This window comes from Endozoicomonas sp. ISHI1, assembly GCF_024606225.1.
Classification (GTDB): Bacteria; Pseudomonadota; Gammaproteobacteria; order Pseudomonadales; family Endozoicomonadaceae; genus Endozoicomonas_A.
Genome location: NZ_JAGRPU010000001.1, coordinates 288357 through 346027 on the forward strand (window position 1 = coordinate 288357; position 57671 = coordinate 346027).

The 57671-nt window shown below is 43.6% G+C and carries 41 protein-coding genes and 2 pseudogenes (2 of these 43 cut by a window edge); 22 read left to right on the top strand and 21 right to left on the bottom strand.

Features of this window, described 5'->3' with window-relative positions; genetic code table 11:
• The 9 genes and pseudogenes from KBW69_RS00955 to KBW69_RS00995 form a co-directional block, all read left to right on the top strand.
• Window positions 1–564 carry the 3' end of a hypothetical protein gene (locus tag KBW69_RS00955; protein WP_257279581.1) on the top strand. 594 nt of this gene lie to the left of the window's left edge, so the window shows 564 of its 1158 coding nt (coding positions 595–1158); the start codon falls outside the window, past its left edge; the stop codon is at window positions 562–564.
• A gap of 66 nt (window positions 565–630) precedes the next feature.
• Complete coding sequence (locus KBW69_RS00960) at window positions 631–1776, top strand: hypothetical protein (RefSeq protein WP_257279582.1); 1146 nt, start codon at window positions 631–633, stop codon at window positions 1774–1776.
• Window positions 1777–1989: 213 nt separating this feature from the next.
• Entirely contained in the window at window positions 1990–3321 is a 1332-nt protein-coding gene (locus KBW69_RS00965) for a hypothetical protein (protein ID WP_257279583.1), read from the top strand.
• Between the two features lie 308 nt (window positions 3322–3629).
• Window positions 3630–4634: a hypothetical protein gene (locus KBW69_RS00970; protein ID WP_257279584.1), complete on the top strand. Its 1005-nt coding sequence runs from the start codon at window positions 3630–3632 to the stop codon at window positions 4632–4634.
• Between the two features lie 299 nt (window positions 4635–4933).
• Window positions 4934–6097 (top strand): hypothetical protein, encoded by a 1164-nt coding sequence (locus KBW69_RS00975; RefSeq protein WP_257253743.1) that lies wholly within the window; start codon window positions 4934–4936, stop codon window positions 6095–6097.
• A gap of 609 nt (window positions 6098–6706) precedes the next feature.
• Window positions 6707–7162 (top strand): annotated as a pseudogene (locus KBW69_RS00980) (DUF4277 domain-containing protein); the annotation flags it as partial.
• A complete protein-coding gene (gene dinD / locus KBW69_RS00985) occupies window positions 7057–7698 on the top strand; it encodes a DNA damage-inducible protein D (RefSeq protein WP_257279585.1) in 642 nt (213 codons plus the stop codon). The pseudogene KBW69_RS00980 and the gene dinD, both read left to right, overlap by 106 nt.
• Before the next feature lie 187 nt (window positions 7699–7885).
• Entirely contained in the window at window positions 7886–8260 is a 375-nt protein-coding gene (locus KBW69_RS00990) for a hypothetical protein (RefSeq protein ID WP_257279586.1), read from the top strand.
• Window positions 8208–8705: a DUF29 domain-containing protein gene (locus KBW69_RS00995; RefSeq protein ID WP_257279587.1), complete on the top strand. Its 498-nt coding sequence runs from the start codon at window positions 8208–8210 to the stop codon at window positions 8703–8705. Before KBW69_RS00990 ends, KBW69_RS00995 begins: the two co-directional genes overlap by 53 nt.
• Window positions 8706–9044: 339 nt before the next feature.
• Here KBW69_RS00995 and KBW69_RS01000 read toward each other — a convergent pair whose 3' ends face one another.
• From KBW69_RS01000 to KBW69_RS01035, 9 genes are all read right to left on the bottom strand, one after another.
• On the bottom strand, window positions 9045–9251 hold the full coding sequence (locus KBW69_RS01000; RefSeq protein ID WP_257279588.1) for a hypothetical protein: 207 nt from the start codon (window positions 9249–9251) through the stop codon (window positions 9045–9047).
• A 246-nt stretch (window positions 9252–9497) separates the two neighbouring features.
• The gene (locus KBW69_RS01005; protein ID WP_257279589.1) at window positions 9498–10694 is read right to left on the bottom strand and encodes a 3'-5' exonuclease; all 1197 of its coding nucleotides are present in this window, start codon (window positions 10692–10694) and stop codon (window positions 9498–9500) included.
• A 12-nt stretch (window positions 10695–10706) separates the two neighbouring features.
• Complete coding sequence (locus KBW69_RS01010) at window positions 10707–13067, bottom strand: Hsp70 family protein (protein WP_257279590.1); 2361 nt, start codon at window positions 13065–13067, stop codon at window positions 10707–10709.
• 296 nt (window positions 13068–13363) lie between these two features.
• The gene (locus tag KBW69_RS23575) at window positions 13364–13723 is read right to left on the bottom strand and encodes a group II intron maturase-specific domain-containing protein (RefSeq protein ID WP_373690662.1); all 360 of its coding nucleotides are present in this window, start codon (window positions 13721–13723) and stop codon (window positions 13364–13366) included.
• A gap of 196 nt (window positions 13724–13919) precedes the next feature.
• Window positions 13920–15671: a hypothetical protein gene (locus KBW69_RS01015; protein WP_257279591.1), complete on the bottom strand. Its 1752-nt coding sequence runs from the start codon at window positions 15669–15671 to the stop codon at window positions 13920–13922.
• 94 nt (window positions 15672–15765) lie between these two features.
• Window positions 15766–16743 (bottom strand): DUF3150 domain-containing protein, encoded by a 978-nt coding sequence (locus tag KBW69_RS01020; RefSeq protein ID WP_257279592.1) that lies wholly within the window; start codon window positions 16741–16743, stop codon window positions 15766–15768.
• Complete coding sequence (locus tag KBW69_RS01025; protein WP_257279593.1) at window positions 16740–17744, bottom strand: CbbQ/NirQ/NorQ/GpvN family protein; 1005 nt, start codon at window positions 17742–17744, stop codon at window positions 16740–16742. The genes KBW69_RS01020 and KBW69_RS01025 overlap by 4 nt, the downstream gene beginning before the upstream one ends.
• 96 nt (window positions 17745–17840) lie before the next feature.
• Window positions 17841–18890 carry a lambda-exonuclease family protein gene (locus KBW69_RS01030; RefSeq protein WP_257279594.1) on the bottom strand — a complete coding sequence of 350 codons (1050 nt, stop codon included), beginning with the start codon at window positions 18888–18890 and terminating at the stop codon, window positions 17841–17843.
• A gap of 11 nt (window positions 18891–18901) precedes the next feature.
• Complete coding sequence (locus tag KBW69_RS01035) at window positions 18902–19882, bottom strand: recombinase RecT (RefSeq protein WP_257279595.1); 981 nt, start codon at window positions 19880–19882, stop codon at window positions 18902–18904.
• Between the two features lie 796 nt (window positions 19883–20678).
• Here KBW69_RS01035 and KBW69_RS01040 point away from each other — a divergent pair.
• Complete coding sequence (locus tag KBW69_RS01040) at window positions 20679–20957, top strand: type II toxin-antitoxin system RelE/ParE family toxin (protein WP_257253225.1); 279 nt, start codon at window positions 20679–20681, stop codon at window positions 20955–20957.
• Entirely contained in the window at window positions 20957–21262 is a 306-nt protein-coding gene (locus KBW69_RS01045; RefSeq protein WP_257253227.1) for a HigA family addiction module antitoxin, read from the top strand. Before KBW69_RS01040 ends, KBW69_RS01045 begins: the two co-directional genes overlap by 1 nt.
• A 42-nt stretch (window positions 21263–21304) precedes the next feature.
• Here KBW69_RS01045 and KBW69_RS01050 read toward each other — a convergent pair whose 3' ends face one another.
• The gene (locus KBW69_RS01050) at window positions 21305–22324 is read right to left on the bottom strand and encodes an integrase domain-containing protein (protein ID WP_257279596.1); all 1020 of its coding nucleotides are present in this window, start codon (window positions 22322–22324) and stop codon (window positions 21305–21307) included.
• Window positions 22325–22978: 654 nt separating this feature from the next.
• Complete coding sequence (locus KBW69_RS01055) at window positions 22979–23332, bottom strand: hypothetical protein (RefSeq protein ID WP_257279597.1); 354 nt, start codon at window positions 23330–23332, stop codon at window positions 22979–22981.
• A gap of 585 nt (window positions 23333–23917) precedes the next feature.
• Between KBW69_RS01055 and KBW69_RS01060 the strand changes: the two genes are divergently transcribed.
• The 6 genes from KBW69_RS01060 to KBW69_RS01085 all read left to right on the top strand — a co-directional run bounded on the left by KBW69_RS01060 (window position 23918) and on the right by KBW69_RS01085 (window position 39348).
• Entirely contained in the window at window positions 23918–25672 is a 1755-nt protein-coding gene (locus tag KBW69_RS01060; RefSeq protein ID WP_257279598.1) for a hypothetical protein, read from the top strand.
• On the top strand, window positions 25669–27279 hold the full coding sequence (locus KBW69_RS01065) for a hypothetical protein (RefSeq protein WP_257279599.1): 1611 nt from the start codon (window positions 25669–25671) through the stop codon (window positions 27277–27279). Before KBW69_RS01060 ends, KBW69_RS01065 begins: the two co-directional genes overlap by 4 nt.
• Window positions 27279–32693, top strand: a complete 5415-nt coding sequence (locus tag KBW69_RS01070) for a type IV secretion system DNA-binding domain-containing protein (RefSeq protein WP_257279600.1) — start codon at window positions 27279–27281, stop codon at window positions 32691–32693. The genes KBW69_RS01065 and KBW69_RS01070 overlap by 1 nt, the downstream gene beginning before the upstream one ends.
• A gap of 1 nt (window position 32694) precedes the next feature.
• Complete coding sequence (locus tag KBW69_RS01075) at window positions 32695–33558, top strand: DUF4007 family protein (RefSeq protein ID WP_257279601.1); 864 nt, start codon at window positions 32695–32697, stop codon at window positions 33556–33558.
• A gap of 107 nt (window positions 33559–33665) precedes the next feature.
• Window positions 33666–38150 carry a hypothetical protein gene (locus KBW69_RS01080; protein WP_257279602.1) on the top strand — a complete coding sequence of 1495 codons (4485 nt, stop codon included), beginning with the start codon at window positions 33666–33668 and terminating at the stop codon, window positions 38148–38150.
• Between the two features lie 82 nt (window positions 38151–38232).
• Window positions 38233–39348, top strand: coding sequence for a cysteine desulfurase family protein (locus KBW69_RS01085; protein ID WP_257279603.1), 1116 nt, complete (start codon window positions 38233–38235; stop codon window positions 39346–39348).
• An 81-nt stretch (window positions 39349–39429) separates the two neighbouring features.
• Here KBW69_RS01085 and KBW69_RS01090 read toward each other — a convergent pair whose 3' ends face one another.
• The 8 genes from KBW69_RS01090 to KBW69_RS01120 form a co-directional block, all read right to left on the bottom strand.
• On the bottom strand, window positions 39430–40683 hold the full coding sequence (locus KBW69_RS01090) for a DNA sulfur modification protein DndB (RefSeq protein WP_257279604.1): 1254 nt from the start codon (window positions 40681–40683) through the stop codon (window positions 39430–39432).
• A gap of 19 nt (window positions 40684–40702) precedes the next feature.
• A complete protein-coding gene (locus tag KBW69_RS23580) occupies window positions 40703–41005 on the bottom strand; it encodes a GIY-YIG nuclease family protein (protein WP_373690656.1) in 303 nt (100 codons plus the stop codon).
• Window positions 41006–41656: 651 nt separating this feature from the next.
• Window positions 41657–42523, bottom strand: coding sequence for a phosphoadenosine phosphosulfate reductase family protein (locus KBW69_RS01095; protein ID WP_257279605.1), 867 nt, complete (start codon window positions 42521–42523; stop codon window positions 41657–41659).
• Window positions 42523–45900, bottom strand: a complete 3378-nt coding sequence (locus KBW69_RS01100) for a hypothetical protein (protein ID WP_257279606.1) — start codon at window positions 45898–45900, stop codon at window positions 42523–42525. The genes KBW69_RS01095 and KBW69_RS01100 overlap by 1 nt, the downstream gene beginning before the upstream one ends.
• The gene (locus KBW69_RS01105) at window positions 45900–46880 is read right to left on the bottom strand and encodes a DUF4007 family protein (RefSeq protein WP_257279607.1); all 981 of its coding nucleotides are present in this window, start codon (window positions 46878–46880) and stop codon (window positions 45900–45902) included. Before KBW69_RS01105 ends, KBW69_RS01100 begins: the two co-directional genes overlap by 1 nt.
• 145 nt (window positions 46881–47025) lie before the next feature.
• A complete protein-coding gene (locus tag KBW69_RS01110; protein ID WP_257279608.1) occupies window positions 47026–49062 on the bottom strand; it encodes a DNA phosphorothioation-associated putative methyltransferase in 2037 nt (678 codons plus the stop codon).
• Window positions 49063–49105: 43 nt separating this feature from the next.
• Window positions 49106–49357 (bottom strand): hypothetical protein, encoded by a 252-nt coding sequence (locus tag KBW69_RS01115; RefSeq protein ID WP_257279609.1) that lies wholly within the window; start codon window positions 49355–49357, stop codon window positions 49106–49108.
• Window positions 49358–49392: 35 nt separating this feature from the next.
• Window positions 49393–49962: a hypothetical protein gene (locus KBW69_RS01120; protein ID WP_257279610.1), complete on the bottom strand. Its 570-nt coding sequence runs from the start codon at window positions 49960–49962 to the stop codon at window positions 49393–49395.
• Between the two features lie 61 nt (window positions 49963–50023).
• On the opposite strand from KBW69_RS01120, the pseudogene KBW69_RS23585 reads away from it, so the two are divergent.
• A pseudogene (locus KBW69_RS23585) lies at window positions 50024–50559 on the top strand (Mut7-C RNAse domain-containing protein).
• 86 nt (window positions 50560–50645) lie between these two features.
• Here KBW69_RS23585 and KBW69_RS01125 read toward each other — a convergent pair.
• On the bottom strand, window positions 50646–51314 hold the full coding sequence (locus KBW69_RS01125) for a hypothetical protein (RefSeq protein ID WP_257279611.1): 669 nt from the start codon (window positions 51312–51314) through the stop codon (window positions 50646–50648).
• A 17-nt stretch (window positions 51315–51331) separates the two neighbouring features.
• A complete protein-coding gene (locus tag KBW69_RS01130) occupies window positions 51332–53731 on the bottom strand; it encodes a plasmid replication protein, CyRepA1 family (protein ID WP_257279612.1) in 2400 nt (799 codons plus the stop codon).
• An 843-nt stretch (window positions 53732–54574) separates the two neighbouring features.
• On the opposite strand from KBW69_RS01130, the gene KBW69_RS01135 reads away from it, so the two are divergent.
• The 4 genes from KBW69_RS01135 to KBW69_RS01150 form a co-directional block, all read left to right on the top strand.
• Window positions 54575–54970 carry a cupin domain-containing protein gene (locus KBW69_RS01135; RefSeq protein ID WP_257279613.1) on the top strand — a complete coding sequence of 132 codons (396 nt, stop codon included), beginning with the start codon at window positions 54575–54577 and terminating at the stop codon, window positions 54968–54970.
• A gap of 80 nt (window positions 54971–55050) precedes the next feature.
• Window positions 55051–55800 (top strand): LuxR C-terminal-related transcriptional regulator, encoded by a 750-nt coding sequence (locus KBW69_RS01140; protein ID WP_257279614.1) that lies wholly within the window; start codon window positions 55051–55053, stop codon window positions 55798–55800.
• A 563-nt stretch (window positions 55801–56363) separates the two neighbouring features.
• Window positions 56364–56927 (top strand): TIGR03761 family integrating conjugative element protein, encoded by a 564-nt coding sequence (locus tag KBW69_RS01145; protein WP_257279615.1) that lies wholly within the window; start codon window positions 56364–56366, stop codon window positions 56925–56927.
• Window positions 56896–57671: the 5' portion of a conjugal transfer protein TraH gene (locus KBW69_RS01150; RefSeq protein WP_257279616.1), read on the top strand. The gene runs 658 nt beyond the window's last position; the window shows 776 of its 1434 coding nt (coding positions 1–776); its start codon is at window positions 56896–56898; the stop codon falls past the right edge of the window. The genes KBW69_RS01145 and KBW69_RS01150 overlap by 32 nt, the downstream gene beginning before the upstream one ends.

Consider the following 57671-nt stretch of genomic DNA (forward strand, 5'->3'; position numbering starts at 1 on the left):
CCTGTAATGGATAAAAAAACCTTAAGCAGAATAAAGGTAGATTGTCGTTCTTTACTGCCTGATTTCTATTTTTATTCCGGGTGTGTTAACAGAACGATCACTCATTGCAGTTACGATCTGGGAAGTGTTGACGGAAAAGGAACCTGCATAAACTCACAGTCACAGGAAAACTGCCAATTCACCACGAGTGAAAGCTATTCAACCGAATCAATAGCGTTTACTGACAGTATTACCTGCCCTTCATGCAGTGCAGACTTTTTTGGTGATACCGAAGAACCCTATCCCTCAGACATCTGTAAGCCTTCCATGTGCATAAAAGGTTGTATCTCACAAAGCCGTTCGAACAATAATACAGAAAAGACGAATGCGCTGCGATTGCAAAATAACACCATGAGCTTCAAAGTCATGGAAAGTTGCAGCCAATGCCTGTCAGAGGAACAGCAGATGTTTAACAGCTGTTCTCAAATTTGCCAGAGTGGTATGTCTTATCCAGCCTGCAAAGCTTGTTTTCGAGCTGTACAAGAGAAAGAAAAAGAGTGTCAGCAAATTTGCAGTGGTAATTAAAACAGCCACCTGACAGTGAAGCGTACTTGAGAGAGTGCGCTTTTGTCGGGGCAGGAGTGTATTTTGATGAAAACGAAACAATGCCTGTTAAAAGAACAAATAGGTAACGTTATTTTTTTCTTTCTATTCATTATTAGTTTTTCCAAACAATCTGTTTATGCGGAGGAAGATACTGAAGGCAACGCTTTCGCTAATCTTGTTTACTTCCAACCCCGGATTTATATTGCTGAAAAGGCTCAACCTTGTATTGGGGTGCGAGTTTCAAAAAAGCAAATTCTTACATCGCCATCCTGTGCTAAGGAAATACTCGCGCTATTCAAGCAAGCGGTTGAGATAAATGTACTGAGTCCCGCTGGCGTGAAGCTTGGCCATGTTCAAACTTCACATAATCGGTCGGCTAAAGCAGGTCTGCTGTCTATAGATCTTTATGCTGATAACCTACCCTATCAACCGTCTGTAATGAGTACCGTTAATGCTACAAATGGAATTGAGTTATCGGCTTATTACATGCGTGATAGCGATGAAGAGATGAATGTTACTTTTAGCTTTGATAGCCAGCAAAATTCCCGAGTGCAAACAATGATCAAGCTGCCATCGGATATCAGTATCCCTGATGGGGCTCCGGTTAAACTAAGAAACAAGCTGTTCTGTGTAGTGGTAGGCGATACTTGCATCAGGTCATCCTACTTATTAAATGCCTTTGCAAAAGACAATGACCCCAGATGTCCAAAGGCTAACGCTACTTACTATTTTAATTGCGGAAAAAGGGCAATAGACAATTGTCATCAAGATATATCACCAGAAGAGGGTATAGATATTCATGCAAGTGGGGCATGCGTTAACCCTGAGTCAAAAGAGCATTGTACATTCAACTCTCAGTTAACTTTTGTTCCTGGTGCCGGGAGTTTGGGTTATATGGGAGCGTATGATCAGATTAAATGCAAATCTTGTTCAGCCCAGTATTCGTGGACTAATTCGCCGCCGTTGCCCGCCCGAAAATTTGTGATTTGCACACCTAAAGGCTGTATGCCTGATTGTAAAGATAAACCTGATCCAAAGCCTGATCCAAAGCATTCTGGCAAAAAACCTGTTAACTCCATCGTAGAATGGACAGTTGGAGGAGTTGCAACGCTTGCTTTGGTTGGTACAGTTGCTACAGTGGGCTACCTGATGTACAAACGCCGCCACAGGGCAAATTATCAGGGTTTGTAGTTCATGTCCTCTGACAGAGAGTATTACAAATGTTTAATCCAACTCTGCCGCTCTGATATAACTGAATGGCTGTAACAGGATTAAATGAATATTAAAGTGAGTCTTCTGAAGGTAGCGGCCTTTAAGGTGGTCGGTGTTTTTTTGCAGACTCGTTATGTGGCTATACTCCGTCTGGAACTTTGTTTGGAGTTAGAATCAGGTTGAGGTAACGCTATGAAGCTTGTTCATGCTTTATTTCTTATGTTTCCGTATTGGGGTTTTGGTGATTCAGAAGTAGCTGTTTTTGTTCCTAATCAAAAGTGTTCATGTTATCCAGCTGGCTTCCCTGGACTGAATGTAGATATAAATTTTGAATCTGCCATTCAAAAAAATATTCTAGAGTGGTATAACTGTTCTTATAACTATGAAACCGAAGCATCAAATTGTTCTGGAATGATAGCCAATGACTCGTCCTGTTATGTGTCATATTCTGGTAAAATATCATATTCTGGTAAAAATAGTGAGACTGAGGATCATTTCCTTTCTATCAATTGCAATGATAATTCATGTGTAACAAGTATTACCTCTCATGGGTGGAGTCCATATGTGTGCCAAACTCCTAAAGGTTGCTTTTCACTAGTAAATGATGGTACATGTGTTTTACCGAAAACGTTTAAGAATGAGAATGATATAAAACTTTATTATGATTTTCACGATTGGGAAATAGACTGGCTTTACTGTAGTTCTGGCCAAGGCGAGGCATTTTTATACAATTCGAAAAAAAATGTAACAGCTACAATCTACGATGATAGCTGTGGTACCCCCTACTATGGATGCCCTTTCGGCTGTTCTTCTGATCAAATAAAGAATTGTCAACCTTTTGATTTTATTCGCGACGGAAGTTGTGATGTGAAATATTTTGTCTGTGATAATATCAACTTTCTGGCTTGTAAAAATGGTGAAGCTATCGGTAATTGCACAAATCCAAGATCGAATGAAATATGCCGAATTTCAAATCAAGATAATAGCAATGGTAATTTAAACTGCCCAAGCTGTGGAGTTGGGTGGAGTTTAAGTTCAATAGGTTATCCTGTACGCGACAATATTTTTAGGCAATTTTATGTTGAATCTTGCATTGAGCCCGTAAAAGATGGAAGCTGTCACCTTCCTGATTCGTTTAAATGCAAAGGTGTTTTATGGGATGTTTGTGTAAATGGGATTGGTCAGGGCAAATGCACCAATGATATGGAGAGTTGTGATATTATCATGTCGTCTGATTGCCCAGTCACAAAATCCAAGACTTGCGGGGCAATTAAATGTGATGGTTGTGAAGCAGGCTGGAATCTACCAGATCAACCGGCTCTTTATGATTTCCCACTAGGTTGTATGAATAAACCTTCTCCTTTTTCTCCTGGCAATGAAAAACTTATTATTCCTTTATCTGTGGCTGGAGGTGTTGTATTTGTTGGAATAGTCGCTGCCATTGTCGGGGTATCAGTTTACTTTTGTAAGTATCGTTATAGGCGACAAGGGTATCAGCACATTGATGGGCTGGTAACAAACTGAGACAGGCTGTATAGCTCGGATAGCAGGTGGTGTCTAAGCTCCAGCCCCCACACTAGACCGTCATGCGGGTCTGCAGCGTGCGGTTCAAAGAGGCTGGTGAAACCTGATCAATAAGTCTTTCAGATAAACAAGCCCAAGGCTTGTATGACAAGTGTCGTTTAGAGCCTATTACACTGAAAAAGTTTTGCTCTACCAGTAAAACTACTGGAAAAGAATTGGAAGAGACTGTTTTTCGGCCCTATACTCACGCCTTCAACACGCATCACGCCCATCACACCTTTCACACCCATCATCTAGTCAAGGTTTTAATGATGATCATCGATCCACACAAAATAATTGGCTTCAGTCTTCTATTTACGTCGCTTTCATGGGGTGCGGCTGTAAATACTAACTCCCTTCCTGTTGCGGAAGCACTTGTAGAATTTTTTCCTGAAACAGATTCTCCCCCTTGTCGTGGGGTGCTGGTTTCGAAAGATTTAATGGCTACTTCGCCAATATGCGTCCAAAAAGCAAGGGAACACTCAAATGATGGATTGATTGAAACTTTAACATTATCAGGTGAGTCTGTAGGATACATCGCTGAACACTCTGATAAGCCCCTTGAAAGCAATATGCTACTGAATATCAGCCTTGATAGTGAGACCTTCAGGCCGGGGAGTTATCCTGTCTTTAATGATGATTTATTACTTCCAGAGCAAGCATTTACGTACAATGTTAATGAAAAACAGCAGCTGGTTCAGCAGCCAGTCACTCTTGCTCTTGATGAAACTCGAAGTAAGTCGACATTTATTATTTCCTCAGAGTTCTCAATACCACAGGGTTCACCAGTCTTCGACCTCAAAAACCAGCTGGTTGGCCTGAGAGGTACGGGCAACCAATGCTTCTTTGTCAGCGAACTGCCAATTGCAAGATTCAGAAGAGATCTAAAAGATGACCCGTATGATCCATATGATGATTCAGATGACGAATTTGATCCACAAATAATATATATTGCTTTAGGAATCGCTGCTGCTGTTGGTGCAGTAGCCACAGCAATATTTTATCTTTCTACCTACCATAAAGCCCGTGCCGTAGGTATGCCTGCCGAGGTTTACTGGGCTGGTATTCTGAGCCAGAAACACTGTGGTTACTGCAGCTTCGATTCTGCATGTTATGGAGTTATTGGGATTTGCTGCTGCCCGTTCATCTTTTGGCCTCTATCTGCTTATCGTGCAGCGACAAACTGGATAGAAGATTATGGTGGCTTACGCGCAGATCAGGCCCCTATTATTCATCAGCCTCAACAATCAGCACCACCGCTCTATTCTCAGTAGTATTAATCGGCATTCCCTCATCCAGGGAAAGAGGTTTGCTCATTGTATACGACAAATATCAGGAGTAAGTCAGCGAGATCCACTATCTTGAAGTTTTTAAACTCAAAATACCTCAAGATGATGGAACCCGCTGATCTACTCATTAAGCAATTTAGAACCTGTCTGGAATAAGACGAGTGTCGACTGAATGTTCTTGCTTATCTTCTGCATAAACCCAGAGCAACCTTTATTCGAGGTAAACTTTCCGCTCCCCGGCAGGATGAAATTGTGAATACAGTGAAAGGGCTGGGGCTTGTGTTATGAGCAACATTCAATTTCTGGAAGTTTTATCTATGCGAAATTTTAATGTTCTACTTGGCGCATTGCTGCAAATCCATACTTGGGTATTACTATTACTACTGCCCCTGGCTTCAGAAGCTACGGCAAACAATAACAAATATAAAGTATTTAAAACGCCAGCTGATTCTTCTGTCAGCTTTCAGATAGTTCAGGATAACGCCACTCATGTTATTTGCCTGGGAGCCCGTACCTCTCATGTTGAGCTATTTACCAGTATTAGCTGTCTGAAAAGGCTGAAAATTCATGAAGATTCAGGTGATGAAATTCATGTACTGTCAAACAGAGGTGAGGATTATGGAGGCATACGATTTGTCTCTGAAGAAGTAATAACAGGTTCAGAGGCTGGAAAGTTAACGACAGTTCTCTTGAGTTCTGCCGGTAGGCCAAACAATCGTTGGCCAAGAATTGACAAAGAAGATTATGTTTCAGATATACCAATATCGGTACAAAGTTATTCTCCATATACAGGTAATGATGAACGCAAACAGCATAGGGCAAATGACTGGCTGCTTAGTGGATGCCAGAATGAGCAATGCGCTTTACAAAACGATGACAACCTAAACTTGAGTGACGGTGAAGCTATTTTTCGGAACGAGAAATTGTTGTGTGTGAATGCGTCAGGGCACTGCAACATGGCAAGATCAGTAAAGAGAATTAACGATGGTTCATGCAAGTTGAAATGCTTCCAGTGTTTGGTCACTGATTCGGATGTTTGTATTGAAGGTTCTGGTAGTGGAACCTGTATCAACCAAAAAACACAGCAGATATGTGATTATGGTGCTTTTCGTAGAAAAAAAGGTGATATTGATTGCCCATGGGGTTACTGCTCAGTTATTAGTTGTCCGGCAGGTTATAATCCACCTGATTCTCCGGATACCTGCGAGTGTAAGGCTTTCTTTGGTTTTCGGGATCATTCGCTCCACCAAAAAAACTGCACCTCTTTGCACCCGGACAACTGTATTGATACCACTGGTAATTGTCCACAATGTCACGACGAAGATGATAACGATCACTTGATGGGTATACTTGTCGGTAGCTTGGCTGTTCTCTGTGTAGTGATTCCAACTACTTATTGTTTGTATAAAAATCGCCACCATTTCGGATATAAAAAATTAGGCAATTGAGGTTATTATGGTTTGCAATAGGTTTTCTCAGTTAATGTAACGCTGATACATAGACCTGTGACAGCAGTAACATTTTCCTGAATAAAAAAGCACGATTAATAAAGCGCGCTTTTATCAAAACAGAGAGCATTAGCATGATGAAAGCTAAGTCAAGTCACCAAAAAGACAGAATAAAAAATATCACTTTTTATTCTGTCTTGATTTGCAGTTGTATCAATCACTCAGCTTTTGCAGAAACTGATACTGAAGATGGAGTTTTATCCAATCTTGTGTACTTCCAGCCCCAAATTTACATTCCGGAGAAAGCTCAGCCTTGCCAAAGCATTCGTGTTTCAGATGACCCTATATTAACCTCGACAGCGTGTTACAAGAAAATATTTCATATGACGAGACAGGCACTACAGCGAAAGATATCTGCAACCTGCAAGGACGTGAAGAGCTGCTTTCAGAAATCAACTTACGTATTTGGGGCAAGGAACCTAACCCAGAGTAGCCCAACCAGATCCCCAGAAGCTTCCAAAAAATCTCAAGATGAGTAACCGCTTTTCACCACCCCGGTTGATATTTACCTAAAACCTGCCGTCAAAGAAATGGTGACTTGGGCTTAAGGAAGAGACACTGTACATGTACCCTGAGTTTTTTGATGATAAGCCGATTGACCGCCTTATCAGCGAAGTTATACAAGCCGAACACATGAACGATAAGGTACTTGGTCAGACTCTCGATAGTCTGCACGACGCTGGTGTTAACGACTTGTATCGCAATCTGGCCGTCAAGGTCGTCAATTATCCGAAACTTCCTTACAAGGCATTAAATCTGGACGGCACGAGCTTTCATGTGGGTGAAGTCTATAACAATCATGACAATAGACGACTTGAACTGTATTCATATCGGGTTGTTTTATTAGCTGCACTAACAGCGATCAGGCTATTTCAGACCATTTCGTGGAGGTCCACGAAATGGTCCCGATCGGCTCCGGCGCCAAACGCAAACTGCCCGACGTGCGCCTGTCCCGCTACGCCTGTTATCTGGTGGTTCAGAACGGTGACCCGACCAAGCCAGTGATCGCCAATGGTCAGACCTACTTTGCCCTGCAAACCCGCCGTCAGGAGCTGGCCGATGATCAGGCTTTCAAGCAGCTAAAGGAAGATGAAAAACGTCTGCTGCTACGGGAAGAGATGAAAGAGCATAATAAACAGTTGGTGGACGCTGCCGCCGATGCGGGAGTCACCAGCAATATGGATTTTGCCATTTTCCAGAACCACGGTTACCGGGGTCTTTATGGCGGGCTGGATGCCAAAGATATCCACCAGCGCAAAGGGCTGAAAAAAAGCCACAAAATTCTCGATTTTATGGGTTCGACCGAACTGGCCGCCAACCTGTTCCGGGCTACCCAGACCGAAGAAAAGTTGCGCCGTGATCAGGTGCAGGGCAAAACCCAGGCCAACCAGACCCATCATCAGGTCGGCGCCAAAGTACGCCAAACCATTGATGAGCTGGGTGGCACCATGCCTGAAAACCTGCCCACACCGGAAACCAGCGTTAAACAACTGGAAAAGCAAAAAAATAAAATCAGCAAAGCGGTGGATGATCAGGAATGAAAGACTACCCTGTTTCTGCCCTGTTGAAACTCCTCAGCCATGGATAATGCCGTTTTGCCCCCCCGGTTCGACACATTACTGACCGGGCTGCCCTACCCTGCACCTGAGTCAAAGCTCTGGAGCAACCTTTCCAAAAACTCCCGATAACCATGCGCTTAATATCCTGTTATCCCCCATGATTCAGAAAATGCTGGAACAGAAACTGTGGCGGTTTAATGTTGGGCTGCCGGGGGAACAGGGTTATTACACCATCGACCCTGCCTTTGCCGACAAATGTTACGAGATAGAAGGCAGCCGTCTTTTTGGGCGACTGGGTCACCCTGTCTGGGAAGCCTTTAGAAAACAGGCTGAACAGTGGCGGAAAGAAAAGCATTCGGGGAAAAAACCCGACAACAAATTACACAAGGTTCAGGCAAGTCAGTTAAGGGGCGATGAACCCATGCAAGTGGTAATTGATTTTGTTTCCATTCTGTTATCTGCCTACAGTGGAAGGGCAATGGAGGTATTTTATGGAAAACCTATACAAAACCGATTACACCCAATGGCTGAGCCAACAGCGTGAACTGCTGACCCAGCGACAATTTCACAAACTCGACATCGAAAATTTGTTGGAGGCGATGGGGCTACGCATGGGCGATATGGCTAATGAATTAGGCTCTCATTTGAAAATATTGCTCATACATCTACTCAATTACGATTACCAGAAACGGATTTTAAAAGATCCATGGGTGGAAGACAAAGTCATTCATATATGGCTGTCCAGCATTAACAGAGTAGAAATTGAACACCATATAGATAAAAACCCGAGCCTGATCCCAAGAACAGAAGAAGTATTGGCCGAGGTTTACCCAAAGGCTAAAAAAGAAGCCATTAAAGAATTAAACGGTTACATAAAAATAGAAAGCAAACGGCTGAACAAGAAAAGCTTTCCGGACGAGTGTCCATGGACTTACGATCAGGTCACAGATAGGGACTGGCTGCCCGGAGATAGAGTGATGGAAGAGTGATAATTTTTGCTCGGCAGGCAGGTTCGCATTGGCTAACACTTTAAAACAGGCATAAAAAAAGGCCATTGAATAAACAATGACCTTTATGATTGGTGGCCGGAGCCGGAGTTGGGATGGCTTTTGTTCTGGGCTTGGGTTCGATTAATGCCAATCACTGTGCCATATATCGAAAACTTCTACGGGTTTGACTACTGAAATTGAATACCCACATTTATAGTTCTTTTGTTCGGAGCCAAACCGGTACGCTTCTCCACGCTAAGTGCTCATATTCTCCTACCTTGAGTCTGCTTGTTCAACAATATAGCTACGGGACAAAAAGCAAATGGAAAAAAACGCTCTTCATACTGCCAGCTTTTCAAGATCCTCAGAAACCAACTCCAGAACTTGGTTATACTCGCCCATTTTCTGCTCGCTGTCCTGAAGATCCTGACTCAGCTGCTCGACCTGAGCGTTCAGATTCTGGGTTAATTCCGGAATAAATTGATCTTTCTCGGCAGAAAAACGGCCCAGGATTTCAGTCACACTGCCATCTACTTCCGCAGCCATCTCACTGACCAGCACACCAACAATACGCCCTTGCACCTGTCGGAGTCGGGCGATATCATTATTTTCAACTTCAGTTGAAGTAAACTGCCGGGTAACCGCTCATTTGAGAACATCTTCATAAATCACAACCTGACTGCCAGTCATTCTCCTGCAAACAACACAGGAGATAAGAAGCATGAATCAACCGACAAAACCCTTTACTCCCCCAGCCCTGAAAGACACAGGGGGCTTCAAATCAATAAATAATTAAATTAGATCATCAAGACCAACATGCCCACTATTCTCTGTTTCATCAGGAGCGCCAATTTGAACAGTTAAACCATTCTCAGGCATAAACATTAATGGTTCAATCTCTGTAAGTATTTGCCCATCTACTGTGCTCATAAAAACCCACTGAGTTGCTCTCGTAATACCTACGAAGATCAATCGCTTTCTCTCCTCTTCAGACTCATGTTTAAAAACAGAATTCACCAACCTAGGAAGAATGACGCAATCAAAAGTAAGACCTTTAGCGCTATGGTATGTAAGTAGTTTAGGATTATCAGTGGTAAAGTCTAAATCTGGCCCCAGTTTCGTTTGAGTTTCTGCTTCGATTCCTGCCGCAGTCAAAGAATTATACATCGAGCTAATCTGCGCTCGTTTTGGCAAAAGAATTGCAACACTTTCATTTTTCCTCAAACGTGTTCTTACAACGTCTGCAACATCTTTTTTCTCATTATCAACATTATCATGAATGCGAAGAACAGGCGTCTCTCTAGTTTGAGATTTGGCTCTAGTTTGTTCATAAAACAAACTTCTTTCTTTTTCATCAATTATAAAAGAGCTAGCAAGAGGTACTAAATAAGGTGAGCAGCGCAATGCATCTAGCAAATTAATTTTTGCTGTATCAAGGCCGAGGTAACATGCTATCTCCCCTTCAACAGCTCCATATGGATATATCTGCTGACGATAATCTGCACATACAGTAATATGTTCGCTAATTAATAGAAGTATTTTATATGCAGTCTCGTCCAAGTCCTGCCCTTCATCAACCATGACAAAATCAAAAACCGGCGCATCCTTATTCTGATTTAGATAATCTAGTACTCCTTTCCGAATCCCGTCATAATCTGTTTTTTTATTTTTTCTTGGAACCGTTGAACTAACACTTTTCTTATAAAAATGATATACCCAACTATCAAAAGTTGTAATGGAATCTAACGGTATACCTAGGATCGAAGCGGCCGATCTTATATATTTTGACAATACCTTTGTGAATATAAAAATACAAAACTTTTCTTTTGAAACATTGTTTATATGAGCAAGATCGTTTGCTCTGTGCAAAAGTATTTGGGTTTTACCTGAACCCGGTGGACCAATAAAAAGCAAATGACAATCGCAACTTGCATCAACCGCATTCATTTGATTCTCAGTTAGTTCTTGGCGAGGTACTAGCCAATCCATATGTAGTTCTCCTTATTTCCTGGCGATAGGACGCTGAGCGTCATCACTCGCGTGCTCATTATTATCTTTTTTCAGATTAGGCTGTATTTTTTTCAGTTCTTTGTGCAAAGTCTCATCGTTGAGTTCTTTAGCGGCCAACTTCATCCAATAAAGTGTCCACTTATCATCAACCAATTCCATTAACCAAGACTCTTTGGCTTCACTTAGGCAAGATTGCGCTTTAGCTTTTTCTCCTAACCCTCTGAATATCATGCCCTTGAGCACCATAAAAGGTGGCTCTGGGTCATACTCTGTTGCTTCATTCAATATAGATATTGCTTCTTTATATCGTTTATGGCGCCGATAAAATAAAGCCATATTAAATTTTCCTGCATCTTCAAAATCAGGACTATTTATAGCTGCAATGTAGTGCTGTTCTGCTTTTTGAATAGCATGAACTTCATCATAAAGACTGGCCAATGCATTATGCCATTTACCTGTTTTGTAACTATCCGCTTTCCTAATCAGAATGGAATATTGATCTATAGCTTTTTCTATTTGTCCAATTTTAATCAATTTTTTAGCAAGATTTTCACGAGCTTCTTGTTCATGTATCCCAGAAAACTGCTTAGATGATATTTCCTGCTCGAGTTGTTCAGCCTGTTCCAAATCGACATTAGGATTCTCTACATGAGACCATGGACTCTCAGGAATTAGTTCTATAACACCACCACTTTCTTCCCTTACAATCTGCATGTGCAGCAAATGATTGGAATCCATATAATACTCTAGTTTCAAATATTCACCTTTCATGACTGGTGGTGGAATTTCACCAACTTGCCGACATAATACTTCCGAGAATTCATCAAGTAGTTCCACACTTACTCGAGCTTTTTCAACTTTTTCTGTCTTTGGTGCAGATATGTTAACACTACTCCACTGTTTCGTTGGAAGATTAGCCCCTGTTTGAATTAGTTGAAGAGGCTCCGTAGTTGTTGCAAGATAAATATTTCTATAGCAAGCATTTGTAACTAGACCACAACCATTCACATTCTGAGATAAAGATTGCAAGGCAGCGCCACGAGAAATAGCGAGCTTACTTTCATCTGCATTTTGATAACAAATTAAATCTGCATTCCTAAAGAATGATTTATATTTATCATTTAACCCAGGCAAAACTGATGAGCCACCAACACTCAAAACAAAATCAATTTCCTCTTGATTGAGATAAGCTTGTTCAAGAGCACTTCGAATAGGAGAGAAAATCGATTGAGTATGATAATACTCATTATTTGTTGTTATCAAGGCACTTGTATCTAAAAAGTCAAAAAGCACTTTTTTCAGGTCTCCATAGCTTAGCGTTGGTTTAAAGAAAGACAATTCTTTTGTCTTTAAATTATTTAAAGGGCCAAGCCGTAGCTTAATAGTTCCTGGTTCTGACTTAAAAATATCATTATCCGAGGCGTCATTTAGCTTATCAAATTTCTCTAACCGTTCAACTTCTCTAACTACTCCCTTCTTTAATTTCTCTGCAATACTAAGCAATACTGGCTCTAGCATCTTCTTTTTATCTAAATAACCAATACTCTGCTCTGACATGTTATTTTGCTTAAGTAATTGAGGAATGAGAATTTTATACACAATTGCTCTATCTATATCCCCACCACCTAATCTGTGATAACGGCTAACAGATAATGGAGCAACTTCTAGTTTTGAGACAGATTTTAAAAGCACTCTGAATAAAGCAACATCACATGTGCCTCCTCCAAAATCTATCACCATTAAATTTTGTGGAGTATCGTTTATCAGTTTTATTTGATGAGAATGAAGATAGTCAATAAATGCAGCTATTGGTTCGTCCAATAGCTGTTCATCACTTACTTCGATGCCTGCTATTTGTGCAGCTGCCTTGGTTGCTCGACGCTGAGACTCTCCAAAAGATGCCGGCACGGTAATTACCGTATGCCCATTAATTGATGTTTTGGAGATAAGGTACTGTAGAATATGACTGGCAATATCCGTCGGAGATTGGAATCCTTCTTTGGCGGATGGGTACAATTGGCTGGTGCCAATTTCATTTTTTGTTTCTAGGAAAAAATCTCTGTTTTTGAGTTTCCCTTTTCCAGGGCCAAAGGCTGCATAGCGCTTAGCACCTTCACCAATCATTATTTGACCATTATCAGTCACTGCAACAGCTGATGGCACCAAAGTTGATGTATGTATGCCTTGTTCTGTTTCCTGTGCTATATCCGCCTGTGTGACTTTAATATTTTCATTTTCAGGGGAATATTCAGCAGTAGCAATACAACTATTCGTAGTCCCAAGATCTATACCAATTGATCGAACCTTCCCCTTCACATGACCAAGCCCTTTAATCCATTGATAAATAGACATTTTTCGTTCCGATTATTAAAAATTAAAATACTAGTTTGAAAAGCAACATCATTCTCAGAAAACATCACCACAAGAGTTCCTTTCCCATAGGAAATTTAAGTAATCGAATACAGTAAAAGTCACTCTGAACTTCTGAGCATTCCCAAAACTCCCTTAATGTTTTTTGGTTAATGAATCTATGACAACCATTAAATTAAAAAGTTCATTCTGAAAAGTTCTCATTTATCTAGAAGCCGCCTAAATCCGTTATCAGTAGGTCACAAGCCCTTGTAGCGTTGGGGTTCGCACTATGCGAGTCACCGAGGTTCTTGAAACCTGATCCATAAGTCTTTCAGAGAAACAAGCCCAAGGTTTGCGAGAAAAGTGTCATTCAATGCCTGTTGCACCGCAAAAGTTTTGCTCAACCGGTAATACCCTTTGCTAGTGGCTTCGATCAAAGCAACTTTGATATAAACAAAGCCTAGCTTGATCAGATTTCTACAACGGGTTTTCGGTTTAGACCACTGCTCGATAGAACAGCAACGGATGCTCCGACGTATCCACTGATCCAGTTGCGGTAAAAGGCGATAGTATTCGTTTATTCTGAAATAACCTATGCAGCCCTGAGTATATTCAGCAAGCTTTTTCGCAGGCGGTAGGCCATTGAGACTCCCCAGCTGCGGTCAGTGAGCTTAAGGATTTTCTGCCTAAAAGCAATGCCAGCTCTTCTGTGAATGGCGGATTCTTTTTCCTATGAAAGCAAAACTCAGCCAATCGACTTCACTAGCTTTAACCTTACTGGCAAGCAGGAAAACATTTTCAAAGGGCACTCCCTGCCCGGTTTTATCAATCTCCATCAGCCCGATCCACAACCTATCGAACCAACCAGTCCCTGGCCGATGCGAAGAGAGAGGATTTTAGCTGCCCCAACTGTTCAATCATCAGATTTCTTGGAAACAGCTCCTCCGACAACTGAATACTGATCCCCAGCCCCAAAATATCTATCCCCGAGTACCCACAGCGTTTCACCAAATCAACCACAGCATCATAGTGATCAATATCCGGTGCTCCATCGGTAATCATCAGAATCAAGCGCCTTTCGGCATTTGACTGACAAATCTGATGCACTGCATACCACAACCCTGTGGCCATGGGGGTTGAGTCATGGCTGTCCAGAACAGAGAGTGTTCCTGCAATTCGTAGATCGGACTCCTTGCCTGAAACTATTGGGTATACCCGGTCAGACAGAGTGCCAGGATAGGCAGAAGCGGTCACAGTGACTCCTTTAATCGGCTTTAATGCCATTATCAGAGCCAGAACCGCTTCTCTTGCCAGTTCCATCCGTGGGCCCATGGACGCTGAGATATCGAGAGAAATATGAACAGTCGCATTGGTTTCTATGGATTCTGAACGTCGTTTGAAAAGACGACCATCGTCCAAAGCTATCCTGTGCAGCCGTTTACCATTGATTCTCATACCTCGCTTGCCAATGCGATCTCTGGTTAAGGTTTGCGCCTGAACCAGTCCGGCTAGCTGTGCAGCTAGACGAGCGGATTCTGACTTTACCTTCCAGAGCAAATCCTTTGCGGCCTCTCTGTTTTGATCATTTATGAACACTTCATCAATTCCAGGTGTCGTAGTTATTGCTGACAATCTGGGTGATTGCTTATAACTCCAGCATTCAAGCTGTCCTGCCACGGATTCGTAGAGGTCTTCAGGCCAGTCAACATCGGACGACTCCAGGATTTGTTTCAGAAACGGGTCTTCAGCCTTGTCTGAAGCTTCTCCGTTTGCTGAAACAGATTGATCATCGTTTCCTGACAAATTCTCAGTTTTTATTTCTTTTCCTTCCTCAGAATCGGATTCCAGATCATCATCTGACACAGAATCTGATTTATCCTCCTGATCCTGTGTATCAGAATGCTGAGAATAGGTTTCCTGATCTACTGACGAATTTTCTGTTTTTTCCGCACTTGCCTCACCTGAATCTTCGCTTTCAGAATTTTCATGGCTGAGATTCTGAAATAACGCGATGATCTGGTCAGCCAGACTCAAAGCTTCCTTCGTGCTTTTCAGGTCAGGCACCTTAGCCAAATACTCATCAAGCAAATCCAGTAACTGTCTGGAAAAACAGTCTCTCATCACTTCACGGGCTTTCGCTGCTTCCTGCTCCAAAGCCATCTGTCCCAGCACCTCGTAGCGCAGAATCGACAATAAAGAGTCGTTTAATACCTTCACAGGCGGATCACTCTTTATTGGCGCACCTACACGACCTTCAGCCACTAACTGCCGGATGACTTCTGCGAGCGAAAAGCCAGCGCCGGGGTATTCCTGACTGATTGCTTTTTCGATCCGAATGTCCTCAAGCAGGTTAGTCAGCCTGTGCCGAAGAGCAGAGCCTTCATAGTCCAGATCAAAATCCGTGTAACGCACATGGGCGGCCTCATGACTCAAGAATCCCCAACAAAGGGTTTCCTGTTCACGCTGATGCGGGTCAAAGGCTGGAATCCAGATGCAGTCGCCATCGGTACACGCTTTACGACCAGAGACTTCAACCCGAACACCCATTTTTCTGCCCAATGCACTGCCAACAATTGGGAGTGCTTTTTGTAAAACAGGAGCCATATCCAAATACCTCGTATACATAAAAAAAAGGACATAGCTCCTGCCCAGGCGGGCACTATGTCCCGCTTGGGATGGCTGGCTTACGCCAGCCGGTTCAAAAGTAGAAAGTGGCTGTAGGCACCGTTTCCTCCGATATCACAACCCGTTGCTCTTTGAGAGGTTCTTCCTGAATCTCTATCTCATTTGATGTCGGCGACTGGGCTTGAGGCATTTCCTGTTCCTGCACCTTCACAGGTTCAAGAGCCGTCAACCCTTCCGCACAGCGCTCCATTTGCTGCACAGAACACAGCAGTAAAACCCGCTCCATCAGCTGAGTCAGCACCTCACCCTCCAATGCTCCGTTGTTAGGCAATTGCGATAACCCGGCATCCAGCCGTTGCACTATGGGCGAAATTCCGGGATCAACAAACGACAGACCGTGCAGTTTATCTCTGAGCCGAAGAATCGGATTCAGAGCTTTACGGGTGACTTTGTTTTTCCCTTTGAAGGTCTGCTCAAACAGAGCCTGAGCATCCCGGCTGATTTCTTCTCGCAGTGTGCCACCCAACTGGTTTACCTGTTGATTCAGGTTCTCCGGCTGGGGCGATGCCACTACTTTGTAGGTCGTGTAACCAAAATGAAAACGTTGACCTACATGCTGAGCATCCGGCACGGCACTTCTTATGGCTTCGGCAAAATCAGGATGGGCACTCACCCATTCCTGAATATGCTGGTCATAGCCCGTCAGAAATACCTGCTTTTCCTGGTTAAAGTCCTGCTGAACCTGATCCAGTTTCAGGCTTAAACCTGAAACATAATGATCGGGCACGGCATAACCACCCAGAAACCGCACACCTTCTCTGCCACAGAGTCGACAGGCCTGATCTCTCAGACGATGAAATGGCTTGAGCACTTCCCGTTTACACAGTTTTTTGCTTCCCAGCGATACCACTTCATCAGACGGCAACTGACCACCTTTTCCCAGCACCAAATCCTCTGGTTTCAGACGACGGGCACCCGACCAGATGGAGCAGTCCAAGGCAATCACAGACATTTGATCCAGAACTTTGTCTACAACAGCGTGATCTGTCATGAGTCCACTCCTGAAGACCATAAGTCTCCGAATACATCATGCCCAATCCGATGAATCGCCTGTCGCTCCGCAGGTTCCACTCTGGCAGTCAGGGCTTGTTCCAGCGCATACTCAAATACTCTGGGTGCACCCTGAAACCGGAGTGATAATCTTGCCCAGCGCACCAGTCCACGAGTGGACAAAGTGACACTGAGTTGCGATTCGCCTTCTCCAGCCCTTCCATCAGAGTCACCCGTGAACAGACGACGCACCTCGTTAGCGAGTTTCACCATCTTTTCTCTGACGACAACGGGCAGCTCGGGCACCACCTGGTTAAGAATCATCAGCTCTGTGAATTCGTCAGGAGAATCCACCGAAATCACACGAAACCGATCCAACCAGGCTAATGATTGTCTTAATATGCCCTGATACAGACCACTGCCATCCCCTGCTCCAGCACTGTTACCGGTGGCAACAAACCGGAATCGTGGATGCACCGGAATAATTTCTCCGCCGTTTTGCGCCAATACAAGAGGCGCACCATCCAGCAGATCATACAAACCAGCGAGTTCTGCCGGGTCGGCAACATCCATCTCATCCAGGATCAGAATATGACCGTCTTTTACCGCAATGCTGAGAGCGCCATATTGGAAGGGAGTTGATCCCTTATCCAACACTTTCTGCCCCAGCAAATCATCCAGCTCTAACCTTCCATGAACAGGCACCATCTGCACTGGCCAGTGCAACCTTGCAGCAGCCTGGGAAACCAGACTGGTTTTCCCACACCCTGTCGGACCGCACAAATACAAGCCATCACCCTCCGGATTATCCAGAAACGCCAGCAGCTTCCGCAGCCGGTCTCTGTCAAATACATAAGGCTGAACGGCCGGTACTGCCGGATGCCCGCATTCCTTATAACCTTCGAGCAGGATCAGTTGATTGGAATCCAGATCGAAGGTTTCATTCAGCTCATAAAATGCCGGTTGCAAGCCCACTGGCTCAGACTGAGCATCATTTTCCATTGTTAATATCCTGCACTCTCATAAAACAAAAAAAGGGCAGAAATCTCCCCCGGATGGGGAAAACAACTGCCCCAACCGGGTTAATGAAAATTGGATTCAGAAATAGAAGTTCTGGTGACTGACGGTCGGGCTTAAGATCAACCGATCATTCTCAGACACTTCAATTTCTGACTCTCTGTCGTCCACTCTCTTTTCCAACAAGGTTACCCTTACCTGTTCTCTCGCCTTGCGGCGAAAAGCATCAAGATCGGGCAACGCCAGCTGGTGTTGTTTGCACAATGCTTCCAGCGCTTTCTGATAATCTATGGAACCACTGCATTCACTGCAGCAGATACGTAAACCATCAGACTCAGCTACCCGGAATGCTCCCATCAACTTTTGCAACTCCTGTTGCAGCCGCTTCTGTTGAGACTTCCCGGTTTCCAGCATCCCTTTCAACTCATCGAGACGATACTGACGACGGCGATAGACCATTGCCAGCTTGAGCCAATGCGCATGCTCCGTCGGACCTTCTGGCACATAAACATCCAGATTCGGATCTTTCTCCGGCTCATCACCATCTTCCACAAGTTGCCAGAAAGCTTCTGCCTCCGTCCGCAACTGCTGAATCAGGTGATCGTCCCTGCTGATACAGGCTGGAAGAATCGGCCTACCCTTTCGATAAAAACAGAGCCAGGCGCGATTAGAGTCTGCAACCAACATCTGAAACTGCACTTGTGCAAATGCACGTCGATAGCCTTCCGACTGCCCCTTCAAAGTCTTCACATCCTGATAGACTTTTTCACTTGGCGCTTTCAGTTCTACCGGAATACCGTCCCTGGTCATACCATCAAAACTGGCACGCAGCCTTGGGTTCTGTTCCCACTCCCCACAAACGGGCAAGAGAGGCGCATCGCCCAACGCTTCTTCCATCCGAATCCTTGCGTCGTCTTCATCCTCAATACCGCGTTGAACATGAGGGTTTGCAGATAAATCCGATTCCTTCAGAATCCCTGATTTCTCTGCCCCTTTCTTTTCACACCAAAGCTGCCAACGAGATTTATAAGGCGATTGCCCGAGAATCACAGCAGCATCACTGGCTGTGATACCGCAGCTTCTCCAGTCGAACCATTCCTTTGATCGTTGCTCAAGATTGACCTGCTTCATCACAAATCACCTTAAACAGCTTGTTTTGCTGATTCTGCCTGCGCCACATCCAGCCGGAACAGGCAGTAATTCAGAGCATTACCATCTTCCTTAAACCGCTCCTGGGCAAAACCCTGAGCGGCGGTAAAGGCTCCTGTTCCCCTGGCTCGTTCCACAATCTGCTCAATAAACGACACAACCTGTGGTTCAAGACCATTGGGCTCAGGCACTTCATCACCAGTAATAGCTTTCGCCGGTAATAATTCCCCTGCTATCTCAGCCAGAGTATCATCCAGAACATCCGGTTCTGACGACACAAGCCCAGTTTTTTCCTTCACTTTCTTGCCCGCTGTTTCTGCCAGCTTTGACTCAGGCTCTCGCAGATCAGGCACTGCTTCACCCATCTGGGTTTCCAGCAACCGTTCTGCTTCATCCGGTTCAAATAATCCGCTGAGACCATAGGAAATCCGAATGGCCTGAATCTGAGACTTATGGCGAAGCATTCGCTTAGGACAAGTCTGCCAGGGGCCAGGAAATTTCTTGCCATTCTTTATCACCGCAGGCCGGTACAGCTCATCAAGATACTCACGTACCCGAATCGCATGTTCCCGATCTTTACGGTGAACCGTGCACTCAATCCAGGGATGACAGGGCTTCATATCCTCATCGAACTGGATAAGTTCATCGGGATAACCGAATTCAATCCCATCACTTTCTGGATACGAGTTCATGATGCAAACCCAACCATCGACGGATATCACAGGCAATACTCCGCCTTTTCTGTCGGATAAAGCCCACACCTGCCGTATAAATGGGTTCAAGCCATAGCTGTCTGCCACTGCCAGCAAAGACAACATTTGCTCCCGAGTGGGAACGCTGCCGTTCTTCTGCCGAAACGCAGTTTGCGCCAAGGTATTCAGCAACTCATCTTCACGGAAGCCATAGCGTTCCGCAAAACGAGCCACCAGATCGTTGGCACTGCCACTATCATTAACGACACAAGAATGATTCATAAGAAGCTCTCTCTCACTTTCCTGAAAACAAGATGCAAGACAGAACTTCCCCGCATGACAGAGAAATTCCGCCATGCACGACGGCACGGATGCCGGAGCCAGGGCAACGCAGGAGTAGTTGCCGTGAGGGACGCACGAGACTCTGGCGAAGCCAGAAGCTCATACGACATAGGTGGATCACCGAAGTGATCAATGGACACGAAAACAGACTTTCTCTGCTAACGTCATTTGAAAATTGATGCTCTGAATGCCTGATCGCAAAGCTGACAGGCTGATTCCGGAATGTCATTTCCCTGTGACAACCACCTCACCGCTGCGCGTGTTTTATCTGCCGGATCTGCAAAACACACTGACCTGTGAGATCGTATTCTGATCATTACCGTTGTAGCGGTCTCATCAAGGATGAGGTCACTACGCCATAGATCATATTCCAAAGAGGAGTGGTAACTATAGGACACATGATCGCTAATTCAATTTTTTCGAGTCGCTTCACAACTTGCTCAGGGGTCCAGTCATCGCCGATTCTATCTTCTATTTCAGAGATTCAGCACAGACTGTGTGCGGAATTGCGCTGATCTCATATCAAGCTGCTGATGCGAGTTATGAATCTACCAAGGCAACGGTCTATGCAGCTTGCAACCTGCATGACCTGATTCTATCTACAATCATTATCAAATATTGGCAGAAACGAACGAACTAGTGGTTGCAGATCTAACTAACCTGGAATCTGCGGCATTTAACCATAATAAAATGATTACTAATTGCGCAACAGGGAATTTATAGCTACGTTACAATAATGATCAAAAGCTTTAAACACAAAGGGCTTGAGAAGTTCTACACCAAAGGTTCCAAATCAGGTATAAGACCTTCCCATGCCACCCGAATCAGTGATCGTCTGGCTTTTTTGAATGCAGCAAAAACCATTGATGACATGGATAAACCGGGCTACCGCCTCCATCCGTTGAAGGGCGACCGTGAAGGCCTTTGGGCCGTTAACGTATCAGGTAACTGGCGCATTGTGTTTGAATTTAAAGACGGAGATGCCTACATCGTGAACTACGAGGATTACCACTGATGGCTACACAACAATTTGACCCACCTCACCCAGGAGCATTGATCTACCGCACCTACATTGAGCCATTCACCTCAATGACCGCTAACAGAATTGCCGACCAACTGGGCGTGGCCAGAAGTACTTTCAATCGTTTGCTGAATGAAAAAGCAGGTGTTTCACCGGAAATGGCCATTCGACTGTCCGAAGTACTGGGTGGTTCTGCTGAAAGCTGGATGACACTTCAGGAAAGCTTTGACTTGTGGAAAGCCAGGCAAGTGGTCGATACAGCAAACCTGGAACGTATTGATTTTAGTCAGGTTGCGTAGTGACCGATTCTTCGTGTTGCCCAGTTATTTCAGATCGCTAATTCAACGTCTTTTTTTCGGCAGTTGCCCTTTGCTTCTATCTCGCTGATTACTGCCAATGTAGGCTGAAACCACACTACTTCTGTGATGGCCTAGCAGATCAGCGATGGCCTTCCGGGCTTGAAGATCGCCGTGTTTATCAATGTTGATACCACTTGATAAAACAGGTGCAGAACAACCTGTAATTTGTTGATATTGTTCACAAGCGTAGGCCGCCCGGAGATCATGCCGGTTATTCAGCCCATACTTTTTGAGAACAGGACCACTGTGCATACGCACCAGAGCCAGAAAATCTTCAAGCTTTTTACCGATAGGTATCAGGCAATCGTTGTCGCCCTGCATCCTTACCGCTTGAGACAAAGCCATACGTGCATAGCCGGATACTGGAACCCACCGTTCAACTCGTGAAGGACTGGTAGACGTCGATTTGCCACGTCCGCCTTTTGTACCCCGCTCAATATCGATTTTTCCGCAGGCTTTGTCTTGCTCAAGAGCCCTGCGGCAATCAAGCAATACAGCCTCTCGGGAACGCAGCCCAAGCTCTCGACACAGACCTAAAACGGCTGCTATTCGCTCCTGACCTTTCAAAATTAACTCGGCTTGTGCCTGTGCCAACTTATCCCTGCTTAACTCCGGTGGTTCAGTGCGAATTTTCTCCCGGTTCACCTGTAGAGCCTCAGAAGGTTTAATCCTTATATCTTCATTGCCTCGCAGCGCCTTCAAAACCACATTGCAGGTAGACAGCAGATTCTGTGCTGTGGCAACAGATAATGGTCTGCCCTGCCCTTCCAGCCTTGCCCGTAGATAAACGGCATAGTGCTTCAATGTCTGGTTATTCACCTGATGGGCTTCACAAATATTTCGGGCCTGACTCCAGGCACAAAACTGTTTCCATCGCTCAGAGTGGGTGGCCACCGTACAAAATTGACCCGGCATCATTGCCCTGAGTGCATTACGCCCAGCATAAGACAACTGTCGGCCAAAACCAAAATTATGGCCGTTACGGCTTAAAAAATGAGACACAACTCTACCCCTCCATCCCAATCTGGCATATCGGACAATCAGTCCCGAAACCCTGAACAAAGTTCAATTCGAAGCCACATCACGCAGTGGCCAGACGGGACAGCCTGTAACGCAAGGGTTGCGGGCAGTGACGCTCATTGCTCCAGAGAGCTGAGCTTTGCTGATGCCAGCAGCTGAGGCGGTTGCTGTTATAACCAATACTGAAGAATGGCCGGGTTTAGCATGCTCGCCTGCTTATAAAAAAGTTGATCAAATCATCAGAAAGTGCCGATAAAAGACACTGGTCTGGCTGTAGGGTACGGATGCCAATATATCCAGAAAGGGTCTCTTGAAACGGCTTTTTGAAAATGCGCTGCAACCGGATTTCAGTGCGCACTTACCTGTGTCCCGATGTAATGGGTGATGGCAAACACAGGTATTCACGCTCTGAGAAATGGTCAGCAAATGTGACACGTTATTCTGACGAACAGAACAACCCAGTAGCCAGAGTGATTAGGCTCCGACAACATCGCAGCAGAGAGCCTGCTGATTGAAAAGACTCGCAAAGAGTGGTAGGTGCCTCACGGCAACAAGTGGACTTCTGCGGAGTTTAACGTCGAAGTCTTAACCTCTCCTGCTATCGCAGAATGCCTTTTTTAGTGAAACACGTCTGTTTTAAGTGACAGAACACTGGAGATAAAAATAATAGCAGATACACCAGTTCAGGAAAGCACTAATGCCCATACAGATCAGAACGTGTTTTGACGTAGTCCCGTAAAACGGTAATGTGGCCGGTGTATCCTTGCTCTTTGAGTTCAGCGAAGATGATCTCGGCATTCCAGACGTTATCTGCCAAAAATGCATAACCAGCGGTTTATAGCCTTCCAGCTTACCGGCATGAACCCCGGATTTACGCTTGATAGGCAACCCCCGGCATTTTAGTGCCCGTTGAACGATACCGACAGAGCGCCCTGTCTGGCAGGCAAAGTCTTCAAGATAGCAGCCTTTGTTTCTGGCTGGCTTTATCATAAACTAGCCTTCTCGGTTGATCACGGTCTTCTTCCCTGGGTGCTGATAACACTAAAGGATTCTGCCATGAAGTGGTTAATCGAGAGGTCATCTCAAACCGGTGTTTTCAGGTCAACTTTGGGCAGGGGTAATACTGATCACGAAAAGACTGACAGCCACACCTATTATCTTATCATCGGCAAATTCTATGCCGTTTTTTTAGGTTTTGGAATTACTATTCTGGGGCGTCCATGTGTAGTACTTTGCGGATGCGTCGTTTTGAGCACGGGTATTTTGCCTTAACAGCACAGCGGTCGCCTCCTCCAACTCTTTCTACCTTGTGTTTTCAGGTCGTAAAGCGGAACCTAAGTCTTGCTATCAAGGCCTCAGAAAATCTGGCACAATCGAACCATTTACTTACCAAATGACAATTTGCATTAAGCTATGAGACTTTCGCCCGTTCAGCAAAGTTATGACTGACAAGCCTCATGGCGGTAGCGTGAGAAAATTATGGAATTTTTCACGGCAAAACTACTCAGACATAGCACTCAAAAGTATTTTTGAATAAATATTTGTATATGATCCCCGAACAGAAGACAGCTAAACATGTCAAATAATTACATTTCTTACCTTAATTCGTTACATAATCTTGGAGCCGGTGGGGCAAATGCGCTAGCCGAGTCACAAGCACTGAATGAATACTTTACAGGGCTATATGAGCCTTTCCCCATAGTTGATCCACTTCTTAAATCTTTGAGAAACGATCAGGATAAAGTCATTATCCTCACGGGGCACGCAGGGGATGGTAAATCCACGGTAGCTCTCGATATCTATAAAAATCTAAGTGGACTTTCTGCTTCTGAACCTCTCTCAAACCCTTTGAAAAAACTCGAGGTCATCGAGAGTGCAAACGTATCCATTGTGAAGGATATGAGTGAACTCAGTACAGAGGATAGGCAAAACTGGCTAACAAAGGCCTTTCAGGAAGACGGCAGCTGGTTGATTGTAAGTAATACTGGACCTCTGCTTCAGAGTCTCCTCAAATACTCGGAAGGTCATAGTCAAAGTCATCAAATTGAAAGTGACATTCTTGAGAGTCTAAGTCAGGACGTAAACCCATCAGATCTTTCTGAACATACGATAAAATATTTTGAAAAGGACCTGATTATTTTAAACCTAACTCGACTAGATAATGTCAGGTTAGGGGCGAAACTGCTCAATAAAATCACTAGCCACTCCGGATGGAGCAAGTGTGAAGAGTGTAGCGAGAGTAAATCGTGCCCAATCAAGAGAAACCAGTCAGCGTTAGTGTCTGCCGGTGAAACACCTGAGCAGAGAGTACGCTGGGTTTATCAGAGACTCAATGCATACGAACACAGGCTGACCTTGCGACAAATTGTTGCCCACATAGCATTAGGAATAACGGCAGGAATGAGTTGTGAGCAAGCTAAAGCCGGTATTGGAGATACAGATAGCTCTGGATTAGAAAAGGTGTTATTTAGTGAGTCATTCTTTGGCTACAAAAATGGAAAGGTCTGGCCTGAAGCTCAAAATTTACACGCCATTGCTTTGTTGCACCGTGAACTTTTCGGTTCACCTGCCGGGGTAGAATATGACCGCCTAATTACAACCGACGCAGGTATGGGCTGGGCTGAAATCCCTGAAGAACTTCGAAATCTGGAGCGACTTTGGCAGCAAACTTCATCAGCTAGCTCTGGTTTGCGTTGGCGATATGCTTTAAGGCGTTTGTGCTATCTATTTGGGACAACAAAACAGAGCGAAACTAGAAAAGCTTCCTTATTCCTTGATAATTTTCTGATCTCTGAGGAGCTAAGAGACTTTGATGAATGGCAAAATGCAAAAAAACTAACCCTATCCTCAAAAGAATCAAGAGCATTAGAAAAATCCTGTTTAAGCGTCCTCCTCGAAGTTTTTTCTGGATTCAGTGTTGGTCAATTCAAGGATCATGACAAAATATATTTAACTCTCCGTCGATCAGATAAAGCTGTGATACAGCCCACTCAGCTAATTATAAAAACATTGCCTTTTCGTGACTTTCGTCTTCAATATTGCTCTCGCAGAAGCATGCCAATATTAAGTTATGACCGAGACAAGGCTATATTACCCCTATCATTACCCCTTCTTGATTATATTAAGCAGAGAAGCTCAGGGGAATTAGGTACAGAACTGTCACCTATTTATCAATCACAGTTGGATGCTTTCCAATCCGCCCTCATAAGAGCTGGAAAATCTGATAGTTACGATGATGAAATCGAGCTGTTGCAAACAGGTGTAGATGGCGTTGTTCATTTACATCGCTTTGTCCTAGATGCAGAAAACAACTCTTTGGAAAAGCTATGAATTCAGAAATGGTAGAAAAGATGAATATACCTTTTTCATCACTAGATCGTTTTCCTTCTGTCAAAGGGCAAAAGGAAGATGGCAAAAATAACCCAGCAATACAACTCTATGGGCGAAGATACTTTAAAGATCAAACCTCTGTAGAGTATCTAGCTGAACTCCTGCTAGTTTTCCTTTCTCCCAAAGGGGATGATCAAAATAATGAATATAGCTTCTCTATAGCAAATGATAAGCTGGGGAAATATTGGCCAAAAGCAAAAACGTCATTAAAGCTATTCTCTTTTTTTTCTGGTTCTAAGTTAGAAACTCGGCACCCAGAACATCAGATTGCTTACCTACAGGCTTTGACTGCTCTGAAGGATAATATGGATTTTTCAGATAATGAAAAGGACAATGTTATAAGACTATTTCAGAGTTTACTGGGTGGCTTTGTAGGTGTATCGAAAAACAGAACCTGGGTAGCACAAAATTTCTTACCGCTATCTCCTTCGCTCATCGCTCGAGAAGTTGGTTGGCGTCATTCAGATGCAATAAAAGCAGGCATTAATCACTGGTCGGAAGCTGAACAGCATTTTGACACCTCTAGCCATATGTTTATGGCTAGAGGTGGTGAAATGTTGTTTTTACAGCTATCACATCTTTTTTCAAAATCAGACACTACTATAAAATCCTATTTTGAAAATAATACTGCCTATAAGCACCTCAGTGATGTTTCTAACTCATCTCTTAAGCAACAGATTGAAGATGGTTTAAAATCTCTTCTAACAGGTGCTGTAAAGCCTGTTGCTGAAATTGCATCATTTATAGAAAAATCCCTAGAGCAACTATCATTCGATGAACTTGAGAAAAAGGAAGCATCATTAGGCTGGGTACCAACAACCACAATCCCAGAAGCATTCCTATTTGCCATTGAGCTGAATAATATCGTAAATTCCTCTCTTTCTGATCTCGAGAAACTGGACCTATTACAAACATTATGCTCAATGCAGGTGCTTAGGAATTTATGTTTCCAAGCATACCGTACAGAGCATAGAAACAATGAAGTACAGCCTTTCATTGGTCAATATGCTTGGGTAGTTTCCGATCCTAAAACACCACCTGATAATGGCATCAGAAAAATAGCACAAAAATCATTTGAACAGATTGAGGAGGTGTTGTACAGGGCATTATCAAATGTATCTGATATGATGGCTGAGTCTGGAGCAACAGACATCAAAATGAATGATGCATTAAAGCATGGCTTTCAGATTTTCCGGAAAACAGCAAAAGATATTGGACTCGTTATCCCTCCTGCTGGTCAAGGGCAACGATTTGTTTTAACCCCTAAGTTATTACGCTTCTTGGTGATTTCTCTTATAGAGCCTGGACAGAGGGTTCGCTTAACTGAATTTTATAAACGAGTTTTCGCTCACTATGGCATTGCGTTAGGTGAATTACAGTTAGCTACCGCTTTGTCACAGACTAGCAATCAAAATGAATCTCAACAGTATGCAATTGCTGCTGATACCACATGGGTCGAAGAATCGCTACAGCAAGGTGGCTTTTTGGTTGAACTCTCAGACGCAGTATCCATCGTTGTTAACCTTGTCGGTATGGAGCAATCTTAATGAATTTATATATTGAATCACTGTCAGATTACTTGATTTCTAAAGCAGACGATGTTTTAAATCAGGAGTCAGGCGACAAGGAAGCCCGTTTCATAGTACAAAGCCTTTCACCTAGTGAAGTTTTTAGCTTTTTTGAAAACCTTGAAGAATACCGTGTCAAAAAAAAACAAACTCAAAATATAAAAACTTACTTTAGAGTTGCTAGTGGCTTATGGGAGGACTGGTGCAAAAATGAATCATCGCAGTCACTGGATGATCAGATGCGTCAGCGCGGAGCAATAACTTCTGACGGCAACAGAAAATGGATTGATGAAGAAGATAAATTAACATGGTATCGAAACCGTACTGCAAAGGATGAGCAAACGGATGCATTGCTGGTCGTATTAGTTGGTTTGAATCATGCCACAGACCAAGGTGGCCTATCTGATTTCCATATAGTTGATGAAAAACGCATATGGCAAAGTATGGATCAGTGTTTCAACCCTTGGCTAGATCGGGTTAATTCAGAGCTTGATCTCTGTGCTTCAGACACCGAGTTAGGAGCGCTTGAATCCGCCTTGCAGCAAATATTCAGTGAACGCCCTATGCGTTTAAATAAGGTAGCTGAATATCTTGAACGAGTTGTTTCGGATAATAGTGAATGCTCTGGCGTCTCTGAGTTTAAAGAAGCTTTATTCCAAAGCCTACCGTTTTGGGGAATTCCTCCTCTGCTATCAGAAAACTCAAAAGACTTAAATGGTAGCAATTTAAAAAAATCGATCAAAGAAGCTGACAGTTTCATTTCTCACAAAAAATACAAGACTTTAGCCAGTCAAAAAAAAGATTGGGAGAAAATCACTAAAGCTTTAGATGATAATGAATCTGAACTCTTTGCCATTTCTGAAGAAAATGAAAACTACAAAGATTTACTCGAAAGCTTTATTTTTAAAGCAAGTGATGACGCAAGAAATAAGTTACTTCAGATCAATGCACTCCCTTTACTCAAAACACTGAGGATAAGGGAAAGAAAACCTGGAGTTCGAAGCACCATTCCAACATATTCAGGAATGAGTTTTGAGGCATTTCTTCATGGAATATGGCAATCTTTTTCTGATTTCTCGAGAGCATATAGTAAAGATGACATTGATGATCTTGCTTCAGCCCACATCGAGTTAATCCAGTTCCAACATGATCTAATCGATAATGATGAGGAGGGAGAAGGGGCAGAAGAACAAGCAAGACAAATCCTGTCGGGATGCATTGGAGGACTTGATAACGTCTTCAAAAGTATCGATTTCAGGCTTCCGGAAGATGAAGACCAGGCCTTGCTGCCAAGCAATCAATGGGAAAGGAGTGTTCCTATTGACCTGATATATGATCTTGACGAAATAAAGTATGGTGTAAGCCGCAAGCGTGCTAATCTCAGGTTCAAAGTGTGCTTGTTAAACTCTGATAAGGAGTCAATTCTAGAATCCGTTTTTTGCTGGCGCCTAGATTCTACTCAGCCTGAACGTGTCCGCTTTATGTGTGCCAGGGATGTCCTTAGAAAATGGCAGAAATCACCAAATCCGGAACGCCTGCTCCCCTCTTACAAAATATCTGCCTCAGCAATGGCTGCTATCTATTATGCTGTTGATGAAGAGGAAGCTAATCGATTGGTCTCTCTCGCCTTAACAGACTTGCAATTAGTTAATATGTTAGAAGAATTGTCGGCAGGGCAAGTTGACCCTCAGTTATGGACTCAGCTGAGTTTGTTAATTTCTGACTATCGTAGTTGGCTGGATACTGTTGTTCATACTGGCTACTACGAGGCAATGCAAAATAATCAGGTTGCAAGCCTAATTGATTCATATAGTACGTTTACCAAAGCAGTTCTTGATACTGATAAGCGAGGTGGGCCAGAGTTACTCAGAAGAGTCTACAAAGCTTTTTTCCTTGTTGATGAATTAGCTCAAGCTAATGACAGCTACATCAAATCCGCAATAGCATGGGGGCTTAGTCCTTGCGTCCTTGAACTATCTAGTGCCCAAACTCGATTTTTAGCGGATGGCTTCCCTGAAGTGCTAGCGGAGCTATTACTTAGTGAAAATCACGAATCAGACTTTGGAAAACTTCTTGATCTGGCTAAAATTCACCGCCCACTTGCAGGAATCGCTGTAAACCAACAGGGCCTTCTATCAGCTGAGATACATTCATTTGGCTTAATTCATTGTCTTGGTGAAGAACCGTCAACTGCTAATAGTCTTGCTGCTCAAGCTCTTCTTCGCGAAGACGATGTAGACGACGATGATGTCAGAGAAGTTGTGCGCCCTTGCGAAGAAAGGGATTTGGTTGTTCGTGTATTACAAGATTATCAAAAACTACATCCTTATGCTCAAGATGGATTAAGAATTCTTGCTGTCAATGTCAAAGAGCTTCAGACAATCTTATCAGGGGTGGACAAATTTTTACATGATTACCTTGCAGATAATTCAGATGAATGGCCTGCATTTCATTGCACGATCATGGTTTATTCTACATCATCGTCACCATTATCAATGGAGTATCGTCTTGGTCTTTGGCGTGATCACATTACAGAACGTCACCGGGAGAAAGGGCGTTCAGTCAACATAAAGATTGGTCACAGGTTTACACCAAGAGAACAAATCACTGATGTATTAAACCAAGAAAAACGCTTATATGATGTCGCTTTCTTGTTTAACTTTTTAACAGATCAGTTAACAGGAAAAGTAGAAGTTGCCGAGCCCTTTGAATTCAGTTTTGGGGATTGGAGTGGCTTGCAGTTCCCTATAGCGGATTACCCGAGGCCAATCAATGATGGAAATAGAAACCATAGACAAAGCCTTATCAGTAATCGTCGATTACAGGTTCAAGCACGCCATGCTGACATGACAGCTCGTTTGTCATATGGCAACAATTCCGGTAACAGCGACCATGTTGTATACGGTCAGGTAGATTACCAGCCATGGGCTCCAATTGTTGAAGCTCTTCATAAACAGGCTCAATGGATCGCCTGTATTGATCCATTTGTTGACAAGCGTTTACTTGTTGATGAAAGAGGTCAGGAACGAAGAAAAATTGTTGGATTTTCATCTGGTCTGGGCTCCTATGGAGAACTCAATCTAACACTGTCAACAGAACAAGATTCGTTGAAGCAGCTCACAGATAAAGTCGAAGGGAGCCTTGTTCACCTGCTAGCTCATGAGAATCCAGATGCTTTTGGCACAATGGCCGCAAGAATTGTTGGTGAAGCAGAAGAAATTATAGGCCTTGCATCTTTAAGAGCTGTTGTAGGCGATGGTGAGAAAATACGCGAGGTGGTCGGCTTTGCCGCAGTACAGCGTTTATTAGCTAAACCTGTAGGTCAAGCAACACAGCTAATCCCTCTCGACTCAATGCTTCACTGGTTTTCAGGTAAAGAAAACGGCATCATGCCAGACTTGCTACAATTGAGCCTTGAATTTAGGGAAAATGATATTCCTCTTGTTCACGCTCATGTTATTGAATGCAAGTTTGCCAAATACAGCGTTGCCCATATTCATAAAGCATCAGAGCAGCTTCATGAGGGCCTGCGCCACCTAACATCCATTTTCACGCCAAAGCACAGCAAAGTAAAAGGTTATGGGTTTAATCGGCGCTACTGGTGGGCGCAGTTGCACAGAGCAATATCCTCTCGCTCTGTCGTTAGCCTGTCAGAGCAAGAATGGGGCAAAATGGATCTTGCTCTGGAGAAGCTTGCTGAAGGTGATTTTGAAATTCAATGGCAAGGTTCTATCTGCACCTTCTGGACTGATCAAGAGCTAGCAAATGCAACTCTAACCAATATTCCGATGCAGAAAGCTACAATACAGCCTGTTTTTGATATACCAACAGATTTTTACCTTCAACATTTTGAGCTTGGATACCGAGGAGTATCTGAATTATTCTCTGATACCGTCGAAAAATCAGCTTCTCTGATTTCTTCTAATGTACCTAATGTATCTTTAAGGCCTGAAAATACTCAGATTGATTTTTCTCAGCCTTCATCATTTGAAAGCACTGATTCATCTGAAACAAACTCCATATCGGATGTTGAGGCTAGCAATCATGTAGAAGAGCACAGCTCACGTGAAGAAACATGTTCTGAATCCAAAGTAGTGGTTAACGAAAAACCCAATAAATCTGAGCAAGAACCTGATATTGATGATGATAACTTGGATGAGCAGGATGAGATTGATACCCCCTCCTTTGAACATGACTGCTTAACCGAGTACTTATTAACGGATCGTGTTTTTTCTAAACAATCAGTATCAACAAATCTGGTAAAGAACACATTATCTGTTCCAGATAAAATCCTTATCGGAACCCGAAAAAATGATCAGCCAGTCTACTGGCATTATGGCCACAAACAGCTGGCAAACCGTCACCTGCTACTATTTGGCACATCTGGATCAGGCAAGACTTACGGTATTCAGTGCTTACTGTCTGAACTTGCCAAGCAGCATATTCGATCAGTAATTATCGATTATACGGATGGCTTTCTGCCAAATCAGGTTGAAGAACAGTTTTCTGAATTCACAGTACCCAAAAACCACTTTGTTGTTACGGATAAATTGCCACTGAATCCATTCAGAAAACAAACCCAGATCATTGACCCGTCGATACCGCCTATTGAAGAGTCTGCGTATCAAGTTGCCACAAGGGTTGCGAGTATTTTTGCCTCTGTATTCATGATTGGCGACCAACAATTCGCCGCATTGCGACGAGTTTTACAAGAAGGCATTGAAAGAAGTTCTGACTTCACTTTTGAAGATATGCTTTCAGGTTTGAGAAATGACAGCAGTAACGGAGAGACATTAGCAAGCAAGCTCGAGCCTCTTATTGAAGCCAAGCCTTTTAGACAAGAAGAAGACTCCACCTGGGATGAGATGATTTACTCACCAGACAATCTTGTTCATACCTTGCAGCTGAAGGGTCTGGGCAAAGAAATCCAGAAAATGGTCACTGAGTTTGCCCTATGGGATCTTTGGGATTATGCCCAAAGTACTGGAAGTAAGAATCGTCCAATTCCCGTTGTATTGGATGAAATACAAAATCTTGACCACAGCAGCGACTCACCCATCGATAAGATGCTTCGCGAAGGGCGTAAATTCGGTTTGTCTATGATTTTGGCAACTCAAACAACCAGTCAGTTCACTCAGGAGCAGCGAGATAGATTGTTCCAAGCTGGACATAAGTTATTCTTTAAGCCTGCTACTACCGAGGTTGATAGATTTGCCCAAATACTTTCTCAGGCAACGGATATCAGTAAGTCTGATTGGGCGAAGCGACTATCCAAACTTGAGAAAGGCCAGTGTTGGTCATTAGGCCCTGTGCTTAAGTCTGGCGGAACATTCAAGGAAGAGGCTGTACTTGTCAATGTTACAGCTCTAGAGCAACGTGATACAGGGGCTTGAGGTGAAAGAAGTAAAATCAATTCCGCTCAACTTTACACAGACATTTCTGGCAGATAGAACATTAATAGCTCGTCTATTGGCGTTCGCCGCTCGTAACGGTAGCGGTACCAAAGAACAGATATCTGAAGCGACAGGAATTCCAACTGGAGCAAAGTCTGGAAAGGTTGAGCCCATGATTCATTACGCTCTAGCGATGGGGCTGATAGATGCTAACAGGGCTGAAGGTGTTTGGAGCTTAAGTTTAAGTACTGTGGGTGAAGCTGTGTATGAGGAAGACCCTTATCTCAGCGAAACCATCACTCTATGGCTTTTACACTTAATGATGTGTCGTCCATTATCGATTTCAGAGCCCGGAAGAGGTATTGCTGATGCCTGGTTTGCCCTATTCGCAGACCGAGGCTATCGTCTCGGGAATCGCTTTGCTATCGACACGTATATCGATTATCTGACTGAACGCCACGGGAATGCAGCTACTGTGAAAAAACTAGCCTCATTAGTTGTACGAATGTATGAGGATGAAAGTGCCTTGGCTCTAACTTCTGCATTGACTTGTTGTGCAGATAAAAATTATCAATTTTTATCTGCACGCAATGAGCGCAGTTATTACCCGCTGTATTCAGCCTATCTATTACTGCTCTGGGATCAGTTTTTCCCAACACAACAGCAGATTCAGTTAGGTGAACTATTCGAGAAAGGTAAAGTCTTTACCTTATTGAATTGGTCTACAGACGATGGATCGGCATGGTTGAACTGGATGTCTGATCATCGAATTATGCAGTTCGACAGACAGACAGGGGAAACTCTTGCTTTGAGACTTCAGTCCACTGACGAGGCAGTTAAAGATATTTACAGTTTATTAATTTAACCCTTGCTTCCCCCGGGCAAACCCGGGGGAAACCCTTGATCCAAATCAGTATAAACAACTGAATAATCAAGTTAAATAAAAATAATGACAACATAGAAGTTAGAGTAATGAATATTCAGCAAATTATCCGTTTTCACGATGAAAATTTCTTCGAAGGGGCAGTTCAGTTAGGTTGGGTGCAGAAACGTGTATCACAGGCTGAACAAGCAGCAAAAGCCTTTGTATTTCATGGTCCTCGATATCACGGTGCTGGGGCTGCTGAAAGCGACGGTATCGAGGGAGGATATCGTCTCAAGGATACCGCCAGCTTCGTTAGAGACTTGCTGGAATCAATGGATGCAGGCCTCAGCGGAAAAGACATTAACCCATATTGGTTGGCAGTAGCGGGTTATGGGTCAGGTAAATCACACCTTGCCTTGACTACAGCAACATTACTTTCCTCTCCTACAAGTGATACTGCAAGAGAAATTATCCAGCAAATCAAGCAAGCTGACGAATCTCTTGGAGTGCAGGTTGATAACTACCTCGGTAAGCTCAATAAGCCGGCGCTGATTCTTCCTCTCGACGGTATGTCAGGCTTCCACCTTGGTAACGCGCTAAGCCAAGCAGTCTTTTCCCAATTTAAACAGCTTGGTATTGACGCAGATGCCATTCGCAACCTGTCACCTCGATTTAAAACAGCTTCACAATTTGCAGAAAGAAATTTCGAGGTACGTAAGGATGTTTTTAGCAAACACTTACCTAGCTTGAATATTGAGCAGATAACTGAACGCCTGAATCAAAATGATGAGGAAATTTATAGCGTTGTTGACGAAATATACATCAATGCGAATGGCAGCCCTATTCCAGTCGAAGGCCAGGAATCAGCACAAGAACTCATAGACACTCTGTCTAACGTTTACTGCTCAGAAGATGGTCCTTTCTCTCAAGTTATTATCTTGTTCGATGAGTTTGGTCGTTACTTGGAATATGCAGCCGAAAAACCAAATCTTGCTGGTGACTCCGTGTTACAACAGATATTTCAAGGTATTCAGGATAACAGCAGTAAGACACGATTTGTTGGCTTTATCCAATATGAATTAAAGGCATACCTAAAGCGATTCAGTGGCATTGACCTTCGACAGCTGCAACGCTATGTCACTCGTTTTGATGCAGCAGATAAGTGGTATCTGTCATCTAACCTTGAAACCATCTTTGCCCATATGATTGGTAAAGATGAACAAGCTCTTGATGCCCTGTGGACCCAAACACAGGCCGACTCTCAAGCTCAAATAAGCTGGGAACGACTATCGGGCAATATGCCCGGATTTGATCGTTATCCAGTATGGAATGATTCTGATCGGTTCAAGGATGTTATTGCAAGAGGCTGCTGGCCTCTCCATCCTGTAGCAGTCTGGTTTTTAAGCCGTCAACGTGATGTAGTCCAATCCCGTTCTGCTTTGACTTTCATTCGAGATATTATCGAACGAGTTGCTGACCAAAGCTCTCAAGTTGATAACACGATCAGGCAAGTGAGCGTTGCAGAACTGATCATCAACAATATGCTGCCCGAACTCGTGGCGGCAGAAAGAGAGACGGGCGGATCAACCGCAGAAACACTTCAAGTATTATTAGATAAATTCTCCAGTCACCTCGACGAGCCTAAGCAAAACATTCTTGCTGGTGTTGCTGCTCTGGAGAAGATGTGCGTAGGCAAAAAAACTAAGACTGTAGCGGATTCTCTGCTGTGTGAAGCTACCGCTCTGAACCAGCATCAACTCGAAGAATCTCTCCAAAGTTTGTCTGAGCTAGGTGCTGTCGAATGGAACCAGGATCTTGGTCAGTATGAGCTTTTAAGCGATGGTGCCAGCCGTGGTCAATTTCAGCAGTGGGTGAGAAAACAGCTTGCCAGCTACAGTGTCAATGACATCAAAAATTTATTCATTCAACGGGCAAAGTTGAACATTGACTCCATTCAGGATGTGCGGTCTGATTTTGCCCAAATGAATCACATCAACACTCATGAATGGTTCTTTGAAACATCCGTCGCTCACACTGGCAATATTGAAAGTGCCATCAAGAACACCTTTAAAGATTGGTCAAACGCAGCCCTGCCGAACGAAGCCAAAGGAAAGGTGATTTATCTTTATTTACATAATGATGATGATCTTGCGGAAGTTCAGACTAAAACTATTAATTTAATGGATGAACAGCTTAAGGCTCTTTCCCTGCCGAAGGCTCCTGTCTGGATTATTGCCCTCAATGACCGTCATAACACAATTGCTGACCATATAACTCGATTACATTTATTCGAGGAAGATATTTCGGAGGCAGATGAAAACCGCTACCGCCGATTCCTTCCAGAAGATCAGCGCCGCAGCTTGCAGGCAATTAAAGAAGCTACAGAAGATGCCATTCTTGAAAAAAATCACTGGATAGCAGGCTTTCCTGAATATCCAGAAGGCAGAAGGCTTTCACAAATCGGTACGAAAGTTTTCCAAGAAATATACCCTAATGTCATCGTATTCCCTTTTGATGGATTTAGCTCAAGAGGCAACGGTGGCTTAGATGTAGCTAAACTATCAAAAGCCCTTATTGCTCAGCAAGTCAATACGGCCTGGCTACAAACTCAAGAAAGACAGCTGCAGAACCGTACAGAAACTGTATTACGCCATGCATGGCAAGCTCTTTCACCGTCAGGAAAAGTGCATGAGCCAAGGCATGCTAATGTAAAACTAGCTTATCAGTGGCTTGAAGATAGACACAAAGAGAATCCTAATTTATCTCTTTATAATTCATATCAGGCATTAATTGCCCCGCCATACGGTTTCAACGCTGCTTCTGCCGGTTTGTTCATTTCACTATTCCTTGGAATAAGCAACCCTCCTCGTCGTATTGAGCACAATGGTGAGCTGATTTCTGGCACAGAGTGGCTCAACATTGTCTACAAAAAAACGGGAACAAATAAAAATTTCTTCCAACCGGCAATCCTAACCGGGAGTCGCGTCCGTTTCCTATCCGAAAACAGCGAATCCCGGTGGCGTACACTTCTCAATAACTGGGAAGCAGAACAGCACTATGGCAAGAAGGTACTATTTGGTAAAGAAGCTGAGAGACTAGTACAAACTGACCCAATGCCAGAAAGCCTCGAAGGTACTTTTAGATATCTTCTTGATAGAACTCAGGAAATTTCAGCAGAGCTAATAGCGGCAAAAACCAAGCTAGAGCAATGGGAAAGAGGTTTAGAAAGCGCTGTTCGTAACGAAAGCGTTTCACATGCCATCAAGCTCGCTAAAAATATCTATGACAGCAAGAATGTAATGGAAGACAGCGGTGTTTGGCCAGAAGAGTTAATTGCAGAATGTAATACTTTACTGCCAATTCCGTTGGAACTTATTCGTCAAAATATTGCCTCTTGGATTCCACTGCGATCCTGCACTGAACCCGCGCAAGTTAATGAGTTTAGAGAAAAAAATGAAAAAGCAGCACGGTCACTGAAAGAGCTGGGCTTTGAACGCGAATCACAGGCTCTTATACGACAAGTTCATAGCTGTATAATCAGAGTCGAGAATTCGCTACGTTACAAAACAACCCTTGCTGAAAGTGAAGATTACCCAAGGCAACCTGCACCAAACAACTCTGCACCTGTCCGGGAACTGCGTGATGAAATTTCTCGTGGCCGCAGCTTAATCGAAAATATCCAGAAAGCCAGTGACGCCCTTTCGGTAGAAGAAATCAACGCCAGGGTAGCTGCTATTGATGGACGTATTGATAAACTCGAAAAAGCCATGTCTGAACGGCGTAATGAGCTTGGAAGCTTATATAACGAGCCTTCCAATGAACAAGAGTTACGTGACGTATTACTGAAAGCACGCCGTATACAAGGTATCTTCGTTGGTACTCCCGATGAAATGGAAGTCACAGAGCTAATCGTTCAAATTGAACGGTTGTTGGCTGATATTGATACTTGGGATACTGAGAGCAGCAGCCCTCAGCGCATCCAGAGCATGATCAGCAAACAAATTGAGCAGCAACTCACAGAGTTCAATACATTTCTTGAGCAAGATGACTATGAGACTTTCTGGAGTATTGAAGCACTCTACTCAACTATTTTGTCTGAAAGGGTTAAAGCTGCCGCCCGTAAATCAGAAAACTGGATACAGATAAGATTGCTTTCCGATAAAGAATTAGGCGAACAAAGTTACGAGCAGTGTCTAAACCAAAAAGATGAGCTAACCCGGCTGCCTGCGTTTCTTGCGGATGAGGACAGGGAAAAAGCTCTCGCACTTCTCTCCAGCATTGAGCAGCGAATTTCAGAGTTTGAAGAGGTTAAACGCAAAGAGTCTGCAACAGACTGGCTTAACTCACTGGTAAAACTGGAGGAAATTGACTCTTTAGGGCAATTTGATATCAAAAAACAGCTAGACATGCTCAAGAAGCTCCCTGACTACTTAGGCAAGTTTGAACAATCCTATGCCCAGGAACTTCAGCAGCACCTTACTAAGCGACTTGACCGATTAAGTATTGATGACATTGTGGAACGAATCCATCATCTTACTGACCAACAGAAACATGAAATCCTCAACCAGCTAAAAGGCATGCTGCACCTATAACCTCTCCACATATAACACTGGTGATTAACGTCATTAGTGTTATATGCTTACCGAATACATTACACCCTACTCGGATGACTGAATGATTTACTTAGATTTTGCCGCCTCCACTCCCGTGATTCCGGAAGTGATGGAAGCAATGAGACCTTGGTTCACCGATTACTATGCAAACCCCTCCTCCTCTCATCAAATGGGACGACAGGCGGCAGAGGCCATTGAAAAGGCTCGAACAACAATAGCTGATGAAATTGGTGCTTATCCCAGTGAAATTATTTTCACTAGCGGAGCCACGGAATCCAATAATCTTGCCATCAAAGGCATTGCCCTTGCCAACCGGGATAAAGGCTGCCATATCATTACATCTTCCATTGAGCATAAGTGTATTTTGGCGATTTGTGCTTATCTTGAGAAAGAGGGTTTTGAAGTTACCTATGTAGACCCTGACCAGGAAGGTGTTATTCACCCAGAGAAGGTAAAAGAAGCTCTGCGCCCAGATACTATTCTTGTCAGCATCCATCACGTTAATAACGAGCTTGGTACTATTCAGCCTATTGAGCAGATTGGTGCGCTTTGTCTGGATCGTGGTATTCCTTTTCATACAGATGCAGCGCAGTCATTTGGTAAGCTAGATATCGATGTTGATGATCTGAATATTGACCTTATGTCAGTTTCTGGGCATAAAATTTATGGGCCTAAGGGTGTTGGCGCACTATATATTCGAAATGTTAGAGAAGCTAAAATAACCCCAGTAATTCATGGTGCAGGTCAAGAGCTCGGCCTCCGTGGAGGAACTATGGCAACTCCACTTATTGTTGGATTTAGCTCATCAATAAACATTTCAAAAAAACATTATGCTAAATTGGCCAAAAACAATAACCGCCAAATTTTTAAAGAGTCAATGCAGGGAAAATTTGATTTCATAGTAAACAGTAATCAAGCATGTATGCATATATTAAACATTTCAGTTCCAATTTTAGATACTAATAGATTGTTTACTTATTATAATAACTCTCTATCTTTATCAAAGGGTTCTGCTTGCTCATCCCTAACAATTGAACCATCACACGTACTGAAGAGCATTGGGCTTAACTCTTATCTTTCTGAAAAAAGTTTAAGAATAAGTTTTGGAATTGACACTAATAACGAAACAATAAAAGAAACTGTAAGCATCATATCAGACTCTTGCAATTTTTTTTAACACTTCGATTTTCAATAAATTAAAAAAACCAACCACTTAATATAAGTTCTAGGCAGTTGGTTTTTCTTTCTAATTTAAGCTTTATGGGTAAAATGGTTGATTAGGCAGTCCTTTATCATCTTGCCCTTTGGCTTTATTCAACCGATCAAGTAATGCTTCCTTTTGACTCGAGCCCAAAGATTCTGGGCACAGAATATAAGCCATCAATTCTGACCCTAAATCAATATTATCTTTATTTGATAGTATTTTTTTACCAGCACGAACTAGCACATTATCCCATATGCTGTTTGATATTGACCAATCTAAAGTTTGAGCATTGTTCAGAGTGGTGGCTAGATTAAAGCCTCTCTCATTAATTTTAACTAAAGCCTTAAAGAAAGCCATTTGCCCGACAGGTTTCAATAGCATTGACCAACGTTGATCTTCACTTCTAGATTGAGGCAATATTTTAGAATCTGCAATTGCATCATGGTAAACAGGTATAGAAGCTAGAACACTTTTCCACCATCGTTCAGCAATTGCATATCCATCATCTAGTTCTTCATCAGAAGGTCTCACCACTCTACTCTTTTCATCAAAATCCTTAATTCCTTCACAGTGCAGAATATCTTTAACTGTTTCATAAACTGTACTTATTGTTGTTAACTGTGTGCTACGTGTAGCAATAGTATTACTTTTCCAATTAACAATAAGATCTTTACCTGAAACAATACCTAATGGCCCATAATCTAATTCAAGCAAACGTCTAGTAATTATGGCATAGCCATCATCCTCGCTTGTAATCAGGTAATCACCACGACTAACAGTTTTAGCCGTTCTATTAAGTTTATTAAAAATCCTTCTTGTTTTTTCATTGTTCTCATGATTAATAAATATTACAGGTATATCATCATTAGGAACATCTGATTTGTATTCTCCATCCAGATCTGGATTTTGTATTACTTCACGTATTGCTGCCCACCTATGCTGACCATCAAGAATAATATATTTTCCTTTTTCAACGGTCAGAAATCCCATATTAGACATTTGTGTTTTGTATGCTTGAGGAATCTTTGTAGAGATATCAGCTACAGATTCAAAATGTATATCACCATCAAAAACAAGAACAATAATCGAACCAAACAACCTATCTGATGATTTCACAAGATATGGGACTATTTCATCCACTACACGTTTCTTATTTAATTCTCTTTGAAGCCTTTCTTCAAGACCCATATTAGCCCATTCATCGATTTCTCCTGCAGCTCTAAACGCCATTAATTCCTTAGCATTTAGTGTTGCAACAAAATAATTATTACTTCCCATTTTTGCTTTGGTACACGCAAATGTGCTCATTTTTATTCTCCTGTATCGCTTAAGTTAAATTACAACTAGGTTGTAACATTGTTATCACTTCTTGTTCCAACTCATTTAAACGAATTGAATTATTGCAAATAATCCAGCTAAACCTTACTGAGCCAACACTAATATTAAGTGCATTCCTCAACGGTCTGTTATGAGATCCGTAGTAATGCTGTGAAAACCTTCGGCTTAGTCGTTCTGTTTTACCAACATACAAAGGCCCCCTAAGGTCGTGTATGACATACACTCCAGGTTGATCTGGAACTACTAATTTATGACCTTGTGTGAATAAAGTTTCGCCATCCAGTGCAAGCATTTTATGCCTTTTTTATTTGTCTATAAGGTCAGTATATGCAATGTTTGTACAAACACTAGATTGGTTTGCGGATATCTATACTTTCTAAACACAAACACGGCTCTTATTTTCAAAAACATCCGTTAATTCAATGCATTAGAAATATACAAAACATATTTTTTTCACAAGAAATATTTCGCTTCAGCTAAACCATTACTGCGAGAGAGGCAAAAGATAGGTCGATTCCATCGACTATCTAGTACCCGTCCGAAAACCCTCAAACACCTCTGTATAAGACATTTCTCATGAAGACTCACACCACCGTGGCTCGAAGAAGAGCGATAGCATTTTGATAAACTCTTCAAGCCATATCTCAAAGTGGTCAAAGATTCGCTGGAGGTGATCCTTGCCTACCCGAAAGAGGGTTTGAGCTTTTCTACCCTGGGTTTTGATCTTTAGTAAGCGCCAAATACACCTGCGTACTGGCTGCCATCCCCAAGATTTCTTATTCTTTGTCCGTCTTAAAAGAGATGTAATCGGCTAGCTTGCCGAGGATAGTTTTCTGTTCTTGAGTGAGCATGGCGGTTCCAGCTTTAGCGTATTCGGAACCGCCAACTTGCGCCTTTTTCTGGCAACTATCGAAGCCTGCTCACTCTAAACTCGAGTTATCAACTATTTATAACAAGTAATACAAGCTCCACCGCCCTCAACTTCATCATAAATGGCATCCAGGTCCACCATTTCAATCAACTCTTCCTCATAAAGCGCATTCCGTCGACGTTTTTTCTCAAACCGCTTCAGTGCCTTCTCATGGTTCCGTTTAATTTCTTCAATTCGCTTAGGGTCTTCAAGCGTATTAAGTGGAGTGTCCATACCCAACCAGTAATATTTTTCGCCCGAAGCATTCTCATTCAAATGCTTTTCATAGCATTTAGCTTCTTCAAAAGCTTCAGGATGACGCTCTTTTAGTTTCACCCACTCAATCTTTCTCTGATAGAAACAGAAAGTACAACCACTTCGTGAACGCCATTCGTAATACTTAGGCAAGCCAAGCCCGGTGTTATTAAGGATATTAATAATATCTTGCTTATTCAGGCCATCTTCAACAAATGGCATTCTTACCTTCAGAAACTTTTCTGTCGGCACATAACCATCTCGGTATGGTTCATCTGCCCGAATACCAACGTAACTGACAATTTCATAACCATCTTCGATAAGAGGCTTTACCCATTCTTCAAATGGCTTCAGCTTCATCTGAATAGTACACCACCGCTGCTGTGCGGAAGGCAGAAAGTTATTGAACTGCTTAAGCCAATAATCAAAGCCCTTATCATCATTCAGGCGAGCAATATCTTTGCCCAGATAAGCTTCCAGTTTGTTGAAGTAGTCATAGACTTCCGGCAGCTCTTTTCCAGTATCAGTAAAGAAATACTCAATATCTAGGTCTGGATAAGTGTCGCGCATATAGATAGCTAACGCAGCACTGTCCTTTCCTCCCGATAGTCCAAGAACATGTTTAATTTTACGAGGTTCTGTCATTAAGCACCTTCCTTAGCGCACACCGGCGCCTCATACGGACTGAGTAAATCCTGCAAGGTTTCTTGCAAAGCAAGCGCCTTGAGATCATCCGCATTATGTTTCTTCAGTACTTTAACCAGCTCAGATTTGAGCTGAGTTACTTCTTGTGACTGCTGATCACTGATTGTCACCTGTCGAACATATTCTTCAGCCTGTCCTCCAGATCCAATAACCAAGGCTATAGATTTGGATCTTCCTTCATCTTGCTGAGAGCCCGCTGCAATAAAGGTTTCAACCCGTTTGAAGCGCTGGCAGTAGTCGAACAGTTCCTCACGCCCTCTTGCCAAGACGATATCATTCCAATCTTTGGCCGGGGCTGCAGCAACCAGAGAAATGAGACCTTCGAGCCATTTGTGATTTGAGTTTTGGCACTGACTTAAACGCTGAGCAAAAGCTTGCAGACGATAATCAGCGGCCACTTCTCTTACTTTTGTACAGCGTTCCACCAGATTTTCGGAAAGCTCTCCTAGTTCAGATCTGAGAATTTTCTTATAGCCATTAAGCATCTCCTCATCCATTGCTCTCAGCTCTTCAATGGCACTATTCAGTGCATTATCAAGCATTTGGTCAGAGTCTTTCTCGGATTTGGCACTATCTAAATCAAAAACTGCATACAAGTCTTCCAGTAACAACTGATAAGGGTCGTTAGCTTTTAATACCGCATCACGGAATTTTTTTGCAGGACCATCAGGCAACCGAGCATTTTTAACCCAGGCCGGTAGTTTCTGATGGACAAATGTCACCAGCGATCTGGCAATATTAAGTGCCTGTGGAGGAATATCCCGATCAAGCTTTTTAGCAGCAACCCTGGCAAAGGTGTGGATGTAGTGATGCTTGACGCCACTTACCTTGTAATATCGAACACCTACTTCCTTTGGTGCACGCATCATTTTACTGACAAACTCATCATCAATTTCAGGAATAAATACGTACCGGGCTGTACTGTCCTTATCATAATAAGCCAGTTCTTCATCGCGACTCATCAGGTAAGCAAGAGCGATAACCGGGCACAAACCTGCGGTTAAGCCATAGGGTTTTGCTTCCCACATGCTGTAAATGTCGGCCAGAGTAACCAGCTCAGTGGATTCATTAATCGTCTTCTCCGTAGCCTTCAACATATGTTGAAGGTTTTTCGAGCTGATGCCACTGGGTATTACAAAACTGAACTCGCCATTTTCCTGCTTGGCATGTAAACCTGTCTGCTTAAGGCAGGAAAGATAAATCGCTTTCTCTGGTGGAAAACCATCGTTCAAGCCAAGGTTTTCTTCATCGCTATAACTTATCATCCTCTCCATAAGTTTACGGCGGGCGGAATTAGATGTACCGGAAGGCTTCTGACGGTTAATCAGTTCATTAAAAATTTGTGGCGTAAAGGGGTATATTTTATCCGCTATGCGGGAAGCAATGACATTTAGAGAGCCTGCTGAAAGCGTTTGCCCGTCGAACCACCACTGGCTATTATTGAATGCCTTATCATAAGCATCATCCAGCTCTTTACGGGCGTTGCCATAACGAGCCTCATACTCTTTTGCCGCAATCTTGTCGTGCTGTAATTCAGGAGTATCTTTCGCAATAAGTTGCAAAGCCCATAACTCACGAGCAGCTACTTTTAGTGGCTCAATTTCATTGCTGACACCTACAGCACATGACTGATGAGTTTTGCTGAACTCAACGAGTTTTCCAGCATCCCTGGAAGACTCGTTGGCCAACAACAGGAAAGATGCAAATGTACCATGCTTAGATTTCCACTTTTCACTCATCACCTGGTCTGTGGTCAAAGCGATGCGTTGATCCAACCAGCGCAGAGTACCTTTCTCATGGTAATGACGCTTGGCAATAGTGAATTGCTGATACTCTAATACTGAAGTCCAACTATCATCGAACTGAAGCTTTTCTCGCTGAAGCTCTAGCAGTCCTTCAAGATCAAAGTCACTGCCTTCAAAAACAGCCCAAGCGCTCAGGTGCTTTCTGAAGGTAATGATAGACTGCTGCTTCAACTCCTCGAAGTATTGCTCCAGCTCTATTGCTGCCACATGATCCATAGCTGATTTCACTGCTTTATCAGTGGCATACATCCCAAGAGTACGACCGAACAAATTAAGTATAGCGATGGTCTTAATCAGCTGGCGATGTATATCACTTCCATGATTACTGGTTCTAATAATGGCTTCGCTGGCTACAGACCAAGCATGACCATCATTGGTGCTTACAATGTGATGTTCCAGATTACTTTCGAGATAATCCCACAAATGATAAAGCCTATAGCTGGCATGGCTGCCATCATCATTCTCATCCATAAAATTATGAAAACTATGTGGTTCTCTAGAGTTTAAGAAACTAAAGGTGCTGCGTTCATTTTGACTAAAACGACGCTTGGAGATTGGGCCTAGCAGCAGAGCAACCGTTGGATGCAGAGGGAAACAACCCTGCAGCCGATCATGGAGTACTGCACTATCTCTTAACTTTGCTCGCTGCAAGTTGGAGCAAACATTGCTCACCAGCTTGCTATGCCAGGTTTCTGAGCGCTGGCTTTTTGATTCAATAGACTGAGCAATCAGGGCTACTGTTTCATCTTCTGAGACGTTGTATAACAGATCGCTGTAGCGCCCCTGAATTTTTGCCCATTCATCCTGAATTGCTTTACCCCGGGAATGAGCATACTCACTAAAGGCCTGATGGAGAAAGCCTACAAAAAATGCAGGCAGTTCAGCTTTCTGGAAATTTTCTGCAAAGTTCTGGAAGAACTGCGTATTAAGGTCATGCTTAATGAAATGTTCAAGCACTTTACCCATCTCATCCAGCATGAAGTACACACCATCAACTTTACCTTTCACATCATTCAGTAAGTTGATGACCATCTGTTCTAGCTGCGCTTCATTGGGAGCTTCTTTTGGAATTGCGTACTGTTCAGCAAGCTTTGATGTTTTAGGATGATCTTTTACAGCTGTATATACAGACTTCCAGATTGTAATTATTGGGCTCTCAACGCCACCTACAGCACGAACAACTAGCCACCCTTTCTTAACTGGGAAATACTTTCCCAGCTCTTCAGACATTTTACTCCTGATGCAGCCTTGAGCAGCATTCCGGTATACTTTTTTGTGATGCAGAAAACCCGTCAACAACAAAGCAATAGTAGACTTACCAGTTCCGTATGGACCAGTAACTGTAAATGCTCTTTGTTGACCTTCTGCAAACTGACGACCGAGTGTTCTCAGCGTGTTTTCAGCAGTCCCATGAAAAACCAGACCGGGAAAGAAATCAGCAGACAAATCATTGTCAATGCGGGTAGCTCGCTGATAACGAACATTGATGGAATATGTATCTGCAAGCCGCATTATTTGCCCTGCTTCGCGTAGAATTTGGTTAAATGATCAAACTTGTCTTCGCCAAGGTTTTCTATATCATCGCACTGAATCTGACGAAGCCCTTGAGTGTCTGTCCAGGAGATTTTACGCTGAGTCAGCTCCTCAACCTGATCAAGACGGTTCGCAAGTGCACTTTGAGATAACCTAAACACTCGTGCCGGAGAGCCTTCAGCGGTCAAAAGGCGGTCAAAGGAAATTGTTTTATCTTTCTTTGCTTCTCGATTCCAGTAATCAATAAGAGCAAATGTAAACACCTCTGCGGGCAAACTTTCCTGCCCACCAAGCTCAGCACTGAATTTCTTGTATCTGCCGCCTTCAAGAGTGCGGATAAGACCAAGCTCTACAAGCGGAGAAGAGAAGCTATCTTCGCTGATTTTTGAGTTATTAGAGTTTTTCTGACTGTAACCTTGAAGCATGCACTCAATATCTTTGCTGATCGTTTTTTCAGCAGCTTTTAAATTAAGCTTGTCTACATCAGACAAAATGCTATCCATCAGCTGTTGCTTATCGAAGCGCTGACCATTAAAACGATTGAAGAACCAGCGAGAAGCAGACATCACTTTATAGTTTGAGTTCAGTTGCCAATGCAAAATCCAGATTGTCGCCAACTGCTCCATATAAGGGTCCCAGCCGGACTCAGCATCATCACCAAAAATTTCAAGGGCAATTTCGGTCAAATCATCTCGGCCATTTCGCTCTTCAATAATTTTTGAAGCATCAGTCCAGTAACGGATAGAGTTGACCATATTTTTACCAACACCCATCCGGACAACCGCTTTTTCGATATCTTCAGGATTTCCAGAGGAAACGGGTCTCTGAGGCTTTTCACCATAAATGTCAAGCACTGATTTTACAGCTTTATATAACCATCCGTATCTAAGGGGAAAGGTTTCATGCCCTGAAAATTTTGCAGTGTATTTTGTCACGTTGTCCGATTGCCTCTTTGCCACTGGAGAAACCCTCCAGTGACTAATTGTCATCTAGTTCGAACTTTGTAGCAAGGCGAATATACGCAGAATTTACTCATTAACACTTAGATAGCTTATGGAAGTGTAAGTATATACCCTCATGTATATATAAACAGTGGTAAATTTATTAGTAAAGCTCGTCCATTTCTTGATTTACTTTGTAAAAGCGATAGCCCTTTATTTGCAGGTTAAAGCCATGCTCAAGCACTTCAGTGAACGTTTTGTAGTCAAGCCCGTAGCCATCCATCTCAGGCAGATCAAGCGATAGCAGCTTCTTATCGAAAGATTTTTGCTTATCAAAATCCTTGAAATTGTCGTCTATAAGTTTTGATTTCCAATACAGAGGCTGCGGATCATATAGCCCGGAAGCATAATCATAGAACTCAATATACTGCTTTCTCAGACTAATCTTCACTCGTTCTTGCAACATAGGGATTGGCTGGGTCTCGAAGCCTTCATATCTCATCAGGGTTAATTTTCCTGACTGAATATGTATTTTTATCAAGTCAACATTTTCTACGTCACCATAAAGCATGGTGGCACAACCAATATAAAGCCGCAGTTCTGGTGGCAGTTCAGATACAAAACGAGAGTGTATGACCAGAGAATGGCGGTCATTCAGGATACTGGCAGGTAAATCTGCATGCGCTTTCTCACAGGCTTTTTCGATGCAGTCAGCAGCAGCAAGCGAATAAATCAGTTTCTGGGCATCAGCTAGCGTTGAACGATAGTCGCCAAAGAAAGCCTTGATATCCCGCTTCAGCTTCTCAGGCATATGCTTATATGGCTTACGCTTACTAAACTGTTGTAAGGCAAAATAAATGAGGAGATCTTCCCGACGACCTTCTACAGCATGGACAAAATCATCCTTGCCAAAACGCTCCTGAGTCAGAGCAAACGCTTTTTTTGGAGAGCCCACAAGTTCTCTGATCTTGTCAGTCTCTGGAAATTCATCAGCGGCAGGTATGCGACCATAGTCCAGACAACTTAACCAGAACTGTTCGAACAGCTCACCATGATCTGCAAAGAGGCGTTCTGCTTTAGGTATTTTGATGGGCTTTTGAGTAATCTGCTTCCAGCGGTGACTTGTTCTGCGCTGTTTGTTGGCAAGATAAAGCTGTTCTTCATCTTTATTTTTAAAAATATAGAAAATACCTGGAGCCACAGCAATGGCATCCTCTTCCACCACCTGCTCAATGAATATCTGCAACTCGCTCTGAGAGAAGTACTTTTGGAAGGTATTTCTGCTCGTTATTACGCCATCTTTATACCGTTTGAACTTCTTTATATGTTCATCGCCAGCAATCATGGCTGAAACAACCAATAGTTTATTGGTTAGCTTCCATGCTCCCAACAGGGCATCAACACGCTCTTCAAGCTCTTCGATAACGTTGATGACATAGCCAATATTCACAAGGTCAGCTGCTTCTTTCTCCCCTTCTGCCCGCCAGTTCGGGTCCCATCCTGTTGCTGTAATGCCATGGGCTTCCAGCTCTCGAAGATCGTCGCCTCTGCCACAACCATAATCAAAAACCGAATAATCCCCTTCAAGGTATCCATGTCTAGCCAGAGTTTTCATTGGTGCGGACAGAGCATCACGAGATAAAGCCGTCTTATGTCTTTCCACAACATGCTCTTGTCGATTGTCTACAGCCGATGAACGAAACAACCGGCCGTCCACCAGCTCGTAGCCACGATCATGAATCAGTGCTTCCCAAGTTTGCTTGAAACCTATGATTTTACTGTTTTCATACAGACCTGCATCTTCACCTTCACGGGTAATGGTGCAGAACTCTTCATAATAACGGTCTGCCGGGGTGATCATGGTTTCTTTACGGTGAAGAATTGGCGGATTACTGTTGGTAAAGCGATTGTGCTTGTAACGATTTTGGTCGAAATCGATATTAAAACTGGACTCTAGCTCAGGATAAGAATTTTCATAAAACTCTGGGTAGTTCAGCAATGAGGCCCCAAAGCCGTTGGTTTGCAATTTGATGACCGTCCATTGAACCTCTTGCCCCAAGACTTTGACCTTATCAGCTATCCAACTGGCTAACTCTGGAGCCTCTTGCTCAAAGACACTTCGATGCAAATAAATCGCACCCGGCAACTTTTTCCCGTATTTCAGCTGTTTTACCTGCGTCTGGAACAATTCTGGCGTCATAACAACAAAACCCTGAGTAGTCTGATTATGTTTACTGGCAGTATTATTGCTCAGAAACCTCAAGAGACTCTAGCCGAACGAAGCTGGGTGAGGATTTAGTAGCTGGATCACTGACCCGGACTTTATATCCGGCTTTTAAATACTTGAGGACTTTGTCCAAATCATCAACATACTCGCAGTCTTCCTTGAAACGGGTCTTACTGACTACGTACTGACCGCTAGCGTGCTTACGAGGAGTCAGCTGTGAGCCTGCTTTTTTACCGCGGGTAACTCTATAAGTGATTTTGGGAACCATTTTATAATTCTTTTATTCTGCTTATCCCTTCAAGCTTACGGCACTTCAACCCAGCGGCAAAATTCCCGAAATTTATCCGGTGCAATATTTTTTGGCATAACTTTTCGATTTACCCGCCGCACTATAGTTACAGCTTTTCTGTTTTTTGGGCCGATGCTTACGTGCAAAGGTCTGTTGGCACCATAGAAGTAGAGTTTATCGAAGTCGCAGTTCTGAATGACCCACTCAGCCACCACATCAGATGGCTGGTCAGTACAGATAAAATCACAGGCCAATCCCAGATCGGGACATATTGGCATACCTTTACAGTTCAGCTCATACCCAGCATGTTGATCCACTGGAGGGTAGATATTTGGCGTCTTATCATTTTTCCTGGCTCGCTTACGAATTGCAGAGGTCAGCGAGGGAGTAGATAGCCCGTAGGTCAAGTGAATCCTACCAAAATGGTCTTGTACTGGATCAAGAATAGACGTAGCCAGGAGCTTAATAGCAGTCCAGGTGCCATCTTGCTGCGGCATATTTTCCGGCCGTTCCTGTTCGAAGGTTTCACCACAGCAAATCAGATCTTTGAAATAAAAATGCCGGCTACACTTCTGATCAATCAATTGCTTGATAGCGTGTAATCTCCTTTGACCGGAATCATATGTCTGATTCCACCTTTGGGATATGCCACATCGCCGACTCTGCTTGGAATCAAATGCAAGTGGCAGTGAAATACTGTCTGAACGGGTCTCCCTCTATCCGGTCTTCGAGCGTCTTGACCTTGATGGACTGCAAAAGCTTCGACCAGTGCAATCACGAAACCCCTGCTTTATCGCAGATGTTCATCTTGGCAAGCTAGTCAGATATTTGCGGATATCGGGCTTTGATACATTGTACAGGATGGTTATGCAGACGACGAAATCGTAAAAGTGGCTCTGATCGAAAAGCGAGTCATTCTGAGGAGGGATTTAGGTATTCTGAAATATCGACGAGTGACTCATGGTTACTGGTTGGGGAACACCCTACTACACCTGCAACTGAAAGAGTTCATTCTTGCATTACAACTTGAAAATCAGTTTAAGCCTTTCACCCGACGCAGCCTGTGCAATGATGTTACAGAACCTGTGGCAGCAGAACAGATTCGCCCTCTAATTCAGGAGCAGACACGGTTATATTTCACTGAATTTTTCCAGTGCCAAAACTGTATGCAGGTTTACTGAAAAGGCAGGCACTATCAAAAGCTCAAAGCCAGGCTTGAAGCTAATTTTCCATGCTTATAAACGCTCATTTATGTAATTTCCACGTTTTAGTCTGATTTAAAGTCTGACCTCACTGTAGGTAGCAGTGCTTTCGATGAGGTGGCTGCCCTGAACTGCAGAGGACTATCTAAAGTCGTTGCGATATGGAAAGCCTCATTTACCTGATATTGAAGTCTGGCAGTCACACCTTGCCCTTTTTTCATACTAAACACACCAGTGTGTGACAGCCCAATTTGCTTGTGAACCGCCCTGGATCGAGCATAACGACGCATACAAGCCAATGACTCCAGATTGATACTATAACGCCTGACCCTCTTCCCCTGTCCAGTATCAGCAAGCATTTCACCAGTCCTAACCTGCTGACTATTGATGACCAGCCCGGCCATTCTCAACAATCGATTGACGAAATTGCAGGCCGATTTTGGGCGCTGAAATCTTGCCCCTTCCGAAGTGTTCAAAATCACAGAATCCGGTATCAGCTTGAGCTGGTTCAGCATGAAAGGATACTCATTATGGTAAGCCTCAACTCTATCCACCACCTGCTCTGCTTCTTTCTCCCCCCATGATTGCTGATAATCCCAGTTGGGAAATAATGGCTTCAAAAGCTCTCGATAAACATCAACGCCAATGGATTCAAATCGTCGATGACAAATGGAAGTGCCTTCCTGATCAGGCTCTGGCCGGTAATGGCTACCATCCGGCAATGGGAACTGCATAAATCGCCTGAGTCGTGTCAGCTCAACCTTCTTCCAGAACTCAATATCTCACCTTTCAGAGCTACCGGCTCAATACCCAACTCTTCACAGATTCGATAGCGTTCACAACTGCATATTTCCTGTAGCCTTGGTTCGACTTTATGAGACAGCTCATCGTACTGGCTTGCAGAGACGATAGGCGACTGTTGTATCGCTGCCCTCTCCTCTTTTTCCACCTCCTCTTCAGTGGCTTTCCAGCACAAATCAAACGATTCTGATTGTTGTTTACCCTGGTAATACTCCATAGCAAATCCTCGGTTCTGCATCAGATAAAAAAGACCATTGCCGCCCAATGCCTTGAGCTTCACCTGTCGGCTACGCTCTGCTTCACAAAAGCCATCGTATTCCCCCACCGTTACGCCATCAGTATTGCGCACATAGCGTTGGGCGTACTGCAATGCCCGGACTCTGGCCAGCCAGTCCTCATTGTCCTTTTTACCCGGAATCAAATCGGCAACCACAGTAAACTGCTGGGCAGACCTGAACCGCCGGAGCATTTGCACAAACTTCGTCGGCAAAACAACATTATGGGAAAAACCAAACACCTGATCGAACGGCGTCTGAATCGAAACACCTGACTCAATGGCTGGCGTATAGATGATGACCTGGTATCGCTGAGCTTCCTGATCAAAGTTTTTCTGAAAGGCTATCTGATCAGGCTCATTACGATTTTTTCCATGAAACAGTAACATTGAAATGTCGGGGTGCTGTTTTCGGATGATTTTTTCCAGTTTGCCTGCGTATGCCCTGCTGTCCGTGGCTATCGCTATTTTTCTGCCTTGGGCGACAGAGGGCAGTAGCTGCTGATCGATGACCGATTTAGCCTGAGTTTTGCCAGTAGCAAACTGGCATGCCAGCGTTACATCCCGAGAATACGGCATCTCGTAAAAATGTATTTCCCTCTCAGGAAACCACTCCTGCAACAACCCTACATGATAAGAGGACAAGTCGGCATCACAGATAATGACGGTAGGCGTTTGTTCAATTAAATCCAGGTAACGTGCAAGAACTGAAGGGTCTTTGATATGAGGACTGGTCCCCAGCACAGAGATATGTTGCGAGAATTCATCCAGCAGCAAAATATCGGTCTTTCCTGTTTCCAGAAATCGGCTGACATTCGGGGCACAAAGGCTGTTAATACACGTCACTAGTCGGTTGATACTCGCCATACAGAATTCATAGGTATCCAGATAACTCTCCAGCCCCTGCCGCTTTGCCAGTTCATGAGCCAGGGAAACCAGATGCGTAATCGCCAAAATCCGCTCACCCTTCTGCATGGCAGATTGAGAGAGTGCCGACATCAGTTTTGTTTTACCTGATCCATAAGGGGCTTTTACCAGGGTTATCCGGCCTTTTTCCAAAGAAACGGTTTGGGGCGTAATTGCTGATACCGCGTGATAGAACTCTCCCAGTGACTTTCGTTTACCAGAGCTTAATCCACACTCACGCTGAATAACCTGTTGCTGCCTGAAACAGTAACAGCTTAACTGCCGTTTAAGCTGGTTCAGTGTGTCAGGATGCAAAAGATAAGGATTAGCGGCCTGAATCCTCTTAATAAAATCATGTTCGCCGCACTGGGCTGGAACCCTATGATGAAAGCGACTGACAATGGCCTCCGCCAGTGTGCCTGCAAATTGCTCATTATTGGTTTTGGCAAGAAGCTTAAGCGCACTTCGATAATCACCGCAGAAATTATCCTTTGCCATTTCGACAGCAGCTACGGGCACAGACTTTAAATTGATGGCGAGTATCGGTTTCCTCACCCACTGCAGTTGTCGTTTTAAACCCTGAAAACCTGCATCCAGTCTTACGTCGCTCCAGTCTTCTCCGTATCTTTGTGGTATCACCCAACGAAAACCGGCACGATGACACGCCATTATTCCAGGCAAATCATGATCCAAAGCAATGACAAGGTTGTGGGCAAGGTGCGGCCATTTATTTGTCAATTGTACAGCGATTGATCGGGCATTGTTCTCGCCAACTATACAAACCACAGGTTCGCCAGTGGCCAGATAGACATTGAGCGCGTCGGCCATACCGCCAACTATTCTCAGACAGCCAAGATATTTTGGTAGCTCCGCATGAGAAATGCCGACTAAGGCAAAACTTTGAGAAACTTTCGTGCCCTTGGTGACTTTCTTGTTGTCTTTGACTGCAAAGCGATCCGGACAATGTTTGTGCAACAGCCCTCGCGGATAGATTCGCTCATATCCTGTTATCTGACCATTTACGTTTACGAGCGGGTACTCAAGGCAATCACCATACCACCAGTCCCGCCCAACTCTTAACCCAATCAGAGAACTCAATAACGCAAAATCCAGCTTTTTTTCCTGGAGATACCCGGTCGGATCAACCAGTACGTCAGACAATTTGCTCATGACAAGAAACCTTGCCAGACACGCCAATCTCGACTAGAAAGAGAACTGGCAATGTATGGTCCTGCACTGACACAACAAACATTGCTTCAGAAAGCCCGGTTCCATGACCGGGCTTTTTCTTTTTTGGCTTCCATGGTTGGAAAACAAAGCAAATCGCTGTGCCGAAATGAAAGTATCTGCTGCCGTCAGACAACAGCAGGATGCACAGCGGTTACCGAAAAATCGGGTATAGACTTCGAAATAGTCTCGATCGGACGATCAGCAGAAGAGCACGCTTCGGAAGGTATTGGAGGAACAGAAGATTTAGACCGGCAGCCTTTAAGGCAAAGGCTGTCCGCAGGAGATACCTGAACATAAATACTCCATAAAAGTATTTACGCCCAAGTCGCAGAACTGACTATAATAACCAACGGTTTCATAGTCAGCCTGTGACTTTGACATAATGGCAGGGGCTGGTTGAGAAGCCGGTTCACCCCCTGTGGTGAGCGTCGACAGGGTGTTCTTTAGGCAGGGCACTCTGTCTCTTACTGCTTTACGATACTGCTCTTGAATAATGAAATATCGAAATTAACAGACTGGCTTCTCAAATACGACTGATGGCGTTCTGGAACAAAACTTATTTCGAAATAACAACAATGACCTCGCATTAAAAACAAATCGTTCGAAGTATAAGTCAGCTTTTCAAAAAGCTGACCTATAATTTTTGCTGTATTAAACGGTTATTAATCCAACTATTTTCGATTTCAAATCATTTTAATAACAACGACTTCATTAACTTGTCTTTTTCGGTTCTTAAACAATGCTTTGACCTACGAATAAAAATTCAGTCGAGTGAGAAATACTGTGAAGACGGTTATAAATATCAAAGAAGCCCTGAGCCAGGCAAAAGCCGATGAAAATGTCGGAATTGCTATTGCTCCGCTCTCCTCTGGCAAGAAGTTCTGCCTGTTCTGTGCAGAAATCAAAGAAGGCCATAAAGTAGGTTGCCACTACCATACCGATGGAGAAGAGGTCTATTCTATCCTTTCCGGCGAAGGCATTATTTTTACCGCAGTGGTAGACGATGACGGTCAGATTGGCGAAACACTGTCCCGCAAAGTATCTACGGGAGACAACTTCACCATAGATGCCGGAACCGCACACCAGCTTATGGCTACATCTGACCTGGTACTCATGTTTGTATGCCCGCCTGAGCACTTGGATAATGACCGGATCATGCTGCCCAGTCTCGTTACATAGGCGACCGTGTGTTTGACCATCTTCCTCAAAACAACAAACAGATTTTTTCATCAATCACCCGAGAAGACAGTCATTCTGTTATGGATAAGGCTCGCTCTGTAATATTGCACTATCGTTCATTGATGGAATACCACCCTCAGGACGTCTGGGACATAATGGACGTCCACAATCGATTTGCCTACGCCAACAAAAATCTTAACAAGGTAGTGGGTCTTAGTAAAAGTTATGATTTTGAAGGTCGACATATGACCGAACCTCCAGCAGCCTGTTATGACGTCTGTGCAGGCAATTTTATAGAACAGAACGAACACTGCCTGCAAACCCTCAGTGCCATTGAAGTTCTGGATATACACCCCGGAAATAAGAATGAATGGTTCGTTTATATTTTCAGAAAGACGCCCATTTTCCTATTGGAAAATGAAGTCATCAGCAGTTCTCATGCAAAGCACCATGAAGCAGAAATCGTTGGCAGCTTACATCAGGGGCGGGATGTGCTCGAGCATTGGAAAAATGGAGTAATGGGTTTGCAGCGGCTTTATAAATATTTCACGGGGAAGTCTGATATCTCCATTCTGCGTCAGTGTCCGGAAGATTTGCCAGACTCACAGACCGAAGTTCTTTTTTTGTTGCTCTGCGATAAAAAAACAAAAGAGATTGCAAGGATTCTTAACATCTCTGAATCTGCAGTCAGAGGTCGTATCAGTGCTCTCAAAACAAAATTTGGTGTTCACCGTCTGCCAGATATTGTCGAGGCAGCTATCGCCAAAGGGTACCATCAATACCTCCCTTCCCGCTTCACCGGTAAACAGATTTCCCTGATCCTGTCATAAGTACTCAGTCACTGCAGCCTTAAAAATAGGTTATAAGAAGCAATATTAATTATTAAGAAATAACTTTTAATTTTGTCTTGATAGATTATCAAATCTTCTATACTCGAATACTGATCAGGTGCTTGGCCTAAGAAGTAGCTGATTTTAACGACAGGAAATTCAACTGATTCAATCTGGTTTCCTTTTACTGCCATTATGTCAAAGCCACTCGGTTGTCGTTCTGACTGTCAACTTGTGACTTCGGCATGAGCTGCTCTCAGGAGTTGTATCATGACGATCTTAATCTTGTCTCAAAAGCCACCTCCCTTTTGCTGTTCGGATTCGAAGCAGCTGTTTCGTTTTATTACTGATTCAACTCCTTTAATACCAACAGCAAGGTCACTGATTCAGAAGACTGTTTCCGCCTGACGGTTTCAGCCATTCTGATCATTTCTGTGCTTTTTGCTTATCAAAAAAGCAGGCTATTCCTTTGCCTGTTGGAAATACTTTTGCCAAATGCTCCTAAGGTCGGAGACGTGCGGTAGCCTGTGTTTTAAATTCTTCTCTGATTAGCAGTCTCAATCATGTCAAGCAATCAAAAACGATCCCAGCCAGCCATTGTTACTGAATGTCTTTTGCAGACTAACCAGGCACAAAGGATGAGTACCTGGATGGATTTCAGGCTGAAAAACATGTTGTTTATGCTGGAGGTGGTTTACAAGGAGAATGAAACTCTACAAAACATGGCTGAAAGTACTGTGCAGAAGATTATTCAATTATTGGAGCAACTCGATGCCGATTTGAAAAATGCCATCGAAGAGTTGCCAACTCTAGGCGATAACAGCACCTCCGTAGAATACAGCTACCCAAAAACCGTTGAGATTTCCTGTACCACACCTCATGCCCAAATCTATATCAATTTGCTGAAAGACTTTGACTTACTGGTTCAACAATGTGACCAGTTATGGCTGACAGGACAGTGGCAGCGTGAAGAGTCCCGTGAACCGGTCAGGGTCTGGACCAGGGCTATATCCAAAGGCTTGTCTGACTGTGCTGATCACTTCCTGCCCCTGCGGAGGAAGTACATTCAATATCAAAAATCCGTGCATCAAACTGATGAAGCTTCAGAAAGCACTGACCCATCATAGTCAAGTGAGGAACCTGATTCTGTTTTATCTGTTGGTGTTCTCCTGCCTGGTTCCGGTTGACGCCAGCTCACTGCAGCAGGAACTGAACAAAATGCTTAACACACTGTCCAGCAGTTCTGATCCGGCGGCATATCAAACCCAGCGTCGTGGTGTCATTTCAGGCGGTGCCTTTCATGCCCGAACTCGCATCAACGAAACCAACTTGACGGGGATTGTACCTCCGGAATTTTCGGCTGGCTGCGGCGGAATTGACTTGTATGGCGGCTCTTTTTCTTTCATCAACAGCGAACAGTTCAACAAGTTGATTCGAGACATCGCCGGTAATGCTTCAGGATATCTACTGGGACTGGCCATCAGCGCCATGAATGAAAAGGCATATCAACATATCGAGGCCTTGCAGGAAAAAATCATGCACCTGAACAGTCTCTTCTCAAACTCCTGCCAGATGGGACAGGGTTTAGTGAACAGTATGCCAATGCCTGCGGCTATGAAAAAATTTCAGACCGATGCTTCACTGAATATCAGTCGCGCCAATGTGGCTGACACCTTTCAGTCGTTTACCGGCACGGGATTATCCAACCGTGATCCGGTCAAAGCCTGGCGGCAATCGGCCAGTCCGCAGGATCAGGAAAAGATGCTGGGTAATCTGGTTTGGAATGCACTGAAAAAGTCCTCTGCTATTACCGGCAATGATTACCGTGAAGCAGTTATGAGCCTGACAGGAACCATCATTGTTTCCATGGA

Excerpts from the sequence above, each read along its gene's own strand:
- KBW69_RS00960 (WP_257279582.1), top strand. The coding sequence starts at position 631 with ATGAAAACGAAACAATGCCTGTTAAAAGAACAAATAGGTAACGTTATT.
- KBW69_RS00965 (WP_257279583.1), top strand. The coding sequence starts at position 1,990 with ATGAAGCTTGTTCATGCTTTATTTCTTATGTTTCCGTATTGGGGTTTT.
- KBW69_RS00970 (WP_257279584.1), top strand. The coding sequence starts at position 3,630 with ATGATGATCATCGATCCACACAAAATAATTGGCTTCAGTCTTCTATTT.
- KBW69_RS00975 (WP_257253743.1), top strand. The coding sequence starts at position 4,934 with ATGAGCAACATTCAATTTCTGGAAGTTTTATCTATGCGAAATTTTAAT.
- dinD (WP_257279585.1), top strand. The coding sequence starts at position 7,057 with ATGGTCCCGATCGGCTCCGGCGCCAAACGCAAACTGCCCGACGTGCGC.
- KBW69_RS00990 (WP_257279586.1), top strand. The coding sequence starts at position 7,886 with ATGCTGGAACAGAAACTGTGGCGGTTTAATGTTGGGCTGCCGGGGGAA.
- KBW69_RS00995 (WP_257279587.1), top strand. The coding sequence starts at position 8,208 with ATGGAAAACCTATACAAAACCGATTACACCCAATGGCTGAGCCAACAG.
- KBW69_RS01000 (WP_257279588.1), bottom strand. The coding sequence starts at position 9,251 with ATGGCTGCGGAAGTAGATGGCAGTGTGACTGAAATCCTGGGCCGTTTT.
- KBW69_RS01005 (WP_257279589.1), bottom strand. The coding sequence starts at position 10,694 with ATGGATTGGCTAGTACCTCGCCAAGAACTAACTGAGAATCAAATGAAT.
- KBW69_RS01010 (WP_257279590.1), bottom strand. The coding sequence starts at position 13,067 with ATGTCTATTTATCAATGGATTAAAGGGCTTGGTCATGTGAAGGGGAAG.
- KBW69_RS01015 (WP_257279591.1), bottom strand. The coding sequence starts at position 15,671 with ATGGCTCCTGTTTTACAAAAAGCACTCCCAATTGTTGGCAGTGCATTG.
- KBW69_RS01020 (WP_257279592.1), bottom strand. The coding sequence starts at position 16,743 with ATGACAGATCACGCTGTTGTAGACAAAGTTCTGGATCAAATGTCTGTG.
- KBW69_RS01025 (WP_257279593.1), bottom strand. The coding sequence starts at position 17,744 with ATGGAAAATGATGCTCAGTCTGAGCCAGTGGGCTTGCAACCGGCATTT.
- KBW69_RS01030 (WP_257279594.1), bottom strand. The coding sequence starts at position 18,890 with ATGAAGCAGGTCAATCTTGAGCAACGATCAAAGGAATGGTTCGACTGG.
- KBW69_RS01035 (WP_257279595.1), bottom strand. The coding sequence starts at position 19,882 with ATGAATCATTCTTGTGTCGTTAATGATAGTGGCAGTGCCAACGATCTG.
- KBW69_RS01040 (WP_257253225.1), top strand. The coding sequence starts at position 20,679 with ATGATCAAAAGCTTTAAACACAAAGGGCTTGAGAAGTTCTACACCAAA.
- KBW69_RS01045 (WP_257253227.1), top strand. The coding sequence starts at position 20,957 with ATGGCTACACAACAATTTGACCCACCTCACCCAGGAGCATTGATCTAC.
- KBW69_RS01055 (WP_257279597.1), bottom strand. The coding sequence starts at position 23,332 with ATGATAAAGCCAGCCAGAAACAAAGGCTGCTATCTTGAAGACTTTGCC.
- KBW69_RS01060 (WP_257279598.1), top strand. The coding sequence starts at position 23,918 with ATGTCAAATAATTACATTTCTTACCTTAATTCGTTACATAATCTTGGA.
- KBW69_RS01065 (WP_257279599.1), top strand. The coding sequence starts at position 25,669 with ATGAATTCAGAAATGGTAGAAAAGATGAATATACCTTTTTCATCACTA.
- KBW69_RS01070 (WP_257279600.1), top strand. The coding sequence starts at position 27,279 with ATGAATTTATATATTGAATCACTGTCAGATTACTTGATTTCTAAAGCA.
- KBW69_RS01080 (WP_257279602.1), top strand. The coding sequence starts at position 33,666 with ATGAATATTCAGCAAATTATCCGTTTTCACGATGAAAATTTCTTCGAA.
- KBW69_RS01085 (WP_257279603.1), top strand. The coding sequence starts at position 38,233 with ATGATTTACTTAGATTTTGCCGCCTCCACTCCCGTGATTCCGGAAGTG.
- KBW69_RS01090 (WP_257279604.1), bottom strand. The coding sequence starts at position 40,683 with ATGAGCACATTTGCGTGTACCAAAGCAAAAATGGGAAGTAATAATTAT.
- KBW69_RS23580 (WP_373690656.1), bottom strand. The coding sequence starts at position 41,005 with ATGCTTGCACTGGATGGCGAAACTTTATTCACACAAGGTCATAAATTA.
- KBW69_RS01095 (WP_257279605.1), bottom strand. The coding sequence starts at position 42,523 with ATGACAGAACCTCGTAAAATTAAACATGTTCTTGGACTATCGGGAGGA.
- KBW69_RS01100 (WP_257279606.1), bottom strand. The coding sequence starts at position 45,900 with ATGCGGCTTGCAGATACATATTCCATCAATGTTCGTTATCAGCGAGCT.
- KBW69_RS01110 (WP_257279608.1), bottom strand. The coding sequence starts at position 49,062 with ATGACGCCAGAATTGTTCCAGACGCAGGTAAAACAGCTGAAATACGGG.
- KBW69_RS01115 (WP_257279609.1), bottom strand. The coding sequence starts at position 49,357 with ATGGTTCCCAAAATCACTTATAGAGTTACCCGCGGTAAAAAAGCAGGC.
- KBW69_RS01125 (WP_257279611.1), bottom strand. The coding sequence starts at position 51,314 with ATGCAGTTCCCATTGCCGGATGGTAGCCATTACCGGCCAGAGCCTGAT.
- KBW69_RS01130 (WP_257279612.1), bottom strand. The coding sequence starts at position 53,731 with ATGAGCAAATTGTCTGACGTACTGGTTGATCCGACCGGGTATCTCCAG.
- KBW69_RS01140 (WP_257279614.1), top strand. The coding sequence starts at position 55,051 with ATGGATAAGGCTCGCTCTGTAATATTGCACTATCGTTCATTGATGGAA.
- KBW69_RS01145 (WP_257279615.1), top strand. The coding sequence starts at position 56,364 with ATGTCAAGCAATCAAAAACGATCCCAGCCAGCCATTGTTACTGAATGT.